This is a genomic window from Mycolicibacterium pallens, assembly GCF_019456675.1.
GTDB classification, from domain to species: domain Bacteria; phylum Actinomycetota; class Actinomycetes; order Mycobacteriales; family Mycobacteriaceae; genus Mycobacterium; species Mycobacterium crocinum.
In genome coordinates this window covers 972,220-1,029,890 of the sequence record NZ_CP080333.1, presented here as the reverse complement: position 1 = coordinate 1,029,890, position 57,671 = coordinate 972,220, and the positions used below count along the sequence as shown (strand labels likewise).

At 63.3% G+C, this 57,671-nt stretch carries 55 protein-coding genes and 3 tRNA genes (2 of these 58 only partly in view); 30 read left to right on the top strand and 28 right to left on the bottom strand.

What is annotated here, in order from left to right:
* Window positions 1-48 carry the end of a type IV toxin-antitoxin system AbiEi family antitoxin gene (locus K0O64_RS04890; RefSeq protein WP_225933630.1) on the top strand. Its footprint begins 891 nt before the window's first position, so only the last 48 of its 939 coding nucleotides appear in the window; its start codon lies off the left edge, out of view; it ends in the stop codon at window positions 46-48.
* Between the two features lie 74 nt (window positions 49-122).
* On the opposite strand, the gene K0O64_RS04885 is transcribed toward K0O64_RS04890, so the two are convergent.
* From K0O64_RS04885 to K0O64_RS04870, 4 genes are read right to left on the bottom strand one after another with little or no spacing between them, the layout of a single operon-like run.
* Window positions 123-1,019, bottom strand: coding sequence for an ROK family protein (locus K0O64_RS04885; RefSeq protein ID WP_220046164.1), 897 nt, complete (start codon window positions 1,017-1,019; stop codon window positions 123-125).
* Entirely contained in the window at window positions 1,019-1,624 is a 606-nt protein-coding gene (locus K0O64_RS04880; RefSeq protein WP_220046163.1) for a DUF7158 domain-containing protein, read from the bottom strand. Before K0O64_RS04880 ends, K0O64_RS04885 begins: the two co-directional genes overlap by 1 nt.
* A complete protein-coding gene (locus K0O64_RS04875; protein ID WP_220046162.1) occupies window positions 1,621-5,778 on the bottom strand; it encodes a glycoside hydrolase family 38 N-terminal domain-containing protein in 4,158 nt (1,385 codons plus the stop codon). The genes K0O64_RS04880 and K0O64_RS04875 overlap by 4 nt, the downstream gene beginning before the upstream one ends.
* 27 nt (window positions 5,779-5,805) lie before the next feature.
* Window positions 5,806-6,573 (bottom strand): endonuclease/exonuclease/phosphatase family protein, encoded by a 768-nt coding sequence (locus K0O64_RS04870; protein WP_220046161.1) that lies wholly within the window; start codon window positions 6,571-6,573, stop codon window positions 5,806-5,808.
* A 15-nt stretch (window positions 6,574-6,588) separates the two neighbouring features.
* On the opposite strand from K0O64_RS04870, the gene K0O64_RS04865 reads away from it, so the two are divergent.
* On the top strand, window positions 6,589-7,140 hold the full coding sequence (locus tag K0O64_RS04865) for a nucleotidyltransferase family protein (protein ID WP_220046160.1): 552 nt from the start codon (window positions 6,589-6,591) through the stop codon (window positions 7,138-7,140).
* On the opposite strand, the gene K0O64_RS04860 is transcribed toward K0O64_RS04865, so the two are convergent.
* Complete coding sequence (locus K0O64_RS04860) at window positions 7,130-8,083, bottom strand: helix-turn-helix transcriptional regulator (RefSeq protein WP_220046159.1); 954 nt, start codon at window positions 8,081-8,083, stop codon at window positions 7,130-7,132. The two genes, K0O64_RS04865 and K0O64_RS04860, sit on opposite strands and share 11 nt — an antisense overlap.
* A gap of 66 nt (window positions 8,084-8,149) precedes the next feature.
* On the opposite strand from K0O64_RS04860, the gene K0O64_RS04855 reads away from it, so the two are divergent.
* The 10 genes from K0O64_RS04855 to K0O64_RS04810 all read left to right on the top strand — a co-directional run bounded on the left by K0O64_RS04855 (window position 8,150) and on the right by K0O64_RS04810 (window position 19,090).
* Window positions 8,150-8,653 carry a DinB family protein gene (locus K0O64_RS04855; RefSeq protein WP_220046158.1) on the top strand — a complete coding sequence of 168 codons (504 nt, stop codon included), beginning with the start codon at window positions 8,150-8,152 and terminating at the stop codon, window positions 8,651-8,653.
* A gap of 21 nt (window positions 8,654-8,674) precedes the next feature.
* Window positions 8,675-9,268 (top strand): DinB family protein, encoded by a 594-nt coding sequence (locus tag K0O64_RS04850; RefSeq protein ID WP_220046157.1) that lies wholly within the window; start codon window positions 8,675-8,677, stop codon window positions 9,266-9,268.
* Window positions 9,269-9,391: 123 nt separating this feature from the next.
* On the top strand, window positions 9,392-10,738 hold the full coding sequence (locus K0O64_RS04845) for an ABC1 kinase family protein (RefSeq protein ID WP_096310144.1): 1,347 nt from the start codon (window positions 9,392-9,394) through the stop codon (window positions 10,736-10,738).
* Entirely contained in the window at window positions 10,738-11,646 is a 909-nt protein-coding gene (locus K0O64_RS04840) for an alpha/beta fold hydrolase (protein WP_220046156.1), read from the top strand. The genes K0O64_RS04845 and K0O64_RS04840 overlap by 1 nt, the downstream gene beginning before the upstream one ends.
* Before the next feature lie 141 nt (window positions 11,647-11,787).
* Complete coding sequence (locus K0O64_RS04835) at window positions 11,788-12,672, top strand: cyclopropane mycolic acid synthase family methyltransferase (RefSeq protein ID WP_220046155.1); 885 nt, start codon at window positions 11,788-11,790, stop codon at window positions 12,670-12,672.
* A gap of 139 nt (window positions 12,673-12,811) precedes the next feature.
* Window positions 12,812-13,705: a cyclopropane mycolic acid synthase family methyltransferase gene (locus K0O64_RS04830; RefSeq protein WP_220046154.1), complete on the top strand. Its 894-nt coding sequence runs from the start codon at window positions 12,812-12,814 to the stop codon at window positions 13,703-13,705.
* Between the two features lie 63 nt (window positions 13,706-13,768).
* The gene (locus K0O64_RS04825; protein WP_220046153.1) at window positions 13,769-14,839 is read left to right on the top strand and encodes an alpha/beta hydrolase fold domain-containing protein; all 1,071 of its coding nucleotides are present in this window, start codon (window positions 13,769-13,771) and stop codon (window positions 14,837-14,839) included.
* A gap of 158 nt (window positions 14,840-14,997) precedes the next feature.
* Entirely contained in the window at window positions 14,998-15,441 is a 444-nt protein-coding gene (locus K0O64_RS04820) for a hypothetical protein (protein WP_220046152.1), read from the top strand.
* Between the two features lie 125 nt (window positions 15,442-15,566).
* The gene (locus K0O64_RS04815) at window positions 15,567-17,426 is read left to right on the top strand and encodes a DUF4012 domain-containing protein (protein ID WP_083542716.1); all 1,860 of its coding nucleotides are present in this window, start codon (window positions 15,567-15,569) and stop codon (window positions 17,424-17,426) included.
* 143 nt (window positions 17,427-17,569) lie between these two features.
* Window positions 17,570-19,090: a tyrosine-protein kinase domain-containing protein gene (locus K0O64_RS04810; RefSeq protein ID WP_071947535.1), complete on the top strand. Its 1,521-nt coding sequence runs from the start codon at window positions 17,570-17,572 to the stop codon at window positions 19,088-19,090.
* 210 nt (window positions 19,091-19,300) lie between these two features.
* Here K0O64_RS04810 and K0O64_RS04805 read toward each other — a convergent pair whose 3' ends face one another.
* Window positions 19,301-20,434 (bottom strand): NAD-dependent epimerase/dehydratase family protein, encoded by a 1,134-nt coding sequence (locus tag K0O64_RS04805; protein ID WP_071947536.1) that lies wholly within the window; start codon window positions 20,432-20,434, stop codon window positions 19,301-19,303.
* On the bottom strand, window positions 20,431-21,426 hold the full coding sequence (locus tag K0O64_RS04800; protein WP_071947537.1) for a Gfo/Idh/MocA family protein: 996 nt from the start codon (window positions 21,424-21,426) through the stop codon (window positions 20,431-20,433). The genes K0O64_RS04805 and K0O64_RS04800 overlap by 4 nt, the downstream gene beginning before the upstream one ends.
* Before the next feature lie 1,135 nt (window positions 21,427-22,561).
* Here K0O64_RS04800 and K0O64_RS04795 point away from each other — a divergent pair.
* Window positions 22,562-23,803, top strand: coding sequence for an oligosaccharide flippase family protein (locus K0O64_RS04795; protein ID WP_071947538.1), 1,242 nt, complete (start codon window positions 22,562-22,564; stop codon window positions 23,801-23,803).
* Window positions 23,804-23,839: 36 nt separating this feature from the next.
* On the opposite strand, the gene K0O64_RS04790 is transcribed toward K0O64_RS04795, so the two are convergent.
* Complete coding sequence (locus K0O64_RS04790) at window positions 23,840-24,712, bottom strand: glycosyltransferase family 2 protein (RefSeq protein WP_225933721.1); 873 nt, start codon at window positions 24,710-24,712, stop codon at window positions 23,840-23,842.
* Window positions 24,713-25,098: 386 nt separating this feature from the next.
* Between K0O64_RS04790 and K0O64_RS04785 the strand changes: the two genes are divergently transcribed.
* On the top strand, window positions 25,099-26,073 hold the full coding sequence (locus K0O64_RS04785) for a glycosyltransferase family 2 protein (RefSeq protein ID WP_071947540.1): 975 nt from the start codon (window positions 25,099-25,101) through the stop codon (window positions 26,071-26,073).
* A gap of 119 nt (window positions 26,074-26,192) precedes the next feature.
* On the opposite strand, the gene K0O64_RS04780 is transcribed toward K0O64_RS04785, so the two are convergent.
* Window positions 26,193-27,272 carry an O-antigen ligase family protein gene (locus K0O64_RS04780; RefSeq protein WP_198044311.1) on the bottom strand — a complete coding sequence of 360 codons (1,080 nt, stop codon included), beginning with the start codon at window positions 27,270-27,272 and terminating at the stop codon, window positions 26,193-26,195.
* A gap of 1,585 nt (window positions 27,273-28,857) precedes the next feature.
* On the opposite strand from K0O64_RS04780, the gene K0O64_RS04775 reads away from it, so the two are divergent.
* Entirely contained in the window at window positions 28,858-29,577 is a 720-nt protein-coding gene (locus K0O64_RS04775) for a glycosyltransferase (RefSeq protein WP_225933629.1), read from the top strand.
* Between the two features lie 135 nt (window positions 29,578-29,712).
* Here K0O64_RS04775 and K0O64_RS04770 read toward each other — a convergent pair whose 3' ends face one another.
* The 3 genes from K0O64_RS04770 to K0O64_RS04760 all read right to left on the bottom strand — a co-directional run bounded on the left by K0O64_RS04770 (window position 29,713) and on the right by K0O64_RS04760 (window position 34,867).
* Window positions 29,713-30,831 (bottom strand): glycosyltransferase, encoded by a 1,119-nt coding sequence (locus K0O64_RS04770; protein ID WP_071947542.1) that lies wholly within the window; start codon window positions 30,829-30,831, stop codon window positions 29,713-29,715.
* A gap of 192 nt (window positions 30,832-31,023) precedes the next feature.
* Complete coding sequence (locus K0O64_RS04765) at window positions 31,024-32,508, bottom strand: sugar transferase (protein ID WP_071947543.1); 1,485 nt, start codon at window positions 32,506-32,508, stop codon at window positions 31,024-31,026.
* Between the two features lie 34 nt (window positions 32,509-32,542).
* Window positions 32,543-34,867: a UDP-glucuronate decarboxylase gene (locus tag K0O64_RS04760; protein ID WP_071947544.1), complete on the bottom strand. Its 2,325-nt coding sequence runs from the start codon at window positions 34,865-34,867 to the stop codon at window positions 32,543-32,545.
* A 909-nt stretch (window positions 34,868-35,776) separates the two neighbouring features.
* Here K0O64_RS04760 and K0O64_RS04755 point away from each other — a divergent pair.
* Window positions 35,777-36,295: an arsenate reductase/protein-tyrosine-phosphatase family protein gene (locus tag K0O64_RS04755; RefSeq protein WP_071947545.1), complete on the top strand. Its 519-nt coding sequence runs from the start codon at window positions 35,777-35,779 to the stop codon at window positions 36,293-36,295.
* Window positions 36,296-36,313: 18 nt separating this feature from the next.
* Window positions 36,314-37,321, top strand: a complete 1,008-nt coding sequence (locus K0O64_RS04750; protein WP_225933628.1) for an endonuclease/exonuclease/phosphatase family protein — start codon at window positions 36,314-36,316, stop codon at window positions 37,319-37,321.
* 49 nt (window positions 37,322-37,370) lie between these two features.
* On the opposite strand, the gene rplA is transcribed toward K0O64_RS04750, so the two are convergent.
* From rplA to K0O64_RS04695, 11 genes are all read right to left on the bottom strand, one after another.
* Complete coding sequence (rplA, locus tag K0O64_RS04745) at window positions 37,371-38,081, bottom strand: 50S ribosomal protein L1 (RefSeq protein WP_047329031.1); 711 nt, start codon at window positions 38,079-38,081, stop codon at window positions 37,371-37,373.
* Window positions 38,082-38,145: 64 nt separating this feature from the next.
* A complete protein-coding gene (gene rplK / locus K0O64_RS04740; protein WP_047329030.1) occupies window positions 38,146-38,574 on the bottom strand; it encodes a 50S ribosomal protein L11 in 429 nt (142 codons plus the stop codon).
* A 37-nt stretch (window positions 38,575-38,611) separates the two neighbouring features.
* Entirely contained in the window at window positions 38,612-39,367 is a 756-nt protein-coding gene (gene nusG / locus K0O64_RS04735; protein ID WP_071947546.1) for a transcription termination/antitermination protein NusG, read from the bottom strand.
* 34 nt (window positions 39,368-39,401) lie between these two features.
* Complete coding sequence (gene secE, locus K0O64_RS04730) at window positions 39,402-39,833, bottom strand: preprotein translocase subunit SecE (RefSeq protein WP_071947547.1); 432 nt, start codon at window positions 39,831-39,833, stop codon at window positions 39,402-39,404.
* Between the two features lie 100 nt (window positions 39,834-39,933).
* Window positions 39,934-40,006 (bottom strand) — tRNA-Trp (locus K0O64_RS04725).
* A gap of 139 nt (window positions 40,007-40,145) precedes the next feature.
* Window positions 40,146-40,658: a (3R)-hydroxyacyl-ACP dehydratase subunit HadC gene (gene hadC / locus K0O64_RS04720; RefSeq protein WP_071947548.1), complete on the bottom strand. Its 513-nt coding sequence runs from the start codon at window positions 40,656-40,658 to the stop codon at window positions 40,146-40,148.
* A gap of 2 nt (window positions 40,659-40,660) precedes the next feature.
* The gene (gene hadB / locus K0O64_RS04715; RefSeq protein WP_071947549.1) at window positions 40,661-41,089 is read right to left on the bottom strand and encodes a (3R)-hydroxyacyl-ACP dehydratase subunit HadB; all 429 of its coding nucleotides are present in this window, start codon (window positions 41,087-41,089) and stop codon (window positions 40,661-40,663) included.
* The gene (hadA, locus tag K0O64_RS04710; protein ID WP_071947550.1) at window positions 41,076-41,555 is read right to left on the bottom strand and encodes a (3R)-hydroxyacyl-ACP dehydratase subunit HadA; all 480 of its coding nucleotides are present in this window, start codon (window positions 41,553-41,555) and stop codon (window positions 41,076-41,078) included. Before hadA ends, hadB begins: the two co-directional genes overlap by 14 nt.
* 66 nt (window positions 41,556-41,621) lie before the next feature.
* A complete protein-coding gene (gene rpmG, locus K0O64_RS04705) occupies window positions 41,622-41,789 on the bottom strand; it encodes a 50S ribosomal protein L33 (RefSeq protein WP_005143733.1) in 168 nt (55 codons plus the stop codon).
* 41 nt (window positions 41,790-41,830) lie between these two features.
* A tRNA-Met gene (locus K0O64_RS04700) sits at window positions 41,831-41,904 on the bottom strand.
* 64 nt (window positions 41,905-41,968) lie between these two features.
* Window positions 41,969-42,041: transfer RNA gene (locus K0O64_RS04695), tRNA-Thr, on the bottom strand.
* A 99-nt stretch (window positions 42,042-42,140) separates the two neighbouring features.
* Here K0O64_RS04695 and K0O64_RS04690 point away from each other — a divergent pair.
* The 3 genes from K0O64_RS04690 (at window position 42,141) to K0O64_RS04680 (ending at window position 44,468) form a co-directional block, all read left to right on the top strand.
* Window positions 42,141-42,857, top strand: coding sequence for an MBL fold metallo-hydrolase (locus K0O64_RS04690; RefSeq protein ID WP_071947551.1), 717 nt, complete (start codon window positions 42,141-42,143; stop codon window positions 42,855-42,857).
* 36 nt (window positions 42,858-42,893) lie between these two features.
* Complete coding sequence (locus K0O64_RS04685; RefSeq protein ID WP_071947552.1) at window positions 42,894-43,595, top strand: glycoside hydrolase family 25 domain-containing protein; 702 nt, start codon at window positions 42,894-42,896, stop codon at window positions 43,593-43,595.
* A gap of 63 nt (window positions 43,596-43,658) precedes the next feature.
* The gene (locus K0O64_RS04680; RefSeq protein ID WP_071947553.1) at window positions 43,659-44,468 is read left to right on the top strand and encodes a DUF8453 domain-containing protein; all 810 of its coding nucleotides are present in this window, start codon (window positions 43,659-43,661) and stop codon (window positions 44,466-44,468) included.
* Window positions 44,469-44,489: 21 nt separating this feature from the next.
* Here K0O64_RS04680 and rfbB read toward each other — a convergent pair whose 3' ends face one another.
* Window positions 44,490-45,488: a dTDP-glucose 4,6-dehydratase gene (gene rfbB / locus K0O64_RS04675; RefSeq protein WP_220046151.1), complete on the bottom strand. Its 999-nt coding sequence runs from the start codon at window positions 45,486-45,488 to the stop codon at window positions 44,490-44,492.
* Window positions 45,488-46,357, bottom strand: coding sequence for a glucose-1-phosphate thymidylyltransferase RfbA (rfbA, locus tag K0O64_RS04670; RefSeq protein WP_220046150.1), 870 nt, complete (start codon window positions 46,355-46,357; stop codon window positions 45,488-45,490). Before rfbA ends, rfbB begins: the two co-directional genes overlap by 1 nt.
* Before the next feature lie 145 nt (window positions 46,358-46,502).
* On the opposite strand from rfbA, the gene K0O64_RS04665 reads away from it, so the two are divergent.
* Complete coding sequence (locus K0O64_RS04665; protein ID WP_220046149.1) at window positions 46,503-47,201, top strand: crotonase/enoyl-CoA hydratase family protein; 699 nt, start codon at window positions 46,503-46,505, stop codon at window positions 47,199-47,201.
* 3 nt (window positions 47,202-47,204) lie between these two features.
* Window positions 47,205-47,789, top strand: a complete 585-nt coding sequence (locus K0O64_RS04660) for a TetR/AcrR family transcriptional regulator (protein ID WP_220046148.1) — start codon at window positions 47,205-47,207, stop codon at window positions 47,787-47,789.
* 5 nt (window positions 47,790-47,794) lie between these two features.
* Here K0O64_RS04660 and K0O64_RS04655 read toward each other — a convergent pair whose 3' ends face one another.
* Window positions 47,795-48,025, bottom strand: coding sequence for a deoxyribodipyrimidine photolyase (locus K0O64_RS04655; protein ID WP_071947556.1), 231 nt, complete (start codon window positions 48,023-48,025; stop codon window positions 47,795-47,797).
* A 60-nt stretch (window positions 48,026-48,085) separates the two neighbouring features.
* Complete coding sequence (locus K0O64_RS04650; protein WP_220046147.1) at window positions 48,086-48,874, bottom strand: alpha/beta hydrolase; 789 nt, start codon at window positions 48,872-48,874, stop codon at window positions 48,086-48,088.
* A gap of 64 nt (window positions 48,875-48,938) precedes the next feature.
* Here K0O64_RS04650 and K0O64_RS04645 point away from each other — a divergent pair, with 64 nt between their 5' ends.
* The 8 genes from K0O64_RS04645 (at window position 48,939) to K0O64_RS04610 (ending at window position 57,445) form a co-directional block, all read left to right on the top strand.
* Complete coding sequence (locus tag K0O64_RS04645; protein ID WP_220046146.1) at window positions 48,939-49,727, top strand: bestrophin-like domain; 789 nt, start codon at window positions 48,939-48,941, stop codon at window positions 49,725-49,727.
* A 36-nt stretch (window positions 49,728-49,763) separates the two neighbouring features.
* A complete protein-coding gene (locus tag K0O64_RS04640; RefSeq protein WP_220046145.1) occupies window positions 49,764-50,504 on the top strand; it encodes a glucose 1-dehydrogenase in 741 nt (246 codons plus the stop codon).
* 204 nt (window positions 50,505-50,708) lie between these two features.
* Complete coding sequence (locus K0O64_RS04635) at window positions 50,709-51,449, top strand: GntR family transcriptional regulator (protein ID WP_220046144.1); 741 nt, start codon at window positions 50,709-50,711, stop codon at window positions 51,447-51,449.
* Window positions 51,449-51,676 carry a 4Fe-4S dicluster domain-containing protein gene (locus tag K0O64_RS04630; protein ID WP_071947561.1) on the top strand — a complete coding sequence of 76 codons (228 nt, stop codon included), beginning with the start codon at window positions 51,449-51,451 and terminating at the stop codon, window positions 51,674-51,676. Before K0O64_RS04635 ends, K0O64_RS04630 begins: the two co-directional genes overlap by 1 nt.
* 24 nt (window positions 51,677-51,700) lie before the next feature.
* A complete protein-coding gene (locus tag K0O64_RS04625; protein WP_220046143.1) occupies window positions 51,701-53,128 on the top strand; it encodes an ABC transporter substrate-binding protein in 1,428 nt (475 codons plus the stop codon).
* Window positions 53,125-53,991 (top strand): ABC transporter permease, encoded by an 867-nt coding sequence (locus tag K0O64_RS04620; RefSeq protein ID WP_220046142.1) that lies wholly within the window; start codon window positions 53,125-53,127, stop codon window positions 53,989-53,991. Before K0O64_RS04625 ends, K0O64_RS04620 begins: the two co-directional genes overlap by 4 nt.
* A 23-nt stretch (window positions 53,992-54,014) precedes the next feature.
* Window positions 54,015-54,746: an ABC transporter ATP-binding protein gene (locus K0O64_RS04615; RefSeq protein WP_220046478.1), complete on the top strand. Its 732-nt coding sequence runs from the start codon at window positions 54,015-54,017 to the stop codon at window positions 54,744-54,746.
* Window positions 54,746-57,445 carry a fumarate reductase/succinate dehydrogenase flavoprotein subunit gene (locus K0O64_RS04610; RefSeq protein WP_220046141.1) on the top strand — a complete coding sequence of 900 codons (2,700 nt, stop codon included), beginning with the start codon at window positions 54,746-54,748 and terminating at the stop codon, window positions 57,443-57,445. The genes K0O64_RS04615 and K0O64_RS04610 overlap by 1 nt, the downstream gene beginning before the upstream one ends.
* Window positions 57,446-57,512: 67 nt before the next feature.
* On the opposite strand, the gene K0O64_RS30135 is transcribed toward K0O64_RS04610, so the two are convergent.
* Window positions 57,513-57,671: the 3' end of an IniB N-terminal domain-containing protein gene (locus K0O64_RS30135; protein WP_220046140.1), read on the bottom strand. Its footprint extends 2,550 nt past the window's final position; only the last 159 of its 2,709 coding nucleotides appear in the window; its start codon lies off the right edge, out of view; the stop codon is at window positions 57,513-57,515.

Below are 57,671 nucleotides of genomic sequence, written 5' to 3'. Positions count from 1 at the left end.
GCGCGCCTGGCCGAGCGAATCGCCATCCACCTCGCCCGGGCCGCGTGACCTCTACCGCGAGCAGACGCACAATCGCACAAAATTGCCCTCTGGCGTGCGAGTCTGCGTCTGCTCGCGCGCACTCAGTCACGCAGCAGCGCTGCCGCGCCGACCAGGCCGGCCTCCCCGCCCAGCGCAGCGGGCACCACCCGCAGTCCGCGCAGAAATTCCAGCCCGGCGAAGGTCCGCAACTCCTCGCGTATCGGGTCGAACAGCACCGGACCGGCCTTGGCCACGCCGCCGCCGAGGACCACGAGGTCCAGGTCGCACACGGCGCCCACCGAGGCGATCATCGCCGCGATCGCACGGGCTCCGCGACGAAATGCCTTCAGCGCCACGTCATTTCCCGACGCCGCGGCGTCGGCCAGCTCCTTGGCGTCGGCACCGGTCCAGCCCTGCGCTTGGGCCCATTGCGCCAGGTGAGGTCCGCTGGCGATCGCTTCGACGCAACCGCGTGCGCCGCAGATGCACGGCGGTCCGTCGGTGTCGACGATGACGTGACCGACGTGACCGGCGTTGCCGGTGCGCCCGTGATAGGGCATCCCGTCAAGGACGAGTCCGCCGCCGATGCCGGTCGACACCACCATGCCGAGCAGGAACGCCGCGCCCTGACCGGCGCCGCGCCAATGCTCCCCCAGCGCCATGCACAGGCCGTCGCCACCGAGGCGCACCGGCACGTCGGGCACTGCCGCGGCCACCCGGTCGACGACGGGAAAGTCACGCCAGGCCGCAATGTTGATGGGGCTGATCGTGCCGTCCGGCACGTGGATGGGGCCGGCCGAGGAGATGCCGACACCGTCGACGGCACCGCCGGCCTCCGCGAGGGTGTCGGTGATGGTGCGACGGGCCGCGGCCCACACCTGTTCGGGGTCCTCGGTGTGCGGGGTGGGCTGACGGGTCTCGTAGAGCAGTCGCCCGTCGGCGTCGACGAGTCCGGCGGCGATCTTCGTGCCGCCGATGTCGATCGCGAGTGTGCTCATCAATGCCTATGGATGTTGTCGGGCTGGCGTGGATCGCCAGGGTGTTCGTAGCCAGGCGCCAGCCACACCAGGTCGGCGTGCCGCGCACTGAGCCACATCCGGAACCGGCGACGCCGCGCCGCACCGAGCAGGTGCGCGGCGATCATCGGACGCACGTCGGCCAGGTCTGGCTCGCTGGCCACCCGCCAGCCACCGGTTCCGCCGAACTGAAGGAACCGCCGCGGGTTGCGCGCGTGGAAATCTGTGACGGTGTCGTCGTCGATCTCGACGTCGTCGGTGATGTGGGCGAACACCGCTCGGGCGATCGGATCCGCCAGGACAGCGGCGGCGATGCTGCCGATCTCCAGCCGCGCGGTCGAGTCGGGCAGCACGGCGTCCTCGTCCGGCGTCGACTCGGTGACGCCGACCCCGAGTACTTCGGCCTCGCGGGCCACCAGCTTCTCGGCAACGAGCAGTTGGGTGAGCCAGCGCCGCAACTGGCGTCCTTCGCTGGTGTGCGCCCGGGGCAGGGCCGCGACGTGGGGTGTGGCGCGCAGGGCGGCCTCGCGGGCGTCGACCTCACCGACGTCGACGTTCACCCCGGCGACGGTTGCGGCCACGGTCATCGGACCGTCACCGCCACCGCCGGTGTGTAGAGCAACCGGCCCGCACATCCGATCCGGATCAACGCCCACCACCGCCCGCGTTTGGTCCAGGGCGGCGGCGCGATGTCGAAGGCGACCTCGACCTCGGATCGCGCACCGACGACCGCCCCGCACGCAGCCGGGCCGATCCACTCCCACGTCCCCCACGGGCTGATCAGGTGGGCTTCCAGGGACAGCTCGGTGTGGGCGGCGCTGCCGACGGTGACAGCCAGGCGGGCGCGCTCCCCTGCCGCGACGACGATGTCGGACGGCTCGGTCACCAGCCGCACCAGGGTGCCGGGTGCGCCGACCGAGACGACGCACACGTCTTCGGCAGCCTGCTTCCACGCCACCGGCACATCCCCGGACAGGGTGAGCTGCGCGCGAATCGGGTGGTCGCCGGGCTCCGCGTCGGTCGGCACGGTGACGACGATCTCGGCTTCCCGGTGGTGGCCGGTGGGCAGCTCGAACGGCAACAGGTCGGGTTCGACGGTCCAGCCGCGCGGGCCACGCAGCCGCACCTGCCCGGCCAGCGTGGCGTCGCTGCAGTCACTGGCGGCGGTCAGTCGCAACCGCACCTGCTGCCCGGCCTCGGCTGTGATCGCGTCGGGGTGCAGATGCGCCACCGCGGGCAGTCCGCCCAGCGGGGCGGGACCGCGGTTGTGCAACCAATACCGGGCGTAGAGCGGCTGGGCGGACTCGGCCTCGGGAGCCAGCGCGGCGCCGTCGGCATCGAGCACGGTGTGGACATTCAGCCGGGCCAGCAGGGTGGCGATCTGATATCCGTGCAGCCGCAGCGGTGCCTCACCTGCGCCGCGTGCGGTTTCCAGCAGGTTCGCTGACACCACCGACGACACCGCACCGACATCGGAGGACAACGCGACTTCGTTTGTGGCGCCGCGTGTTTCGACCAGCCGGATAGTGACGTCCTCGGGATCGACGGCGGCCGAGCTTCCGGTGGCGGTCGGGTTGCCGCCGATCTTGAGGGCGGCAAGGTGCAGCGCCCCGGCCGGTTCGACACGCAACAGTGAGCCGTCGGCGGGCAGCGCCCCCACTGCGTCGTCGGCCACCACGCACGCCAGCGGATGGTTGAATTCCGCACTGCGCAAGGGCATTTCGCACGAGCGCCAATCACCGGCCCCGGACACCAGCGCGAAGTCGAAGGTGTGGGTCCAATGCTGTAGCTGGAAGTTGGACCCGTCGGGCATCGTGCGTCGTGGCGGATCAATCCATACGCCTGACGGCCAGCCGGTGCACGAGCGCATCAGCGATGTGTGCAGTGTCTGGTCGGGTTCCACCGCGAATCCCGGCACGCCGCGGTTGAGCAGGGCGATGGTGCGCGACTCGAACCCGTCCACACCCGACGGCGCCTGCTGCGCGACGTCGATCTGCGCGTCGTCGAGGTCGTCGACCACGGCGGCGACGGCCCCGTCGCCGGCGACGATCAGCACCGCCATGTCGAGCACACCGCGCAGGTCGGCATCGGGCTGCCATACCGCGGTCAATGATGTCCTCGCCGGCACCCACACCCGCGCCTGTCCGGCGCCCACCAGTTGCCGCTTCAACTCGGCGGTGTACGCGGCGTCGGCAGCGGCGAGAACCGCAGCGGTGAACGGGTTCTCGTCAGGGCCGCCCAACGCGATTCGGGCATCCGGCAGGTTGGAGTCGACGTCGAGGTGGCCATACCGCGGGTGCTCGGCGCTACTGCACGTCGCGGTCACCCCGGCCCGCACCAACGCGACCATCAGCTCACGCGCCCCGGACGTGGTCTCGGCCGGTACCACCACTTCGGCCACCGACACCGCACGCACCTCCGCGCCGACGCGGACGCGGGCTGCCGAGGACAGTCCGAACCACCCGTGCGCCGGATTATCCAGTGTCCATGGATGTTTGGCGGAGTCGACGGCGCGGTCCTCCCCTGAGGCGTGGTCGTGCAGCAGGCCGTACCCGCGGCCGATCACCGCGTCACCGACCTCGCTCACCGGCAGCGCGCCCGGCACCGGGCAGGGCCAGCGCAGCCGCACCAGCCGGTCGGCGCCGGTAAACTCGTCGATTGTGGTGCTGGTGTCCACCCGGTCGATGCCGTGCCACAGGGTCAGCACCTGCGTGTAGTGCAGCAGGTCGCCGATCCGCCCGGTCACCACCAGCCGCTCGCCAACCGGGCTGCGATACGCCTGCACCGAATCGGCAACCGCCGCAGACGAACACGTCACCGGCCCGGCGGGCAGCAGATGCCACGGCCCCTCCCCTGCCTGCGGGTGGGCCGGGTATTCCTCATAGACGGCCAGCTCGTTGCCGACCCGCCCCTCGGCGATCAGCTCGCGATCGACGGCCAGCTCGACCAGCGACACCACGGCGCCGCCGCGAGCCGGGTCCACCCGCAGCCGGTGGAACCCATTGGCGATCTCGAACCCGTCAATGGCGTGCCACCTGGTCGGTTCGTCGGCGGCGACCACCCGGTAGCTGCGCCAGCCCAACGAGTCGACGCCGTCGGCTCGCCAGCTCACTCGGTGACCGTCGTCGGAGACCACGGCGGGACTCGACACCCCGGCCGAATCCACCACCGTGGCACCGGCACCGAGCGGCGTCGACAACTCGACGGTCACCATGTCGGTTCGCTTGTGCGCCAACGGGTTCCATACCACCAGCGAGCCGGGTTCGGATGCGGCGGCGCGTGACAGCAGCTGCAGGGCTCCCGCCCGCGCGGCCGTTCCGAGCTCCCATGCGTCGCGCCAGCTGGTCAACAGGTCGAGGTACACCTGATCGGACTCCGAACCGGTGATGCCGTCGTGGTGGGCGCCGTACGCCAGCTGCACCCACGCCTTCGCCAGCGCGGCCTCCGGATAGTGCGCGCCGGAGAGCAGGGCGGCGAATACCGCGAACCGTTCGGCGCCCAGCACGGCGTCCTCGGCGGCGCGGTTGGCCTGTTTGGTGTCGATGTAGGAGACGTCTTTCCCGGTATAGATCGGGTTCATGTCGCGGGTTTGCGGCGAGGGCGCGATCCCACGCTCAGCGGTCTCCGCGCGCACGGCGGCGAAGAACTCCGACGGCAGTGCGCACACGAACCGCGGCCACGTGTAGCGGGAATTCCAGTCGCGGTGAATTTCGGTGACCCAGGTGTTGGGCGGGGTGTAGTCGGTGCCGACCGGCAGCAAGACGTTGCGGGTCAGCGCCACCGATTTCAGTTGGGCGAACAGGTGATAGGTGGCCTGCTCGGCTTCGGCGAGCGACGCCGCGGAATCCATCCACCAGCCGGCCGAATAGTGCGCAGGCATGTAATGAGTGAGCAGGCCGAGCCCCGAGGGTGCGATCCACTCGAACTCGCTGCGGAACTGCATGCGCCGCGGGTCGCCGTCACCGGCCATCGGCCCCCACTGGTGGTGTGGGCCGCGGGCCCACGAGCTCGAGGTCAGTCCGGCGTCGGCGGCCATTCCGGGGAACTGCGGGTCGTGGCCGAACACGTCGAGCTGCCACGCGGTGGCCGGTGAGGCTCCCAGGATGTCGCGTTGATACCCGACGCCGTGCACGAAGTTGCGGATCGCGGTCTCGGCGCCAACGAGGTTGGTGTTGGGTTCGTTATAGGTCCCGCCCATCACCTCGACGCGGCCGTCGGCGATGAACCGGCGCAGATCGGCGCGGTCCTCCGGGTGGGTGTCGAAATACGGCTTGAGATAGTCGACTTCGGCGAGCACGAACTTGTAATCCGGGTCGCGGCGCGCCATTTCGAGGTGGGCGGCGACCAACGCGAATCCATTGTTCTGCCGGGCCCGTCCGGGCGGCTCCTCGGTCCACTGGCTGGTGTAGGCGCCCTGGGTGTTCCACCACACCGGGTCGTAGTGGAAGTGGCTGATCATGTACATGGTCCAGCCGGGTTCGGCGACCGTGAGCTCGAAGGGGAACTCGGCGTCGTCGCCGACCGCGCGAGCCGGCCACCGCTGGCCATACACCGGCCGTTCAATCCGAACCGGTACCTCGGCCACCCCGTCGCCGGGCGGCACTGTCAGCCCGTCGCACTGCAGCCCGTCACCCACGATCCGCACGGTTCCGGCACCGCTGTAGCCGACACGGACCACCTGAAGCGGCGCATCGGGCGGCCCGACGAAAAGCTCCGTCGACTCCGCGGAGGTTATCCGCACGCGAGCAATGTACGGCCCAACCATCCCTCAGCGGAGCGACACGTCGATCACCAGCGGCCGATGGTCCGAGATCGGCAGCACCGGCGTGCACGCTTCGGAGGCCACCAGTCCGTCGTGGTCGGTGAGGATGTGGTCGAGCTGGCGGTCGGGGCAGTGCAGCGGGAACGTCGGCGCGGCGGCCAGCGAGCGCAGCCCGGTGCGGCGGCTCGGCGCGGGCGCGGACATGTTGAGGTCGCCCATCAGCACCCGCGGACCGGGCAGACCGCGCAGGTCACGCGTGAGCCGCCGCAGTTGCACGCGATTCCACCCCGGCACGAAGGACAGGTGGGTGTTGGCCACGGTCATCACTCCGAGCGGGGTGTCCAGCTGGGCGAGCATCGCCGCGCGCGGCTCCTCGTGGACGACCTGCACCCGGTTGGGGCCGGGCAGATACATCGGGAACCGCATCGGGATCCGGGGCAACCGCAGCACCTGCCAGGAGACCGCCGGATACCGCGACAGCAGCGCGATGCCGTAGGCGGCGGTGCCCGGTTGCTCACTGCCGGTGGCGGCCATCCACGTCGCCCCCGGCGTGCCGGAGATCGCGGCGACGAATCGGTGCGCCACCGCCCCCATCGCCGCCGCCGCGATCGCGGTGAGGTCGGCCAATGAGGAGCGCGGCTGGTCGCAGTCCACCTCCTGCAGGGCCAACACATCGGGGTTCAGCCGGTGGATGCACTCGGACAACCGCTCCAGATTGACCTGCCCGTCATCCAAGCTGCGACCGTGCAAGATGTTGAAGGTGGCCATCCGCATGGGTACCAGGTACCCGTGCAAGCCCGGAATGAAGACCTTCGCTCGGCATTGCGTCGCGCTGCGGCGGCGATGAAAGCTGACGGTCCGGACTTCGCACTGGCCGGCAGCTACGCGTTGTGGGTGTACGGCGCGCCCGAGCCGGTGCACGACGTGGATTTCGTGGTCGCGGAGTCCGAGGTGGAGTTGGCCGCCAAGAGCCTCGCCGATGCCGGCTTCACGATCGAGCGTCCGCCCGAGGACTGGTTGTTCAAGGCGTGCGTCGGCGGCGAGTTCGTCATCGATGTGCTGCATCGCCTCAACGGGGTTCCGGTCGACGCGACGACGCTCGAGTGCGCGGTGCCGCACGACGTTTTGGCGATCTCGATGCGGGTGCTGCCACCGACCTACGTGATCACCGAGAAACTGTGTTCGCTCAACGAGCACCACTGCGATTTCGCGTCGCTGCTGCCGTCGGTGCGCGCAGTGCGCGAGCAGGTTGATTGGGACAGCGTCCGCGCCGACACCGCGCACAACGATTTCGCCGTGGCCTTCCTGGTGCTCACCGATCGCCTAGGCATCACCGCCTGACGGCTTCGGCCAGCAGTGCCGACATCGATCGCGCGCCGTCGGCGACCTCGTCGGGTTCGAGCACCTCGAAGGCGACGCCGGGCATCGCGAGATACAGCACCAGGGCCTCGGGGTCATCGGCGCCGGTGACGACGACGCAGGTGCCGGGACCGTCATCTTCGATGGTCACTGTGGTGGGTGAGAAGTGCTGGGCCATAACCTCTTTGGCGGCGTGGTAGCGGACTCTGGCGACGTAACGATAGGGCGAGGTGGTGATCGCGCGACGGACGTAGGCGGCGGCGTCGGGCGCTTCCCGCGCCGTGAAGGTGCTTCCTTTCGCCTGCACCTGGGCCATCCGATCCAGCCGCAGGCTGCGCCAGTCCTCGCGGTCGCGGTCGTAGGCCAGCAGGTACCACCGCCGCCCGGTCGTCACGAGTTGATAGGGCTCCAGCCGCCGACTGGTCGCGGCGCCGGCCCGGTCGACGTAGTCAACTGCGACGTGTTCGCGGTCGCGGCAGGCACGCGCCAGCGTCATCAGGATTTCGGGGTCGACGGGCGATTCGGCATCGCGGGTCAGCGTGACGGTCGCGTCGTGGACGGCGGCGACCTGGGAGCGCAGCCGCGAAGGCATGACCTGGTCGAGCTTGGTCAGCGCGCGCAGTGCGGCCTCGCCGACACCGGCGACGCTGCCGCCGGCGGCCAGTCTCAGGCACACGGCCATGGCGACGGCCTCGTCGGAGTCGAGCAGCAGCGGCGGCAGCGCGGCACCCGCGCCGAGCTGGTAGCCGCCGCCGTGGCCGGTGCTGGCGTGGACGGGATATCCGAGGTCGCGCAACCGTTCGACGTCGCGGCGCACGCTGCGGGCGGTCACCCCGAGTCGCTCAGCCAGCTCCGGGCCGGACCACACCCGCCTGGACTGCAACAGGCCGAGAAGCTGCAGCACCCGACTCGTTGTCTGCGACATGACTCCAGTGTCACCCACTTTGCGGACAGAAACTGTCCGCAAAGCATGAAAGCCTGTAGATATGACATGGCGACTCAGCTCGCCGACCAACTCGACTGGCACTGGACGAACGCGCTGCGGCCCCGGCTCGACGGCCTGACCGACGACGAGTACTTCTGGGAGCCGGTCGCGGGCTGCTGGACCGTGCACCGCGATGGCGGCATTGACTTCGCATTTCCACCGCCGCAGCCGGAACCCGTCACCACGATCGCCTGGCGGTTGGCCCACGTGATCGTCGGCGTGCTCGCGATGCGCAATCACTCCCACTTCGGCGGCCCGCCCGCGGATTATCAAAGCTGGCCCTACGCCACCGACGCGACGACCGCACTGGCTCAGCTCGACGACGCGTACGCGCGGTGGATCACCGGCTTACGGGGCCTGTCCGACGATGACCTGGCCCGCCCGTGCGGGCCTGCCGAAGGCCCCTACGCCGACTACGCGCTCTCCGAACTGATCCTGCACATCAACCGTGAGGTCATCCATCACGGTGCCGAAATCGCTTGTCTCCGCGACCTTTACGCACACCAATAACACCAATAAGAGAGGACCACCATGCCTACCCTCGCCCCACCTGTGCGCGACGAACGCGACGCCCTTCGCGAGTTCCTCGCCTACCACCAGAGCGCCTTCGTCGCCGTCGCCTACGGCCTCACCGACGAGCAGGCCCGGTCGACCCCGACCGTCAGCACCCTGTCGATCGGTGGGCTGATCAAACACATCATCGGCGTGCAGCAGTCCTGGATGCAGCGGGTGGCCGCGGCACCGGGCGAACCGCGGGCGGACGACCGCCCTTTCGAGGAACGCGCCCAGGAGTACCAGGACCAGTACGTGATGCGGCCCGACGAGACGCTGGCCGAGATCCTGCAGCAATTGGCCGCCCAGAACGCCGAATCATTGCGGCTGGTCGAGACCGCCGATCTGGACGCCGCGGTGCCCGTGCCGCGGGATGCGCCGTGGTTCCCCGACGACGTCGAGGCCTGGTCGGTGCGATGGGTGCTCGAGCACCTGATCGCCGAACTGGCTCGGCATGCCGGCCACGCCGACATCATCCGCGAATCCATCGACGGCGCAACGATGTACGAGCTCGTCGCCGCGGCCGAGGGAATGGCGCCGCAGCCGTGGCTGACCCCCTGGCGGCCGAAATAGCCGCACAACCTCCCCGAGCAGACGCAGACTCGCACGTCAACCGCCAGAATCGTGCAATTCTGCGCCTGCTCGCGCCAACCGGAAATTGGTGGTAGTAAGGCCCGATTTGGCAGACTTGTACGAATGAGTTCGACCAAACACCGCGAAGTAGCCAAGCTCGATCGCGTTCCGTTGCCGGTCGAGGCTGTCCGCATCGGCACAACCGGGTGGCAGCTCACCCGCACCGGCGCACGCGTGCTCACCAAACTGCCCGGCCGTGGCCGCTGGCAGGACAAGGTCATCAAGCAGATCCCCCAGACCTTTGCCGACCTCGGACCCACCTACGTCAAGTTCGGCCAGATCATCGCGTCCAGCCCGGGCGCCTTTGGGGAAAATCTGAGCCGGGAGTTCCGCGGCCTGCTGGACGCGGTGCCGCCCGCCGACACCGCTGAGGTGCACAAGCTGCTGCAGCAGGAGCTGGGTGGCGACCCGGCGAAACTGTTTGCCTCGTTCGACGAGGAGCCGTTCGCGTCGGCGTCGATCGCCCAGGTGCACTTTGCGACCCTGCACACCGGTGAGGACGTCGTGGTCAAGATCCAGCGCCCCGGCATCCGCCGCCGGGTGGCTGCCGACCTGCAGATCCTCAAGCGCTTCGCTCAGCTCGTTGAGGTGGCCAAGCTGGGTCGTCGACTGTCAGCCCAGGATGTGGTCGCCGACTTCTCCGACAATCTGGCCGAAGAGCTCGACTTCCGCATCGAGGCGCAGTCGATGGAGGCGTGGGTATCGGGGCTGCACGGTTCGCCGCTGGGCCGCAACATCCGGGTGCCGCAGGTGCACTGGGAGTTCACCAGCGAGCGGGTGCTGACCATGGAGCGGGTGCACGGTGTGCGCATCGATGACGTCAAGGAGATCCGCAAGAAGGGATTCGACGGCACCGAGCTGGTCAAGGCGCTGTTGTTCTCCACCTTCGAGGGGGGCCTTCGCCACGGCCTGTTCCACGGCGACCTGCACGCCGGCAACCTGTTGGTTGACGACGATGGCCGAATTGTGTTCCTGGACTTCGGAATCATGGGCCGCATCGACCCGCGCACCCGCTGGCTGCTGCGCGAACTCGTCTACGCGCTGCTGGTCAAGAAGGACCACGCCGCGGCGGGCAAGATCGTTGTCCTGCTCGGCGCCGTGGGCACTACGAAACCCGAGAAGGAAGCCGCCAAGGATCTCGAGGCGTTCGCCGCCCCGCTGACCCTGAAGACGCTGGGCGACATGTCCTACGCCGAGATCGGCAAGCAACTCTCCACGCTGGCCGACGCCTATGACGTCAAGCTGCCCCGCGAGCTGGTGCTGATCGGCAAGCAGTTCCTCTATGTCGAGCGCTACATGAAACTGCTGGCGCCCAAGTGGCAGATGATGAACGATCCGCAGTTCAGCGGTTACTTCGCCAACTTCATGGTGGAGGTCAGCCGCGAGCACCAGAGTGATGTCGAGGTCTGATGGAAATCCGTACCGGCACGGCCGCCATTGGCGACGACATCGAGCTCTACTACGAGGACCTGGGCAATCCCGGCGACCCGGCGGTGTTGCTCATCATGGGCCTCGGCGCTCAGCTTCTGTTGTGGCGCAACGGTTTCTGCGAGAAGCTCGTCGACCAGGGTTATCGGGTGATCCGCTACGACAACCGCGATGTTGGCCTCTCGACCAAGCTGCACGGCAAGCGGGCTAGCGGCGGGCTGGTGCCCAAGTTGGCGCGTTCGTTTGTCGGGCGCCCCAGTGAGTCGGTGTACACGCTCGAGCACATGGCCGACGACGCCGCCGCCCTCCTCGATCACCTTGGTATCGAGCAGGCGCACATCGTCGGAGCGTCGATGGGCGGGATGATCGCGCAGATATTCGCGGCACGGTACAGCCGGCGAACCAGAGCGTTGGGAATCATCTTCTCCTCCAACAACTCTGCATTCCTGCCTCCCCCGGCGCCGCGGTCACTGCTGTCGCTGATCACCGGGCCGCCGCCGAATGCGCCGCGCGACGTGATCGTCGAAAATGTGGTTCGGGTCGGCAAGATTCTCGGCAGCCCGGGCTATCCGGTGCCCGAGGAGCAGGCACGCGCGAACGCGATCGAGGCCTACGAGCGGTCGCACTACCCGCAGGGCATCGCGCGGCATTTCGCCGCGATCCTCGGCAGCGGCAGCCTGAAGCGCTACGACCGCCAGATCACTGCGCCGACCGTCGTCATCCACGGCCGCGCCGACAAGCTGATGCGCCCCTCGGGCGGCCGCTCGATCGCCAAGACGATCCCGAATGCACGTTTGGTTCTGTTCGACGGCATGGCACATGACCTGCCAGAAGCGCTCTACGACGACATCGCCGGTGAGCTGAAAACCACATTTGCCGAGGTCCGCTAGGTAATTACGCCTATCTTTCGGAATCGTCGGATGTCAGGTGCAGCGGCTAGCATCAGGTCTGCAGACAGCGGTGATCGCCCATCCCTTCGGGGGGGATTTGTGGTTGCTGCCTGAAGCATTCAATGCGAAAGGCACACCAGCATGGCCAAACGGCTTAAACCTCATTTTGAGGACGTACAGGCGCACTACGACCTGTCCGATGACTTCTTCCGACTCTTTCTCGACCCGACCCAGACGTATAGCTGCGCGTATTTCGAGGAGGATGACTACACCCTCGAGCAGGCGCAGATCGCCAAGATCGACCTGGCGCTGGGCAAGCTGGGCTTACAGCCCGGCATGACCTTGCTGGACGTTGGCTGCGGGTGGGGCGCCACGATGATGCGCGCCATCGAGAAGTACGACGTCAACGTCATCGGACTGACGTTGTCGAAGAACCAGCGCGACCACGTCGAGCAGGTGTTCGCCGAGTCGGGCAGTCCGCGGAGCAAGCGCATCGAACTCATGGGCTGGGAGGAGTTCGACGAGCCGGTGGACCGGATCGTATCCATCGGCGCTTTCGAGCATTTCGGCTTCGACCGCTACGACGACTTCTTCAACCTCGCGTATCGGCTGCTGCCCGAGGACGGCGTGATGCTGCTGCACACCATCACGTCGCTGACCTTTGATCAGATGGTCGAGAAGAAGATCCCGCTGACGTTTGAGGCGGCACGGTTCGCGAAGTTCATCCTCACCGAGATCTTCCCGGGCGGCCGGCTGCCGACGCCCGAGAAGGTCGACGAGCATTCGTCGAAGGCCGGCTTCACGCTTACCCGAACGCAGTCGCTGCAACCCCACTACGCGCGCACCCTGGACTGCTGGGCGGCCGCGCTGGAGGCCAACCGCGACAAGGCGATTGAGGTGCAATCGGAGGAGGTCTACGAGCGCTACATGAAGTACCTCACCGGGTGCGCCCGCGGATTCCGGGTAGGGTACATCGACGTCAACCAGTTCACGCTTGAGAAGCAGGCGAAAGAAACACCCGGTTAAGGCACTGTTTGACCACCGTCCGACATGCCCGAGACGGTATGGTCCAGATCACATAGTGCATACTGGCGCGCGCGCAAATCATCACGTGCGGGGGCCGTGGTGCAGATAGATAAGCAGAATCAGGAAGGCTCTCACACTCATGCCCGAGGCAACTGACACCAAGGACATGCGGCCCCATTTCGAAGAAATTCAGGCGCATTACGACCTCTCGGACGACTTCTTTGGCGTGTTCCAGGACCCGACCCGCAAGTACAGCTGCGCGTTCTTCACCGGTCCGAACGTCACACTCTCCGAAGCGCAGATCGCGAACGTCGACCAGCATCTCGACGCGCTGGACCTCAAGCCCGGTATGACCCTGCTCGAGGTGGGCTGTGGGTGGGGCCTGACATTGCAGCGCGCCATGGAGAAGTACGACGTCAACGTCATCGGACTGACACTGTCCAAGAACCAGAAGGCGTACTGCGATCAGCTGCTGGCGAAGGTCGACAGCGAGCGGACGTTTGACGTCCGCCTCGAGGGCTGGGAGCAGTTCCACTCACCCGTCGATCGGATCGTGTCGATCGAGGCCATCGAGCATTTCGGATTCGAGCGCTTCGATGACTTCTTCAAGAATTCGTTCGACATCCTGCCCGACGACGGCCGCATGACGATCCAGAGCAGTTGTGGCTACCACCCATACGATCTGCAGGCTCGCGGCAAGAAGCTGACCTTCGAGTTGGCCCGATTCGCCAAGTTCATGGTCGACGTGATCTTCCCCGGTGGCCGTATCCCGAGCACAAAAATGCTCGTCGAACACGGGGAGAAGGCGGGCTTCGTCGTCCCCGAGCCGCTGTCGCTGCGCAATCACTACATCAAGACCCTGGGCATCTGGGCGGCGCGCCTGGAGCAGCATAAGGACGAGGCCATCGCCGCGGCCGGCGAAGAGAGTTACAACAACTACATGCGGTACCTGACCGGGTGCCAGTACTACTACGTCGACGAGGCGCTCGACGTCAGCCTGGTCACCTACCTCAAGCCGGGTGCTGTCGCCTAGCAGGCTTTCCGCCATCGGCGAATATCCGAATACCGCTCATGAGCCCGAGTTAGTCTCGGGCTTATGGCTGTTGGGCGACTTGCTGATCCGAATTGCACCCTTGGCACCGATCCCCGATCGGATCCGCGGATGGTCGCCGCGCTGGCCCCGTTGGGATTGGCCGACGTGTTCCCCGACGCTCCGTTGACGGTGGACTCGCCAATGGCGGATCTGTTGGCGTACGCCGCATTCGCCGAGGACGCCGTCGGCGGGACGCTCGAGATGTTCGCCAAGACCGTCCCTGTCCCCGAGGGTGTCAGCAGCACGACCGTCACGATCCCGGGTGCTGACGGCAACGAGATCACGCTGTTGATCAGCCGCCCGGGTCACGCCGACGGTCCGTTACCGGCGGTTGTGCATTTCCACGGCGGCGCGATGGCGATCGCCAGCGCCGCGGACACCTCATATCAGCGTCTTCGGGAGAGTATGGCCGCCACGGGTCTCGTCGTGGTCGGCGTGGAGTTTCGCAACTCCGGTGGCCGGCTCGGCGCACATCCCTACCCGGCGGGGTTGAACGACTGCGCGGCCGCCACCCGGTGGGTGTACGCCAACGCCGTGGATCTCGGAGTCAGCCATCTGATCGTCTCCGGCGAGTCCGGCGGCGGAAACCTGACGCTGACCGTCGTGCACAAAGCAAAAAGAGAGGGATGGCTCGGCGAGATCGCCGGCGCCTACGCCCAGTGCCCGTACATCTCCAACCGCTGGCTCGACTATCCCGACCACCTGCCGTCACTGCGGGAGAACGACGGCTACTTCATCAGTTGTCAGCAGGCCGCGCTGTTGGGTTCGATCTACGACCCGGACAGGAAGTATGCCGACGACCCGACGTGCTGGGCCGGTGCGGCTTCCGACGACGACCTTGTCGGCTTACCGCCGCACGTCATCTCGGTGAACGAGCTTGATCCGTTGCGGGACGAGGGTCTTCTGTATTACCGACGGTTGCTGAGTGCGGGTGTGCCGACCATCGGTCGAGTTGTGGCGGGTACGTGCCACGGTGGAGATTTGCTGTTCCCGGCGACGATGCCGGAGGTTTTTGCGGCGTCGGTGCGCGATGTCAGCGGTTTTGCATGGTCGCTGGCGGGTCTACCGTCGTGACGCGCTTTACCGGTCCCGCCCAAGGTCTTTCCACCGGAAACGACTCTCGACGCGCTTGCCGTTTCCTGTTGACAGCACCCGAGTGGTATGGGAGTCTTTGCTTAATTTCTTAGGCAGTACCTCAGGAATGGCAAAACACCACATATAGGGGGGTCTCAATGACTACTTCAGCTGCACGCAAGTTCTCGACCAAACTCCAGGTGAGCACGGCGGCTGTGGCAGTCGCCGCCGCTGCCGCGATCACGCCGGCCGTCGCGCACGCCGCGCCGAGCATCGCTCCGTTCTCCGAGAACGTCGGCGGCGCCGCTTCCCTGCTCGTTGATCCGGTGGTCATCCTCCCCGGCTCCAACAAGAAGGCAGCCGCGAATGCGACTCCGGCTCCGGTGATCATCCAGAACTTCCTCGGCGGGTTCGTTGACGCAGCCCAGAGCGCCGTCCTCGCAACCGCCCAGTACTTCGGGACTTGGGTCTACGGCGGCCTCGCGTTCACCGGCCTCGTGTTCAACACATTTGGTCTCACGCAGATCGGGGATCAATTCGACGCCGCTGCGAATGCCGTAGCCAGGGCTGTCCACATCGGCCCCTACAACACCGTCTCCTAACCTATCTCTGAAAACGACTCGTCAGTTTGTTCTTCACCAGCAAACTGACGAGTCGTTTTTTGTTGTCCAGTTGCTGCGGGCTCCTCAACTCGTGTCGCCCGCACCGGAGCATGGGGATCAACTGAGTGAAATTCTTCTCGCGGCGACGGTTCAACGATGTTCCGGACGACGACGGCGATGACGATGTAGATCTGACCGACGATGAAGACGAAGACGAACGCCCTTGGTATCGGCGGCGGAATGTCGTTTGGACCGCGGTTGGCGTTCTCGTTCTTATAGTGGTGTTCGGCGGCTGGCTTGGTTTCCGAGCTTACGAAGCCAAGACAAGTCTCGAGCAGGCGCGCACCAATGCACAGCAAGCCAAAGATGCTCTGCTGCAGGGCAACACGGCTGATGCATCGCGGTTTGCAGGTGACGCGCAATCCCACGCTCAGGCTGCTCGCGACGCGACGCACTCCGTTCCATGGAACATCGTGTCGGTCGTACCGTGGTTGGGCAGCCCGTTTAAGACCGGTCAACAAATCTCGGACGTCGTGCTGGGTCTGGCCGCCGACGTCTTGAAACCCACTGCGGACGCGGGCACCACGGTCGCGCCAGGTCAGCTGCTGGCCAACGGCCGGCTGGACGTGGACGCGCTGCGGAGAGAAGAGCCAACGCTCAGCAAGATCGCAGGTGACGCGGGCCGGCTCGACGCCGCCGCAAAGGCGATTTCCGAGCCGGCGTACCTATCCGTCATCGGCGAAGCACGGTCACAGCTGCAAGCTCAGACCTCCAATGTCGCGCACCTACTGGAAAACACCGCTCTGGCCGCGAAGTTGGCACCGTCAATGCTCGGCGCCGACGGTCCGCGCTCGTACTTCATGGGTTTCCAGACCAATGCTGAAGCGCGTGGCACCGGTGGGCTGCTCGGTGGATTCGGAGTTCTCCGGTTCGACGACGGTAAGCCGAGCGTGGACTCGCTGGGACCGAATTCGGACTTCAACAAGCCGTTCACGCCGTTCTCGGTCAATCCCGAATTCGACGAACAATATGGGTTCACCAATCCCACCACTGACTTCCGCAACAGCAACCAAAGCTCACACTTTCCCTACGCGGCCCAGATCTGGAAGCAGATGTGGGCACAGCAGTCAGGGATGAACGTCGATGGAGTGATTGCGATCGACCCGATTGCCCTGAGCTACATCCTCGGCGCAACCGGTGCGATCACTTTGCCAGACGGTGAGACGGTGACCAAGGACAATGTTGTCGAGCTGACAGAGTCCACGGTCTATAGCCGCTTCCCGACTGATCAAGCTGCGAGGAAGCGGTATCTGCAGGAGATCGCTACCGAGGTCGTCAAGAAGATCACCAAACCGGTGGAATCGCCACGCAAGCTGCTTGATGCTTTAGGACGAGCCGTTGGTGAGCGGCGGATTTCAGTGTGGAGCTCCTCACCGGCCGACCAGAAGCTGCTGGAGCAGACATCGCTCGCCCACGAGATCCCCGATGACCCGGCGCCGTACGCCGAAGTGGTGATCAACAATCTCGGTGGCAACAAGATGGACTACTACCTCGATCGTGAGATCGAATACGCGGCCGACGGCTGCGATGGCAACACCCGGAAGTCAACCGTGACGATCCGGCTCACCAACAAACTCAAGGACACTGCTGGCTTGCCTGAATACGTGGTGGGACGGCTGGGATTTTTCCCAGAGATCGCAGGCGATGTCCCTCCAGGAACGATGTTCACCTCAGTCCGTCTTCTCACAACAAAGGGTGCCGACGTACTTAGCGTTCTCGCGAACGGAAAGAGGACCCGTGTCTTCGGATCGATGGAACGGGGGCACCCAAGCTTCGAGTCGCAAGTGGCCATACCTCCTGGTAAGACCGTCGAATTAACCTTCCGGCTCACCGAGCCGACAGCTCCGGGCGAAGCGCGAGTTCCAGTGCAGCCGCTGGCGGATGCAGCGACGCCCAAGGTTTCGGTACCGACGTGCACGCGATGATCCGCTTTGCCGCAGTTCCGAAATGGTACGGGTAAGCTGGCCGCTCGGTCTTGAGCTAGATGTCCTGTGGGTCGGCAAATCTACGACGGTATGCTTCCCAGGCAAGACGCGAAGTAATATTGATACAGGGGGTAGGGGTCGATTTGAACATTCGGGACTTCGCAAAACTGCTGCGAACTCGCTGGATCACCGTATGCGTTACCACCTTAGCCGTGGTCCTAGGGGCGGTCCTCTACACCCTGCTAACGACACCGCTCTACCAAGCTTCCACGAGACTTTTCGTATCAGCATCGTCGGGTGGCGCATCAGTGTCGGATCTGTACCAGGGAAACCTTTTCTCTCAACAACGTGTGCTTTCGTACGCTGAATTACTCGGCGGCGGGACGGTGGCCCAACGGACAATAGACAAACTTAAGCTTGACACGACCGCAGACGCACTTGAAAAGCGGATCAAGGCGACTGTGAAGCCGAATACCGTTCTCATAGACGTATCAGTCCTCGACGAGTCCCCTGTCCGAGCCCGCGACATCGCAAACGCACTCTCCGACGAATTCGTCGCCTTGGTGGGCGAACTGGAAACAACGACTCCTGGGGCGCAGGCCGATTCTCGTGTCGTCGTGGAACAGCGCGCATCGGTCCCGACGAAGCCATTAGTTCCAAATCCGGTTCGCAACATTGGGATCGGTCTTGGGTTAGGCGTTCTGTTGGGCGTCGGTCTTGCAGTTCTTCGCGACATGCTCGATAACACGATCAAAAGCCAACAAACTCTTGAGGAAATTGCGGGTTCCAGTGTCGTCGGCTACATTCCCCTCGATAAAGATATTCGGAAAGTTCCAGCCCTATCCTTCGTTTCCGACAATTCAGGAACAGCCGAGGCATTCCGCAAACTACGGACCAACCTGCAGTTTCTGGCAGTTGATAATCCACCCCGGGTAATCGTCGTCACAAGCTCGTCGCCAGCCGAGGGAAAGTCCACCACAGCGATAAATATTGCGCTCGCGCTAGCGGAAGCCGAGCACAATGTGGTGCTGGTCGATGGCGATATGCGACGCCCCAGTTTGGACAAATATCTCGACCTGGTCGGCTCAGTTGGTTTCAGCACCGTTCTAAGTGGCACTGCATCACTTGCGGAGGTTCTTCAAAAAACTGAGTTCCCTCGCTTGACCGTGCTCACTGCAGGGTCCATACCACCCAACCCAAGTGAGTTGCTCGGGTCGTTGGCCGCCAGAAAAGTATTGGATGAGTTGCGCGCTCAGTTCGATTTTGTGGTTGTCGACTCCTCTCCGCTACTCGCGGTGACTGACGGTGCGGTCTTGGCAGCTACTGCCGATGGCGCGCTCATCGTAGCCCGGTTTGGGAAAACCAAGCGTGATCACCTTGCACACGCGGTCGAGAATCTGAACAGTGTCGGCGCGTCGGTGCTGGGAGCGGTAATGACCATGATGCCAGCGCGCGGCGGGAGTTCATACAGCTACCACTACAGTTATGGCGGCAGTTCCGGCGACGGTAATCGGGACCAGCGCAAAGAACCGGCGAATTTCCACTCCGCCGACGCCGAGACCAACCGGCCGGACGTGAACACGACTGCAGATGCCACCTCGCCTCGGCATTTAACAGAGCGCAAGGATGGCGATGCTTCGCCGGTGAAGCGTTCCTTGGACTGACAATGCTATGTGGAGTCAGAGTCGGAGAAATGCCGTCTGACAGTCGCGGTTCAAACCGGGTCCTGTGACACTTCCGATCGGTTGCGAATAAGGCCCCGCGCCGGCTTACCTGCAAACGCTAAGGAGCGGCACAACAATTCGTTCAGTGGACAGTCGGATTTCGATCTTGTATCATCGGCCCGGCTGGTCCGCACGTCTGCCGCCCGCCCACTACGGCCATCTTGGAATCACAAAGCCAGCTTCGCTCATCCATCGCGACATACGGTTGAGCGCCTCGTCACTGCCGATCGGGGAAGTCCATTCCGGGAGCAAATTGCTCCGGAACTCGAACTCGCTCGACAGGATGGCGAGCAGGTCCTTATCTTGCGGGGCTGCGAAAGGGTCTACCGTGCCGCCCTTGTTTAGTGTCGTCTTCATTGCGAAGAGAGCAGTATCAATCGCTTCGTCAGCGTTGACTTTGGCCAGCGCACGCCGTCCTAACCGCCCGACCGGGCCCTTATAGGCGGCTCTTACTGTCCCGGCGATGGTGGGGCGGAATGATTTGACCGGCTGACCGGGAAGGGCCGTCGCGTAGGTCGGCAAGACGCCGGCAGCCTCCGCGAAACGTTCGATAAAAGTCGACCAGCGTAAGCCGCTTAGATCCGCGAAGTGATGATACCGACCAAACTGATCGGCCGAGCTGTTCCCTCCGGCAGCGACTAAATGCCCTAGGTAGGAGGCGGCGTTGGGGGCGAATGCGGCATTAGAGTAGCCGTCACTGCCTGCAACGCCCACAGCTCGGCCATCGAGAAGTCGCTGTGCAAGATTGGCAGTCCACGCCGGCGACCCTTCGCCGACTATGTTGCCGAGTCGAACGATATCAAGCCGATATTTGGCACTCGCTTGCAACTTCTCCAAGACGAGCTCAGCATGTACTTTCGACTCCACGTACGCGTCCCCAGATCGACGAACCGCACGCACTGGGCGCGGCTGTTCGCTGAACTCATAGCCGAATACCGCCTGGGTGCTGATGTGGACTAGATGCTCGGCACCCACCCGCACCGCAGCATCGTGGATACTTCGCATCAGGAGCGAGTTCTGCCGAAACAGTCGATGGGGCTTTTCCGCCTTGATATAGGCGAGATTAATGACCGCATCCGCCTTGCGCACAACATCAAGCTGCTGCGGAGCGACCACCGAAATCTTGCCCCTCCATGGGTGAAGCAGGATCGCGCTCACAGCGGGATTGCGCGTCACAGCGATCACACGATGACCACGTGCGAGCAAATCATCGAGCACGTATTGACCGAGATAACTCGTCGCACCGAAGACAACAACAGCGGATTGCGACGTGATTGGATTCACGCGGTCACCAACGCGTCGAACAGACCGGCCAGCGTTAGAAACCTACTTCCATCAAGCAGCTGCGAGACGTCGGCGTGTGACGAGGGATTTACTATCGCCTCGTTCTCCAAGCGGTAACAGCCGCTCGGATCTTGTGGACGTTGAATGGTCAGGGGAAGGTCAACGCGCATAGGGCGGCCGCCCGAAACTACAGTCGGCTGCTGCGCGAAGGCGCCACCTACAACGAGCGACGCGCGCTCGGCATGCAATACAACGCTGCGCGGCAAAGCACAGGTTCGAGACACACGGAAGTCGACTGGAAGTTCCATATCCTCCCTCGATAGCCGAAATTGGGCTTCGAAGTCGTGCGAAGGCTCAGCTTCTCGGTTCCGCATCACGGATTCGACAGTCACCGTCGGGACAGCATCAGGTGAATCAAGGTCGAGCAAGAATAGAAGCGTGTCCAAGACATGAGCGCCCGTGTCATAAAGCACACCCCCATAAGCACTCTTCACCACGTACGAAGAGGCCGCGCCCCACTCCCAACGAGAGCCCTCGCGTGCTTCGGCACGATAAATCTCGCCCAACATCCCCGAGCGGACGATCTCACGTGCCACTTGGATCGCTGGATAAAGTCGGCGCATGTGTCCAACGAGCACACGGGCCTTGCCTGCAGAGGCGGCATTGACCAACCTTTGCGCGTCCGACAAAGTTGGCGCGAACGGCTTTTCAATGAGTACGCTTCGTCCCGCCAAGAGGTACTGGAGCGCGAGGTCGGTGTGAAACTCCGGCGGTGTGGCGATAAGCGCCGCATCGGCGCCCGATACGCCGGCTCTATCGACACTTTCTACGGCTCTGGAGTGAAGGCGCTTCGCCATCCGCGCCGCCCTGTCTGTCGATGTATCAATACACGCGCGGACTTCCAGGACGCCCTCGGATTGGAGGCGACTTAAAACCAGACCGTGCTCTTGCGCTACCACTTCACCACACCCGACGACGTCATAGCGGAACACACGTATAGCCTAGCTGGCTGCGGGTCGAGGCAACGCGTGGTGGTCGTGGCCTGAAACCCCAGTCGTAGGTTATTGGGCCGCCACTTCTGGGCGGCTGGTGAGCTACAACAACAGGTTTGTTTCGATCTGTGTAGGAGGATCAGGAACACGCCCGTCAGCGTTCGCCGGGGTTTCGCGAACGTGTTGCGGTTGATGGACCTCAAATGGAGGCGTCGGAAATGTCGGAGTACGAGGCGATCAAGTCTGTCATGGGCAAACGCGGCATATCCGAAGAATTGCCACGTAGGTGCCGACGTAAGGCTCAACTCCGTACAGGTAAACGACCCGGGCCGACCAGCTCCAAACTTGCCGAGATCCGGCGCCTCAAACGAGAAGTCGCTGACTTATGTAGAGCCAACGAGGTTTTCAAGCCGGCGTTTCTCGCAGCGAAGCTCGACCGGCCCGCGACGAAATGAGCGCTTACATCGCTGCACGTCACGATGAGTTCGGGGTCGCGCTCATCTGCCGCATCTTGCGGTCAGCCACTCCGGGTATCCTCATCGCTTGTGACTACCGGGCCGCCCGGACCCGCCCGCCCTCAGATCGGAAAATCCGCGGCGAGCAGCTGATCGCCGACGTGCGTGAGGTGGACCGGCAGACCACGGTTACCGACCTCGGCGCGACCCGACGCGCTGACCTCGTAAACCGCGCTTTCAAGGCCCCAGCATCCACCCGGTTGTGGGGCGCCGACATCACGTCAGTACGGACCTGGAAGGGGTTCTGCTACACCAAATTCATGACCGACGCCTGCGCCAAGAAGGTCGCCGGATCGGCCGTCTCCGCTAGGATTGGCACCGAAGACCTTCCGCTGCAGGCATTCAATTGTGCTGTGTGGCAGTCAAATACCGATCCCCCCGAGTGGATCCATCACTCCGCCACGGATCGCAGTACCTATCGCTGGCATATACCGACCGACTTGCCGAACTTCGGCATCGTACCGTCCGTCGGCTATTCACAACGCCAGCGAGCCGACCCTGGACCCCGCAACCGAAGAGGGACCGGAACCTGAGGTAGTTCATAGTGTCAAGAATGCCGTTTGACTACGAGCAAGGTGCGTTTGAACCAACAACAGGCTACGCGCGAGGGAGCAACCAGCATGGCAAGGATTAGAGGTCTGCGCCTCGGCGTCTTGCGATCACGCGACGCAAGGCTGTCAATCGAACTAGGGCTCGCTACTGCGCTCGGTCCGCTTGGCGGCTTCGTGTCCAACATAGTAATTGCGCGGACACTGGGCGCAAGTGGGCGAGGCGAGTTGGCCGCTATCGTTGCTGCTCTCGCTGTATGCGAGGCTGTACTGGCTTTTGGCTTGCCGGACATCGTAGCCCGCTATATCGCCAAAGGCATCATACCGCCCGGCTCCCAGCGCACTCTCGCGGTCGGTGCCGTAGCAGCGTCCATCATTCCAGGCGTAGTAGTCGCGCTTTATTGCCACAGCTGGAGCTTTTCCTGGCCGATCTCGATCGGCGCGGCGTTGCTAGTTCCCTGGACTACGGCCACCGTAATTGGGCGCGGGGTGGTGCTAGGCCACCACGCTTATCGAAAGCTCACCGCGTCGCAGTTGGTGGGGGGCATCTTCCGCCTGCTAGCTCCCCTGACACTGATTTTGGTTGACGATCCAACCGAGAATATGGGATTGGCAGTTGTACTCTCATATATTGTTGCGGCATCAATTCCGATCTTTTGGTATCGGCCATTCGCAGGGCGCGCCGCTCCCGTCCGCCAAGTCATACCGCTGTTACGCGAATCCCTGATTGTCTGGCCTGTCTATGCGGCCTGGCCGATTTACATGTACTTAGATCAGTTGGTGCTATCCGCAGTTGTTTCGCCCGCAGATTTGGGTCGATACGCAGTCTGCGCCGGCATTGCCCAGGCTCCCGCGGCTCTTGCGAGTGGACCTCGTCAAATCCTGCTGGCAAGGGCCGCTAAATCGCAGAATCTCGACGAGATTCCAACAATAGCGCAATCATTCCTCGCGGCCGGCATAGTCGGTGGCGCGGCATGCGGCTTCTTGGCAGGACCCATACTGGAAGCGATATTTGGACCCGAGTTTCGAGGTATTTCAGCCATCCTAGGGCTCTTAGTGGCCGCGTGCGGCTTTGACATCGCACTTGGAATGCTCAACACCGGTCTGCTGGCTGTGGGTCGTGTGCGGTCATCAGCAATAAACCAAGGCGTCGCCTTGGTTCTCACTGCCGCGGCTCTCCCTATCGCAGTTTCACTTGGCGGAAGCATCATCTGGGCGGCGATCGTGCGACTATCGGCTTCGGCAGTAGCGTTCTCGCTTGCGCGGCTAAATGTCCGCCAGTTTAGCCGGTCGCAAGAATCAACCTCGGATTAAACGCCCAAAGTCGGCGTACGCAAACCGTGCCACGAATCAGACTTGGGCACCGTACACCTGATTGAGTCTGTGCTTAGCAAGCCACACGGTCCTTCGCATTGACAACCGGTCAGTGAAGGAAGCGAATGACTTCCCAACTCTATCCACGGTATCGACAAGGCGGATAGCTGCTTCCAGTTCGAAAGGTTCAGCGGATGGTCCGCTCAAGCCAGCAAATGCGCCCGAACTACTAACACCAATTAAACGTCTACAAAGATCATCGTGGGCTTGCGCAGCATGTGCCGATCGCCAATCCTTATTGGCCGAGGCCTGTTGGGGATGCCGGCGGTACAGGAGGTCCGGCATTGCGACCCGTCCAAGGCGAATTCCCTCGAGAGCCATGCGAATCCAGAGGTCCCAATCTTCGGCGGGGACATCACGATAGCCGCCAACTCGGGCAAAGGTACTTCGCCGGCCAAGAAGTGTTGGGTGCGGTAGTGTATTCACGAGCAACAATTCGTAGGAGGACGCATCCGGGCTAACGGCAAAAGGAGCCTGCGGTTGAACTAGCTTTCGCTTTTTGCCGAACATAATTATCGACGCAAATACCACGTCAAGATCACCTCGGTACAGGGCAGAGAGCTGATGCCGAAATCGCCAAGGCAATGATATGTCGTCCGCATCCATTCGCGCTATAAGCGGTGTCTCGGCAGCGTCGATTAAGGTGTTCAACGCCGTAGCAACGCCCACATTAGCTCGAGAAGTCAAGATTCCCACACGGCGGTCGGCGCGGGCTATCCTCTCCAGGATCTTGCTTGTGCCATCTTCGCTCGCGTCATCGTAAACAAGCATCCGCCCACTATCCGGAAGCACTCTTAGAATCGACTGCGCCGCAAGGTGTATCGTTTTCTCCGCGTTCCTGGCCGGCACGATTACTGTGACTGACTCCACCCTCTAACTCTAAAGTACTGTCTCGCGAAACACCGGGGTACAGGCGATGGGTCGGCCGCCCTCCCTGGCGGCACCATCTATTTTGGATTAGCTTCCCAGCCGATCAGCGTTCCTTTTGATGTCTTGGCGTCAAAAGGAACGTGTCTTCGCAACAAACGTCACCGATAACTGGCACCTCGGGATTATCCGGAGCACCACCAACTAGGGGGGTGTAAACGATTCACCAACTGCTGGGGGTCTCGATATTCGCTCGCAGACACTTTATAGGTCTTATACGCTTCCGCGCTGGGTCGGCATTCGAACCGCGACGACGATCGCAGGCTATAGTGTTGCCCAGACCTCGATGCATCGTGCACACTGTAGCAATGCCGGTTGTTTCCGTCGTAATCATCTTCTTGAACGCCGAGCGCTATATAGAAGAAGCAGTCCACAGTGTCTATGATCAGGAATTTTCGGACTGGGAACTGATCCTGGTTGATGACGGTTCCACCGACAGAAGCTCGCAGATAGCGCGCGATCTGGCCGCAGCGGACGAGCGAGTTCACTACCTGGAGCATCCGGGACATCAAAACCGAGGGATGAGCGCGACGCGCAACCTGGGAGCTGCACACGCCAAAGCGAAATACATCGCGTTTCTTGACGCCGACGACACCTGGACGCCACGCAAGTTGTACGACCAAGTCGAATTGCTGGAGCGAATGCCTGACGTCGCCATGGTCTCCGGCGCAGTGCTTAATTGGTACAGCTGGGATCCAAAGTCGACGATCGCCGACTCCATCTACCAACCTGGCGACATCGCAGATCAGCGCCTCGACCCTCCTGAGGCGGCGCTGGCACTCAATCCGCTACGCCGGGGCACGTCCGCTATCGCAGAGGTCCTCGTCCGACGCGAAGCATTCGAAGCTGTCGGCGGCTTCGAAGAGCGATTCCGAGGGTTGTATGAAGATCAAGCGTTTTATGTCAAGATTTTTCTTCGATACCCGATATATATTTCATCGAGTAGGTGGCTCTATTATCGAATGCATGACGATTCCTGTTGTGGGCAGTTGCGCCGTGTGAGCCGCGCCCACACGTGGCGCTTGCGATTAACATTCTTTGATTGGATACGCGAATTGGAAGAGCAAGGCTGGTTCGACGATGCCCGCGTGAGTGCGAAACTCCGACTCAGACGCCGCGAGTTGAAATACGCACTTCTCGCGAGTCCTATCTTCGAATTTATCGATCGACTCAACGACCCTTCAGGTCCTTTCGCGTACATATCGAAACGAATAAAACGTCGAAGGTCGGCTGCGAGAAGTCGCGCGAGTGTCATGACAGATGCCCTCGACCCATCGACGTAACATGACATAGGAACGCGGCCACTTCAGTGAACGAGCATTAGCCGCGCTCGCTATTGCGACTCGTACCCCGAGGATTTCTGCGATCCCCGGCCATCATGTCACTGCGGGACCACGGTGGATTATTGCGGAAAACGCGCGGCGACAGATTCTCGCTCCGACTGCACTCCTTTGAAGGTGGCGCCTGCCGGCGTGCGGTGCGACCGAGGCGCTGGTACACCCAGTTGGCCGGCCCGTATGCCATCTGCTAACCCCATGGGCAAGACTATGAAAACCAAGCCCGGCCAGCTAAGGACCATCCCGCTAATTACGAAAACGATGCCCATTATCGCGAACGGCTCAGTTCGGCGACGAATGAAAAACAGAAGGCACCAGATCGATGTGAAGCTGATTAGGAGACCCGCCATGCCACCCTGGGCAAAGCTTTGAACGAAGGTATTGTGCGCCCCTAGAGGAATCTGGACTTTCTGGACCACCTTGTCCTGGGCAGCCAATCCCGATCCGAACGGAAAGTTTTCGACTCCAACCTCGAACCATGGCTGTACAATTTCACGTCGATAAAGTGCGGAGTTGGCCGCCTCGCGATCAACGACACCTCCCGGTGCAGTTTTGATCCCTAAACCAATAAAGACGCCCTCAATAACCCGATCACGCTGTCCGCCGACGTTGAATGCAAACAACGCGATCAAGCATGCCACTAACCCGAATACCGCTCGTCGACCTTTAACGCTTGCGATCGCAGTTCGAAAAGAGGAACGAGCCGCGACCGAAAGCAGGACCGCGAGCATAGCGAGAATGATGCCCGAGCGGGAATTTGTGGTATTGATGCCTAGAATGATGACCGCGAGTACTGGCCATCGGAGGCGTGTAAATCGCCAATTTATTATCAGCGGCAGTGTGCTGGCCAGCAGAATAGCCATGAAATTCGGGTCAGCTAAGAAGCCAGCGCCACGCAGTCGAAGCGTCGAAGACGAAACCGTCGCGTGGATCCATCTCTCACGACCTAACGCGCCAGCTACGCCATACCACTGCATAATCGCCACCACAGCCGAAACCGCGGCGAACAATATTAACAGGTCAACTAAACGCTCCCGCGTATTGGCTTCCGCCATCACGTTCGCGAGCAAGAGCATCGCCCCGACGCACGCCATTTGAAATACAAACACGGCCGCGAAATTGTGTGCATCGTCTTCAGGGTGCACAAGAGGTGGTAATAAGTAATATAGCGGGATTAAGACTGCGACTGCGCCGGTAAAGGGTGTGGATATGGGCAAATCGCGCCGACCGAGTATGACAAACGCAATTATTGCGAGTGCAATCAATCGGTTGGAGCTGCCGACGAATGGTAGCTCGACGTCCACGAATAATAAAAGGCATAACGCGAGAATGACTGCCGTGGATCGCTCATCGGGGCGAACCGTGCACCTCGATGGGCTCTCGACGGTCGAAAGAAAATTATTCATTCTCGAAAATGATTGACTGGAGGGCGCCGTAGGGGTCAATGCGAGACACCCTGAGGTCTACACTGTAACTGAGCGCGAGAATGTGCAGCCACCCTTGTCACTTGCCGGACAGGTAATTGACTAGATCTTCGGAGCAGGTGCCCGACTTGTCACAGATAGATTGGCAAGTGGAGACGTGCGATCCGCACCAAGGCTCAACGCCTGCAGCTAGCGCGGCGTCATAATCCCTTCCCAACTTGGTCCCTTGTTGTTGCAGAGACTTCATCTGCCTCCCCGCCGGCGACGCTGCGGAATTGCCAGGTTTTCCTGGCTCTGCGAGTTGTTGGTTGCAGTTCAGCTGAAGAAGCGTCTGTGGGCCTCGCGACCGTCCGCTGGAATCGAGATTGCTAGCCCGGGTAGAACTGGTCACTATGCAATCGTCGGTCGGGAGTTGGTCGCCGACCACACTGGCGATCACTGGTGTCAAGCCCCAGCCTTTGAGCTGCTCTGCGGCTTTGCCGTACGTCTGGCCGGAAAGGTCTGGGCCACTTGCGCCAGCGACTCCGGCGCTGAACGCGACCGCGGCCAGAGTGGCTGTAAAACTGCATACGACAGCAACAGCTCTGTTCATACTCCCCCACATTCACTAACTGAATGGCAGTGAGCGTACACGGCTTGCCGGGGATTGTGAACGCACTTGCGTGCTCGCCTTATACAGTCGCCCGAGAGGGATGTTGAGTTGGGCTGGGAGCCCCGCGAAGACGGCGCACACAGTTGCACGTTCGCTCGTGCCACTAGTTCGGCCGGCCCGGGCGTGCTTCAACCGAACCCGGGGGAAGCTATTTCCAACCGCTGCAGAAAGCTCGGAGGTCTTGTTGTGCAGCGAATCTGACACGCTGGTGGAGCACGAAAGGCTGACGTTGTGATGACATGATCGCGGCTAATCTGATTAGCGGGCCCCATACCTGCAGTGGTCGACCAGCAGTACGCCCACTCGGGGGCGCGTGCGAGGACCTATACAGAGCGTTCGGAGCGAAAGGAACCCATGGCCGCTGCGCGGCGTTCGCCGATCTTCGTCGACACTCGCGAGTCACCCTACGAAGGTGGCATCTTGCGATATGCGCGCGAAGTAATTCCCCGGCTTAGACTTGAGTGGCGACCCTTCAGTGGTCCCTTGCGGCCGACTCGACCAATCGACGTGATCAATCCGAACCGAGTCCGATTACCGGCTTCCGCGTTGCTTTACAGTCCGGGATATAGCGCCGGTTTCGGTAGGTGCACGCAACTTTTAACTATCCACGACCTTACTCACCTGCGAGCGCACAACCCTCCACTAAAGCGAAATTTGAATCTGGCTTATTACGAGGGCTTTGTAAAGCCCGCAATCAGGCGCGCGCGTCACGTGCTGACTTGCTCTGAGACATCTGCGAACGAAATTCGGGCGTGGCTCGAGGACGATAGTGTTACCATCCACAACACTGGATGCGGTTCGTCGGAAGCGTTTACGCAAGACGGTCCAGCATGTGATTTCGGTCGGCCCTATTTCTTATATGTCGGCAATTTTAAACCGCACAAGAATCCCGGTCCGGCATTCGAAGCGATGGCTTCTTTTACAGATCATCTACTCGTCGTCGTTTCTTCGGATGAATCGTCCGCGCGAGCATTGGCTGAAAAATATCGCATCTCCGATCGCCTCATACTTCAGACTGGAATCAGCGACGAAGAACTCGCCGCGTTGTATCGCGGCTCGGATGCTTTACTATTCCCGTCCCTGTGGGAGGGCTTCGGATTACCTGCGCTAGAAGCTCTCAAGACGGGCACGAAGGTTGTGTATTCCGAAACCGCAGCCTCCGTGTCAGAGATTTGCGCGGGGGGCCAGTTCGCTGTCGCCGACGCTGCTGACTCAGCAGAATTTCGGAAGCAGATGGCTTTGGCGGTTGATTCCCCGTGTGAGTCTTCGACCGATCTCACGCAGTTCAAATGGCAAGCAGTCGCGACCAAAGTGGAAGCGGTGATTCGTCATGTTGGGTACGGCATGCCGCTCGAGGAATCAGCAGTCAACTAGGTCTTGGTGTCATGCGATTTGGTGGTGCCCATCGCCACCCTCGCCAGCGAACGCGATGTTGTGTTGCCGAGTTAGAATATTCGCCGCTATGACAGCATGACTGGAGCCCACCCCAGAAGCTGTAATTCTTCAGCCTCAAATGGTGACGCCAGCTCGGGTCTCCAGCCAACGTGCAATCGCGGGACCAAAATTTGCCTGGGAGAACCTCTCGGCGTTGCGACGGGGCGCTTCGCCACAAAGAGGAATTGCTCGAGGAATGGCCTCGGCGATCGCGGCGGGCGACAAATCCGCCGAAAACGCACCCGTTACCCCGTCGATTACGGTCTCAAGAACGCCGCCTTCGGGAATAGACACAACTGGTGTACCCGTGGCCTGAGCCTCGACAGGAACCATCCCGAAATCCTCTACCGTGGGATAAACTAGGCAAGCAGCGTTCGCATATAGACGCCGCAGTTCGTCATCGGACGGCGATTCGATCAGTTCGACGGGTACGGACGCTGCATCCGCTGCCGCTACAATTCGCGACTTATCGGGGCCTCTCCCGGCAATCTTGACGGGAAGGCCCATTCGATCCGCGGCCTGAACGACTAGGTGAAGATTTTTGTACGGAATCCAGCGCCCAACTCCGAGGACATAGTCACGGGTCGGGTTGGCGTCGCCGCATTCCGCATAGTAATCGACTCGAACGGGCGGGTAGATCACGTCTGCATTGCGGCCCCAGAACCGATGAATTCGGTCAGCGACCGCTCGACTATTCGCGGCATAGGTGTCAACGCGAAGGGTTGCCCGTCGATCGACGCGCTTAAGTAAACTTCGTGCAGGTGCGAGGGCTATGCCGCCGCCGCGCTCGTCGATTTCTGGGCTCCAAACGTACCGGGCTGGACTGTGCACATAGCACAGATGCTTGCCCGACGGGCCAGCAAGCCTATTCGTATGCGCAAACGCGTGGTGCGACGAAATCACAAGGTCATAGTTGTGACTCCCCAGTTTGCGCCACGCAAGCGGCATCAAGGGCAACGTCAGTCCGCGCCGTGAGCGAAGTGTTGCAGAGTCTAGAAATGTTGTTGTGGCGGTGCGCCCACCGAAATCAAGCTGGACGTCCGGCTGCAGGCTCAGTGCGTAGAGGTCTGCGCTGGGAATCAACTTCGCAAGTGCTTCGAATACTTGGTCTGAGCCTGTGTAGGCGTCGACCCATTCGTGGACAACTGCCACGCGCAACGCCTCAACAGGCGTCAACTCAATCGAGAAACTCATCAGTGTGGGCACCTTGGAGTGTCAGGGCCGGGGCAGTGCGAGAACTACACTTGTGCACGCCGAAACAAAATGTCTGTACGGCCGGGTGAATTAGGGTCGCCGGTCGGTTCGCTGGGCAACTTTGCGACGTTGGGAGCATGGTGAAAACTGTGCTCCGATTGCGCCCCTTTACTGAGGCCTCCCCCGGCGGCGTCAATATGCACCATTGCGCCCAAACACGACCTGAGGGGTCTGCAACAAGATCCGCAGGTCCCAAGTAAGCGACCACGACCTGACATACGCCGAATCAAGATGCTGGAGGTCTGCATACGACAAATCGCTTCGGCCACAGACCTGCCATAAGCCGGTGATGCCAGGGCTGACGTCCAACCGAGCCAGCGCCGCGCCATCGAGCCGGTCGGCCTCCTCGGTCGGCAATGGGCGCGGGCCAACCAAAGACATCTCGCCGCGCACGACGTTGATGAGCTGAGGCAATTCGTCGAGGCTCGTTTTCCGGATGAGCGCGCCGACACGTGTCACCCGCGGATCGCTCGCCATTTTGAAGAGCGGACCGTCCGACTGGTTCAGGCTAGAGACAGCGGCGCGCCGCTCCCAAGCATCAGCAGTCATCGAGCGGAACTTGAAAATACGGAACGGCTTCCCGCCCCTTCCGGTCCGCTCTTGACGGAAGAAGACTGGACCACGACTGTCGAGCTTGATCGCCACTGCGACAAGCGCCATCACCGGAGCGGCGACCACCAGCGCGCACGTTGCGAGGGTGACGTCCATAATTCGCTTCGTGATTCGAGCACTCGCAGCCAACGACGGCGTTGGCATATGCATGAGAGTTAAACCGTGCAACTCCTCGGCTTCGCTGCGCCAATTGTGCAATTCGAAGTAGCGCGGAATTTCAGACACCGGCACTTGGCCCTCAAGACGGCGCAACGCGTCGAGCACGATGGCATCGCTCGTGTTCGGAAACCCGATGATAACTCGGTCGATCGCGTGCTTAGCGCAGATGTCGGGTAGGTCGTCGAGACCACCGAGAACGGGGACACCTGGCGCAGCGTTATTGTCCACATGCCCGACCACCAGGGTATCTGGGCACCTTTGCAACCTAGAGGTCAGTCGATCGGAGATCGGCCCCGTGCCGATCACCAGGATCCGGCTCACTGTCGGGTCGAACATGCGCACCACTAACCGACGTCCGAATGGGACAAACACGATCGCCGGCAGAGTCATTGCCACAGCCGCAGTTAGCGTCATCGCTCGCTCCCCGCGAAGGATGAACGCATCCGCAGCAAGTGCGAGCAGCGCGGCCGTCGGCAAGCAGCGCGCGATCACCGCTGGTCGCCACCACTCGCTGGGCCGCAGCCGCCCGTCTGGCCGGCGGTACAGCCCGTGCAACTGCAGCGCCACAGCCATTGCAACGGCAACGACGATGACATCTCGGATACCGAGTTCGCCGGCACGGGCCGTGCTGATGTGGCGGATCAACACAGCACCGACGGCAGCAGAGGCGGCCACGGAGACCGAATCGGAGACCCGTAGCAACTGGCGATGCCGAAGACCGTGCCTGTGAGCCTTTTTCGTGTCGATCGCGACTCTCGTGTCGTTCTCAACCCGGCCCGGCAGCGGACCGGTGCGTTGGCGGCCGAATGCAGAAGCGGGCCGTTTCGGTGGCACCTCAATGCTCATAATGATTCCCCCCAGAATTATTGGCGCTGCGTAATCACCAGCCGAAGCCAATCAAACGGAGGCCCGACGCGGCGAAGTTACTTTCCGGCAAAAAGTTTCGGCCATCGATGACGAGGTCGCCGCGCATCACCCGTCTAAGTTCGGTTGGGTCGATGAGGCTGAACTCGGGCCACTCCGTGGTCAGGACGACGGCGTCCACGCGGTCAGCCGCCTCATATGCATCATGCGCGATCCGAACCGCACCGAATTCTTCAGGCAGCGTTTTGACAACAGGGTCGAAGGCCGAGACCACCGCGCCCGCTGACAGCAACCGCCGAGCGATGTCCAGCGCTGGCGCGTCGCGCAAGTCGTCTGTGCCGGGCTTGAAGGTCAATCCGAACAACGCGATCCGACGCCCCTTCAAAATGTGGAGCTCCCGCTGCAACTTGCGGACCGTACGCGCACGCTGCATCTTGTTGATCTCGACCGTCGCCTGAAGCATCGGCGGTATGTAGCCGTACTCCTCCCCCGATGAGATCAGCGCGGAAACATCCTTGCCGAAACACGAGCCACCCCACCCGACACCAGGATTCAGGAAGGCGTTCCCAACACGATGGTCTGCACCAATGGCGGGGAGCACCTCGCGTACGTCGGCACCGAACAACTCGCACAGCTGTGCCATCTCGTTGGCGAAGCTGATCTTCGTGGCCAAGAACGCATTCGCCGCGTACTTAATCATCTCCGCGGACGCCAGTTCCGTGGTGATCAGCGACGGGCGACGACCCCGCTGGCCACCTTCGAAAGACTGGTCGAGAACCGGCCGATAGAGTTCGGCCACCCGCCCGACATCTGAGGCGTTGCCACCCAACACAATCCGATCTGGGTACAGGAAGTCCGCGATCGCAGACCCTTCACGAAGGAACTCCGGGTTGGACACGACGTGGAATGACAGCTGCCGATTCCCTTCCAGCGCGTCTTCGAGAATCGTGCGCGTCCAGTTCCCCGAGCCGACTGGCACCGTCGACTTGTTGACGATTACGACGTCGCTTCGCAGATACGGCGCCAGCGACTGGATTGCACTTTCCAGCTGGGCGAGATCTGGGGCGCCATCGACGCCCGGTGGCGTCCCAACGCAGAGGAAGACGAAATCCGCGTCGGCGAGCGCCTCGGCCGGTTGGTCAGTGAAGCGCAGGCGACCAGTCGACAGAGTCTCCACCAACAATTCCGGCAATCCCGGCTCGTGAAAGGGAACTTGCCCCTTGTTCAGCTGGCCTGCGCGCACCGGGTCGATGTCCAGGCCGCAAACGGAATGTCCGAGGAACGCCAGGCAGGTCGACGTCACCGCCCCTACGTAACCCGTACCGATGACAGCGACCTTGCGGCGGCGGTAGTCCTCGTCCGTTTTTGCTTTAGGGAGGGCCTGTCTGTCGTCCGAACGTCCGCGACCCGCTCTGTCTCGAAACCACGCGATCGATTCGGCGAGTCCGTCACGCACATCGACGGTCGGTTCCCAGTGCAGTTCGGTACGGGCGAGCGTGATGTCGGGTTGACGTTGGGATGGATCGTCCTGGGGACGTGCGATGAACTCCACCGGAGAATCCGAGCCGGATAGTTCGCGAATGAGTTCGGCGAGCTCCAACATCGTGAGTTCGTAAGGATTGCCGATGTTGACCGGTCCCACAAGATCGGAGAACAGCAGTCGCAATGCGCCGTCGACCAAGTCGGACACGTGGCATACCGATCGAGTCTGGCTACCATCGCCGTGAACAGTAATCGGTTCGTTCGCCAGCGCCTGATTGATGAAGTTCGGGATTGCGCGACCGTCGTCTGGGCGCATGCGCGGGCCGTAGGTGTTGAAGATCCGCATGATCGCCGTGTTGACGCCGTGCTTTCTTCGGTACGACATCGTGAGCGCCTCGGCGAACCGCTTCGCCTCGTCATAGCAAGCGCGCGGCCCAACCGGGTTGACGTTGCCCCAGTAGCTCTCGGGCTGCGGGTGGACGAGCGGGTCGCCATAAGTTTCCGAGGTCGACGCCAGCAGGTAACGGGCGCCTTTTTCCTTTGCCAGGCCCAAGGTGTGCAGCGTTCCGAGCGAGCCAGCCTTCAAGGTCTGGATCGGTAGCTCGGCATAATCGATCGGCGAAGCCGGGGACGCGAAGTGAAGCACGTAGTCGATCGGCCCGGGGACCGAAATGTAGTCACTGACGTCGGCCTTGATCAGACGAAAGCCGTCATGCCCCTGTAGGTGGGCCACGTTATCGGCCGTGCCGGTCACAAAGTTGTCGAAGCAGATCACGTCGATGTCGTGTGCCAACAGCCGTTCGGCGAGGTGGGATCCAACAAACCCCGCACCGCCTGTTAGCACTGCACGCTGCCGCATGTCCCCCCTCGGTTCCGCAGCCTGTCCGACCGTCTCCGTCCGCTTCTACGTCTGGACTGCCACAGCAGAAGCTGCACAGACCGTCAGTCGAGAACGTGACCAAGCGGCGTAACCCGGGAAGATGAGGTGCTGGCTCACGATTCTCCCCAAGTGACGCCCCCGACAGATGGCGCTACGGTATCACCGCCGAACCTTCCATGTAGCTCGAATCGTCAACTTGTCCGGCGCTCATCAGATTTGCCGCAAATCTGATCACGCCACCCACCCCGGGGTCTGAGAAGTTGCTGGACCCTGGGTCTGAACAAGCTGTGGAGCAGCTTCGTAAGCGTGAATTCGTCCGAGCGTCGTTCGCAGTTCGTCGTCATTGACACAAACTGCCAGGGTCTACCTATCGTGAGTGCCAGCGGTCAGAACCGATCCGACGTCCATGCTGTTGCAGCTGACGCCGTTGTACGGGCCGCCCCATATGCGAGAAGGACGTTCAACGAAGGGTCGCAGACCGCACGCACCGACACCAGCATCGATGCGCGTCGGCATTGCGGACTATGCAAACAGGCGATCGGGCACCGACGTGTGACGCAATAGTCCATCTCCAGCGAGCTTGCGGTCCGTCAACCCACACCCGGACTCAGCAAATCCACAGCTTCCCTCGCCGACGAAACTTTGTGACCAAGCCCACATTAAAGGCTCTCGCCGCGGGCGAGCACATTCAACCCACATCCCCACCCGACAAGGATCGGGAGATAAGCGGCGCAACGCCTTAAAATCGATAGCTCAACTATTGGGTTCATACCGGCATCCGGGCTTCCCCGCGGAGCGCGCTACGGGATCCTCGCCGAACCGGAGGGCACCAGACTCCCGAAGTTGATGGTAGGCATATAGCTCAGCCCGTCGGAAGGGAGGCCCGCTCTGCACATCTTGTTCGTCTGCACGGGAAATATCTGCCGTTCACCGATGGCCGAACGCCTTGCCATTGCGCACGGCTGCAGCTCGTGCGCCGAGGAGCTCAAGATGTCCAGCGCGGGGACCCGCGCTGTTATCGGAAGTCCCATCCATCCCGAGGCGGCTCGCGTGCTCGAGCAGCTCGGCGGCGACCCGTCCGATTTCGCTGCACGGCAGCTCACGCCGCGCATCGCTGGCGACGCTGATCTCGTGATTACCATGACGAGGGCCCATCGCGACGCGGTGTTGGGGTTGGCACCACGCCAACTCCACAGAACTTTCACGTTGAGCGAAGCCTCTCTCTTGGTGTCAGAGCGGAATGCGCAAACTGTCGCCGACCTGGCGGCTCTACGGCCGCAGTTGCCGTCGGCTGCTGCACCTGATATCCCGGACCCGATTGGTCAGGAGCCCAAGTTCTTCGCAAGGGTGGGTGCACAAATCGCCGAGCTTCTTCCCCCGATACTCACACTGTGCAAGAGCGATTGATCAACTCGCAGCGCACAGGTGAGGGTCGCACCCTTGATAAATAACAGCCGGCCGCTTCTCTCGGCATTAGTCATCGTCAGCCTGCTTCCCACTGTTGCTTCTGTCTTCGCCCGCACTCAACCGATAGCGACCATCCCGAGCCTTGTCCTGGCCGTCGGGTCGCCGTACCTGCCGTTGAGCGCGCTCGCCGGCTTGCTGGTAGCTGTCTCATGCCGACGAATCCTGCTGTCCATGCTCGCCGCCGGCGTAGTGGGGGCCAGCATCGCAGTTCAGATTTCGTGGTACTACATCGGACAACCGATTGCTGTCGGCGCCTACCAAAACATTCGGGTGCTCTCGTCGAATCTTCGCTACGGACAAGCAGATCCAGGCTTCATAGTCGACCTGGCCAAGGACAATGCCGATGTCGTTACCGTCTCAGAGCTGACCCCCGAAGAGGTGCGTCGGCTGGAGCAATCAGGGATTGAATCGACGTTCCCCTATTCGCATCTCGTCCCAGGTCCTGGTGCCGGGGGCGCGGGTATATGGAGTCGATATCCCCTCGACACCCTCGCCGCGACAAGTGAACAGGGCGTAACTATTCCCGCAGCGCGCCTGCTGGTGCCAGGTCTCCGCCTCAGACCGGTTCTCGCCAGTGTTCATGTCTACTCGCCCGTTGCCGGAAGAGGCAATACGATCGACGGCTGGCGCGGCGGAATGGCCAGCGCTAAAACGGAATTGGACAGTTTCGCCGCTATCGCGCGAGCCGGAGCGGTCATCATCGGCGGCGACTACAACAGCACGCCGGACATGCGCCAGTTTCGAGATCTACTGACCAATGGCTACCGCGACGCCGTCGAGCAGAGCGGATCAGGGTTCGCGCCGACGTTCCCCTCCAACCGGAAAATCCCGCCGCTCATCACCATCGACCACATTCTCACCCGCAACGCAGCGGCCGAATCCGTGCGCACCATTAACGTTCCTGGCTCCGACCACCGCGCCCTGCTGGCCACGATCAGGGTTCCCATCGACCCCAGCGCGTCGTAGAAACGCCAATGGCCGCCTACCGGAGTAGACGGCCACTGGACGAAAAGCCTTACGCCTCTTCGGTGAAGTTCCGCGTGACGGCGGGGTCGACCGGGATGCCCGGGCCCGTCGTCGTCGACACGGTGATCTTCTTCAGGTAGCGACCCTTCGACGAGGACGGCTTGGCGCGCAGCACCTCGTCGAGCGCGGCACCGTAGTTCTCGGCCAGCTTCTTCTCGTCGAACGACGCCTTGCCGATCACGAAGTGCAGGTTGGCCTGCTTGTCGACGCGGAAGTTGATCTTGCCGCCCTTGATGTCGGTGACGGCCTTGGCCACATCCGGGGTGACGGTTCCGGTCTTGGGGTTCGGCATCAGACCGCGCGGGCCCAGCACGCGGGCGATGCGACCAACCTTGGCCATCTGATCGGGGGTGGCGATCGCGGCGTCGAAGTCCAGCATGCCGCCCTGGATCTGCTCGATCAGGTCGTCGCTGCCGACGATGTCCGCACCGGCTTCCTTGGCCTGCTCGGCCTTCTCCCCCACCGCGAACACTGCGACGCGCGCGGTCTTACCCGTGCCGTTGGGCAGGTTGACCGTGCCGCGGACCATCTGGTCGGCCTTGCGCGGGTCGACGCCGAGCCGGATCGCCACCTCGACGGTCGCGTCCTGCTTCTTCGACGAGGTCTCCTTGGCGAGCTTGGCCGCCTCGAGCGGGGTGTAGAGCTTGGTGCGGTCCACCTTCTCGGCGGCTTCGCGATATGCCTTGCTGGTCTTGCTCATTGGTGTCTCCTAGGTTCAGAGGTCGTGGTTGTCGGGCCGATGCCAGCCCTCCCACGGAAAGTGATTATTCGACCGTGATACCCATCGAGCGGGCGGTGCCGGCGATGATCTTGGCAGCCTGATCGATGTCGTTGGCGTTGAGGTCTTCCTTCTTGGTCTCGGCGATCTCGCGCACCTGATCCCAGGTCACCTTGGCGACCTTGGTCTTGTGCGGCTCCGCCGAACCCTTCTGCACACCGGCAGCCTTGAGCAGCAGCTTGGCCGCGGGCGGGGTCTTCAACGCGAAGGTGAAGCTGCGATCCTCGTAGACGCTGATCTCCACGGGGATGACGTTGCCGCGCTGGTTCTCCGTCGCGGCGTTGTACGCCTTGCAGAACTCCATGATGTTGACGCCGTGCTGGCCGAGCGCAGGGCCGACCGGCGGGGCGGGGTTGGCCTGCCCGGCCTGGATCTGCAGCTTGATCAGCCCGACGACCTTTTTCTTGGGGGCCATTGGGGGTTGTTTCCTTTCTAGCGATCGCGGAACGCGATCAGATCTTGGCGACCTGGTTGAAGGTCAGTTCGACGGGTGTCTCGCGGCCGAAGATGGACACCAGCACCTTGAGCTTCTGCTGCTCGGCGTTGACCTCGCTGATCGAGGCCGGCAGCGTCGCGAACGGGCCGTCCATGACGGTGACCGACTCGCCCACCTCGAAGTCCACCAGGATCTCCGGGCGTTCCAGCGTGGCCTCCGACGAAGCAGCAGACGCGGCAGTCGACGCCGCCTTGCCCGGCTTCTTCGCCGCGCCCTGCGGCAGCAGGAACTTCACCACGTCGTTGAGCGACAGCGCGGTCGGCCGCGACGTCGCGCCGACGAAGCCGGTGACACCCGGGGTGTTGCGCACCGCGGCCCACGAGTCGTCGGTCAAGTCCATGCGCACCAGGATGTAGCCCGGCAGCACCTTGCGGTTGACCTGCTTGCGCTGGCCGTTCTTGATCTCGGTGACCTCTTCGGTGGGCACCTCGACCTGGAAGATGTAGTCGCCGACGTCGAGGTTCTGCACGCGGGTCTCGAGGTTGGCTTTCACCTTGTTCTCGTAACCGGCGTAGGAGTGGATGACGTACCAGTCGCCCGGCTTGCTGCGCAGTTCAGCCTTGAGCGCGGCGGCCGGATCGAGCTCCTCCTCGGCAACCTCGCCGGCGGCTTCCGTCGCCTCAGCGTCAGGCGCCGCCTCGAGCTCAGGCGTGGTCTCGTCGATCACGTCGACGGCCTCACCCGTGGGCGTATCGCCTTCGGGGGTAGTCACGGTAGTCAGTCCTCTCTAAAAACGTCAGCGTTCGTTAGCCGAACACCCACAGCACAAGCTTGGCCAGGCCGAGGTCGACCCCACCAATCAGGGCGACCATGAAGGCCAGGAACAGCAGAACCACGGTGGTGTAGCTGACCATCTGCTTGCGGTTGGGCCAGATCACCTTGCGCAGCTCGGCGACGACCTGCTTGAGGTAGTTCCAGACGAACAGGATGGGGTTCCGCGACGGCCCGGACTTGGCCTTCTTCTTCTTGGCCTTCGTCTTCTTGCCGGGCTTGTCCTCGACGCCGAGTTCTTCGGCGGTCGATTCGACTTCCTCCGGCTCGGCCAGCGCAGTGGCCCCGGCGCGCCGGGACCGCTTGCCGGTGGGACGCGCGGGTCGGGTCACGACGACGGTCTGACCGCCGTTGGTGTCCTCGTTGCTCTCGCTTGCGGCGTCAGCACTGTCGCGCTCGTCGCTCACCGCATGCTCCTTCGTGTCGAGTACGTGTGGGCTGGAGTACCCAGCCCGGTGTGCACCCTCCAGTGTCCACCATGTTCATTCCAGCTTTATTCAGTTGGAGCAGGGGCGACAGGACTTGAACCTGCAACCTGCGGTTTTGGAGACCGCTGCTCTGCCAGTTGAGCTACGCCCCTCTGTCACTCGCCGGGAAGTCCCCACATAATTCGCGCGCTCCCCGTTCGGTCAAACCCGAACCGACGGACAGCGCGCTTATCTGGGAAAACCCCGAGGTCCGAGTGTACAACGGCACACCAAGCAGGTGTTAATCCGTCGTTAGTCGTGAGTAACTGGCTTGCGCAGCACCTGCCCGGTCTCCGGGTCCCAGCCCGCGTTGATCGAGTTGTCGCCCTCGTGGCCCATCAGTGTGGTGAACGACTCCATGATCACCTCGCCGTGCTGGTCCACCAGGACGTTGCGCGTGGTGACGATGTCGGCGCCGAACCGCTCGTCGACGGACTCGATGTACATCGTGCCCTTGACGGCGTCACCCTCGACGATCGGCCGGTAGAACTTGAACCGCTGGTCCACCTGAACGATCTGCAGAGTCTCCAAACCGACGTCGACGTGCTGGAAGAAGTGGTTCTGGATCATCACCGCCAGGATCGACATGAAGGTCGGCGGCGCCACCAGGCCGGAGTGGCCGAGCTCGGCGGCGGCTTTGTCGTCCATCGAGGCCGGATCGGTCGATTTCACCGACTTGGCGTACTGCCGGATTTGCTCGCGGCCTACCACGAAGGTGTCGGGGTACTCCCAGACCATTCCCCGGATATCGGTCTTGAGTGCCATGGTTACGCCAACTTCGCTGTCGCGACGGCGCGGCCGAAGATCTTCTTCCCCCCAGTCGTGGCGATCAGCGCGATCGTCACGGTCTTGGTCTCGGGGTCGGCAGCCTTCACCTTGCCGGTGAACACGATTTCGGCTCCGACGCCGTCGTTGGGCACCGGCACGATCGCGGTGAAGCGCACATTGAACTCGGTCACCGCGCCCGGGTCACCGACCCAGTTCGTCACGTAGCCGCCACCGAGGCCCATGGTGAGCATGCCGTGGGCGATCGCGGTGTCCAGACCGACCTGCTTGGCGATCTCGTCATCCCAGTGGATGGGGTTCAGGTCACCGGACACGCCGGCGTAGTTGACCAGGTCGGCGCGGGTCAGGGTGATGACCTTTTCAGGCAGCTCCTCACCCACTTTGACCGAGCTGAACTCACGCAGTGCCATCGTTGAAGCCACTCTCTCCGTCTTCCTCACTCCGCCCGGCGAGCGTCGTGTAGGTCTCCTGTACTACCTCGTCGTCCTGATTGCTGACGACATTCTTGGTGACAATGATGTCCGTACCGTGCGCCTGCCGGATGTCGTGCACGTAGACGTCGCAGAAGAGCTTGTCGCCGGCCTGGATCGGCTTGAGAAACTTCAGAACCTGATCGACCTGCACGATCTGCTTGTCGCTGATCCCGATGTCGGCGTCGTCGAAGAAAGCCATCTGTGCGGCGTAGCCCAGCATCGACGTGAAGGTCAGCGGCGCGAGCACAGCGTCGTAGCCCAGCTCGGCGGCGGCCTCGTCGGAGAAGAACGCCGGGTCGTCGTTCTGGATGGCCCTGGCGTGCTCGCGGATCTTTTCGCGCTCGACCAAGTAGTAGTCGGGGTAGCGGTAATGCCGCCCGACGAATTCTTGGGACAAAGGCACGGAGCAGGACCTATCTAGTCGACCTCGGCACGATCCACCGACCGTCGTGCAGACGGCCGGATGAGATCAGCGCGACTCTTTGTGCGGCTGATGCTGGCCGCAGTTCGGGCAGAACTTCTTCAGCTCGAGACGGTCGGGGTCGTTACGACGGTTCTTCTTGGTGATGTAGTTGCGGTGCTTGCACACCTCGCAGGCCAAGGTGATCTTCGGCCGTACGTCAGTACTGGAGGCCACGTCCGTTGCCTTCTTTCACGTTTTCGTTTGCGTCTACCTAGTAGCGGTGGGGAGGCTCGATCTCCCGACCTCACGATTATGAGTCGTGCGCTCTAACCAGCTGAGCTACACCGCCCCGATAGGCACTTGCGGAGCTCCGCGGTGCCCAGAGGTCAGCCACGAGATCCGAGTGTCCACCGAGCCCCCTAACGGAATCGAACCGTTGACCTTTTCCTTACCATGGAAACGCTCTGCCGACTGAGCTAAGGGGGCCTGACCCGCGAGAGATGAACCGCCGTGGGCCTTAAAGAGGGTACAGCCTGCGGCTCGGCTCAGCCAAACCGCTCGTCGGGCACCTATTACTGTTGAGCCATGGCATCGACGGACCGTCTGTATTTCCGCCAGCTGCTCTCCGGCCGGGATTTCGCCGCCGGGGACATGATGGCGCAGCAGATGCGCAACTTCGCCTACCTGATCGGCGACCGGGAGACCGGCGACGCCGTCGTGGTCGACCCGGCCTACGCCGCCGGCGACCTGGTCGACGCGCTCGAGGCCGACGGCATGCACCTATCCGGCGTGCTGGTCACCCACCACCATCCCGACCACGTCGGCGGGTCGATGATGGGCTTCACCCTGGCCGGCCTGGCCGAGCTGCTCGAGCGGGTCGAAGTCCCGGTCCACGTCAACACCCACGAAGCCCTCTGGGTCTCGCGGGTCACCGGCATCCCGATGAGCGGCCTGACCGCGCATGAGCACGGCGACAAGGTTTCCGTCGGCGCCATCGACATCGAACTGCTGCACACCCCGGGCCACACGCCGGGCAGTCAGTGCTTCCTGCTCGACGGACGGTTGGTCGCCGGCGACACGCTGTTCCTGGACGGCTGCGGGCGCACTGATTTCCCGGGCGGCGACGTCGACGAGATGTTCCGCAGCCTGCAGCAGCTGGCCGCACTCTCCGGTGATCCGACGGTGTTCCCCGGGCACTGGTATTCGATCGAGCCCAGCGCCGCGCTCTCAGACGTCAAGCGGTCCAACTACGTCTACAAGGCGTCGAATCTGGACCAGTGGCGCACACTGATGGGTGCCTGAGCGTTCCAATTGCGTTGGTAGTAGCGTCTATTGGCGATGGCTGACACCCTCTACGCCGACGTCTCGGAGTGGCAGGTGAGTGTCAACGACACCTACCCCTACCCGGTCCTGTGCATCCGTTCCAATGACGGCACCTACCGCGACCGGCGCTGGGTGAACAACTACAGCTGGTGTCTGAGCAACACCGACAGCGGGCGTCTCACCTTCTTCATCGTCTACTTCGTGTGGCGACCCAACTGGCGGGAAACCGTCGAAACGTTCAAATCCCAAGTGCGAGCACCACATCCGCGGATGGCGGTGATGCTCGATGTCGAATCGTGGGGCGGGCAGATCTCCGGCGACCAGTCCGCCGGCATCAACGCCGCCTACGACGAGGTGGGCGCCTACGTCGGTTCTACGGCGAAGGTGATCGGCTACGGCAACATCGGGGACCTCAACAGCCTGTGGCCCACCAAGCCGGCTGGTATCCGCCTGGTCGTCGCGTCCTATGGCTCGAACCCGCCGTATCCGGGCAAAGTCGCCCACCAGTACACCGACGGGCAGGGCTACGGCGGCGGGTTGCCCGAGGGAGCGCCGCCATTTGGCCGCTGCGACATGAATTCCGCGGACGGGCTCACCGCTCAGCAGTTTGCGCAGGCCTGTGGCGTTTCACCGGTACTGCCGGTCGCGTTGGCCGCGCGCCGCAGGCGCGCTTTGGCAGCCGCCAGCCCGTTTGCCGCCCTTCGCCGACTGGGTTGAGCCCCAAGTACTTTCGACCTCGTCAATACTGAAGACGACAGTTTGCTGTGATATAAGCATGGGGTGGAAAACGCGAGTGATCTCGCGAATCTGTGGGGAGATGTCACCGGAGTCGGGGCCGGCACGTGGTTGGCGGTAGCCGCCTGGGCAGCAGTGCTGCTGGGGCTGGCCGCACTCATCTACGCGCATCGGCAGATTCGTCGACAACAGAGAGTTAACGCCCAGCAGGCACGGCCGCACGTCGCGATGTTCATGGAGCCGCACTCCGCGGACTGGCATGTCATCGAACTGGTCGTCCGCAACTACGGCAGCACGGCCGCGTACGACGTGAGCTTCGCCTTCCCGAAACCACCGACCGTGGCTCGGTACGAGCACACCGAGGACGGATTCACCGATATCGTGGAATTGACTCTGCCCCAAAGCCTTCCGGAGCTGGCGCCCTCGCAGGAGTGGCGCACGGTCTGGGATTCGGCGTTGGATCGCAGTCAATTCGGGGAGTCGATCGACTCCCGATTCGACGGGGTGGTCTCCTACTACGACCAGCCTGAGCCGCAGGGCTGGTGGGTCAAGACCTTCGGGCGTAAGCGCACGGTGTACCGCAGCAAGGTGGCCCTGGACTGGGACACCCTGCAACCGGTTCACCGCGTCGAAATGATGACGGGCCACGACCTCGCTCGGCGTGAGCGCGAGAAGCTCGAACTTTTGCGCAACATGCTCGACTACTTCCATTTCGCCACCAAGGAGACCCGCGTCGACGTCCTGCGCGAGGAGATCGCCCGGATGAAGAAGGCCGCCGAGGAGACCCAGAGTCGATGGCGCCGGGACCGGTTCGAGCATCCCACCGAGGTCGTGCGGCTGCCCCGTCACGGGTAGGCCGAGACCTCAGGCCTGCGGCTACTTCCCGAGCTTCGCGTAGAAAGCCTCGGTGGCGTCTTTAGCGGGCGCCCACCAGCTTTCATTGTCGCGATACCACTCGATAGTCGCGGCCAGCCCGTGCTCGAAGTCGGGGTACTGCGGTCGCCACCCGAGCTCATCGCGGAGTTTGGTCGCATCGATCGCGTACCGCAGGTCATGACCAGCACGGTCAGGAACGTTGTCGTACCCATCGGCGGGCTGGCCCATGATCGTCAAGATCAGTTCGATGACCGTCTTGTTGTCCTTCTCGCCGTTCGCGCCGATCAAATACGTCTCCCCGATCCGCCCCTTTTCCAGGATCAGCAGCACAGCCGAAGAGTGGTCATCGGCGTGGATCCAGTCGCGGACATTGAGACCGGCCCCGTACAGCTTGGGACGGACGCCGCGCAGAACGTTGGTGATCTGGCGAGGGATGAACTTTTCAACGTGCTGATATGGGCCGTAGTTGTTGGAGCAATTCGAGATCGTCGCCGCGATGCCATATGACCGGACCCAAGCTCGCACTAGAAGGTCGCTGGCGGCCTTGGTCGACGAATACGGTGACGACGGGTTGCAGGGACTGCTCTCGGTGAACCGGTCCGGGTCATCCAGTTCCAAGTCGCCGTACACCTCGTCGGTCGAGATGTGGTGATAGCGGACACCGTACTTTCGCACCGCCTCCAACAACGTGAAGGTCCCAATCACATTGGTATGCAGGAACGGTTCCGGGTTGTCGAGTGAGTTGTCGTTATGCGTCTCCGCCGCGTAGTGCACCACTTTGTCGGTGTTGGCTACCAACTTGTCCACCAGTTCGGTGTCGGCGACGTCGCCGTGCACGAAGGTCACCCGATCCTCGGGCAGACCGGCCAACGACTCGCGGTTCCCGGCGTAGGTCAACTTGTCCAACACGGTGATGTGATGGTCGGTGTGCTCGACCGCGTAATGCACGAAGTTAGATCCGATGAACCCGGCGCCTCCGGTGACGAGAAGCTGCGCCACTATATCCCCCTCTCCAACAGATCCAATAAGTACAAGCCATAACCCGACTTCACCAGCTTCTCCGCATTTTCGCGAAGCTCACCATCGGTGAGAAAGCCCTGCCGCCATGCGATTTCCTCCGGCACGCCGATCTTTAACCCTGTTCGCCGTTCCATGGTTCGCACGAAATCGGCGGCATCGATCATCTGGTCGAATGTTCCGGTGTCCAGCCATGCCGTACCCCGCGGCAACACCTGCACCCGCAACCGGCCCTGATCCAAATACGCCCGATTCACATCGGTGATCTCGTATTCACCACGGTCACTCGGGACCAAATTCCGCGCGACCGTAACCACATCGTTGTCGTAGAAGTACAACCCCGGCACCGCGAAGTTACTACGAGGCTGCTTCGGCTTCTCCTCCAGCGACGCCACCACCCCGCTACCGTCAAACTCCACGACGCCATACGCGGACGGCTCGGCAACCCAATACGCGAAGATCGCGCCGCCGTCGACGTCGGTGAACGTCTTGAGCTGGGTCCCCAATCCCGGTCCGTACAGCAGGTTGTCACCCAGGATCAACGCAACCTTGTCATTGCCGATGAAGTCCGCGCCGATCGTGAACGCCTGCGCCAGCCCGTCCGGCGACGGCTGCTGCGCGAACGTGATCGAGACCCCGAACCGCGATCCATCCCCTAGTAAACGCTCGAAATAGTCGGCATCGTGCGGCGTAGTGATCACCAGGATGTCCCGAATACCCGCCAACATCAGCGTCGACAGCGGGTAGTACACCATCGGCTTGTCGTACACCGGGATCAGCTGCTTAGAAACCCCGAGCGTGATCGGATGCAGGCGCGTGCCTGAACCCCCCGCCAAAATAATCCCCCGCACAGTGGGATCGTAAGCTCCGTCGAGGGGGCGGGCATGCGCAACAGCTCAACGACTCGGTCCGGGTAGGCCGAGATTGGCTCTTGGCAATCGGAACTTCGTTACGTAACGTCGGTACGAAAGTAGACGCTGCGACGAAGGAGCATCCATGAGCGGGTCGGTCAGTTATCGCAAGGACGACGCGGTCGCCGTCATCTCGATGGACGACGGCAAGGTCAATGTGCTGAGTCCGAGCATGCTGGGCGAAATCAACGACGCTTTGGATCGCGCCGAGGGCGAGAGCGCCGGCGCCGTGGTGATCGCCGGCAACGACCGCGTGTTCAGTGGCGGCTTCGACCTCAAGGTCTTCCGCTCGGGTGACATCGACGCCTCCGTCGCGATGCTGCAGGGCGGCTTCAACCTGTCGCACCGGCTGCTGTCGTTTCCCAAGCCGGTCGTCGCGGCGATCACCGGACACGCAATCGCAATGGGTTCGTTCCTGGCATGCAGCGTCGATCACCGAATTGCCGGACCCACCTACAACTTTCAGGCCAACGAGGTCGCGATCGGCATGGTGCTGCCCTACCCCGCCCTGGAGATCATGCGGCTGCGGCTCACCCCGTCGGCCTACCAGCAGGCGGTCGGACTGGCCAAAAACTTCCTGGGCGAGACCGCACTGGCCGGCGGCTGGGTCGACGAGATCGCGATGAACGATCAGGTCCTGCCGCGCGCCATCGAAGCCGCCCACGAATTCACCGCCTTGAGCGCCGGCGCGCACGTGGCCAGCAAGCTACGCGCCCGCCAGGCCACGTTGGACGCGATGCGGGAAGGTATCGACAACATCCGTTCCGAGTTCGGGCTCTCCTAGTCCGTGGCCAGGGTCAAGCAGCGCACTCCCGAGCTGCGCGACCGCGTGGTCGACGTGGCGGTGAGCACGCTGTGCGAAGACGGGATGTCGGGCTTCACCACCCGCCGGGTCGCCCAACGGGCCGGCACGTCGGTGCCCGCGGTCTACGAGCTGTTCTCCGACAAGGACGGACTGCTGCGCGCGGTGTTCTTCGAGGGCTTCCGTCGGCTCGGCGGTGAGCTCGTCGCGATCCCCGAGACATCCGACGAACTCGGCGATCTGCGCGCGGTGATCCCGGTGTTCCGCCGTTTCTGCCTGGACTATCCGGCGCTGGCGCGGGTGATGTTCAGCAGGCCGTTCCAGGATCTCGACCCCGAACAGCTGGCGGCCGCGCCGACAGTTCGAGAGATCCTCGTCGGCAAGGTACAGCGATGCATCGACGCCGGGCTACTGGCCGGCGATGCGGTCGACATCTCTCACGTATTGCTCGCCCTGGCACAGGGTTTGGCCGTTCAAGAGGCCGGCCGGTGGCTGGGCAAGTCGGCGGATTCGGTGAACCGCCGCTGGGACGTCGGGGTGCAAGCGGTGCTTGCGGGGTTTCTCGCCTGACGGCGCTACGACTTCTTGCTCGGGATCACGATGATCACGATCAGCGTCAGGATGGAGAAGAACAGCCCGAGTAGGCCCCATCCGAACGGGTTTCGGCCCTTCATCCCGGCGATCACGGCGCAGATGACCGCGGCGATGATGCTGCCGATGGCGACGAAGATACCTTTGATGCCGCGCAGGATGAACCCCGCGGCTTCGATGTTGTCGCTGGCGGCCAGCACGACGCTGTGCAACATTGGGGCCTCCTTAGTAGGTCGGGTCTGGTTTCCCGCTTCGAGGCCGAGCTAACCTGCGCGTCAGCTGAGCGTCGCCGCCAACCACTGGTCGATGCGATCTGCCACTGATTCCCAGCCGCGCTCGAGCATCATGTTGTGGCCCATGTCAGGAAACATCACCGGCTCGGTGCGGTAGGCCCGCGCGGTCGCAGCCACTTCGCGCGGCGTGAAGAAGCCGTCGAGCTCCGCGCCGAGCACCAGCACCGGGGTGGTGACCCGTTTCGGCCGGGCGAGGTGGCGGTAGAGCAGATCGCGGTAGAGCACGCGGGCGCTCTCGGCGCCGAGCCGCGACGTGCAGGCGGTGACGATCTCCTCGGGTGTGGCCGAATGGTAGAAGGTTGCCCGCGAAACACCCGGCGCTGCAAAGAAATCCAGGGGTCGGCTGAACGATCGTGTACGCACCGACTGACGTCTGTGCCGCCACGCCACCCGCACCGTCGCGGGCGCGATGCCGGTCGGCGGCGCCGAGGCCACCAGGACCCCCGCGGGTGCGTCGTGCACCGCCAGGTACTTCTGCACGACGAACCCGCCCATCGAGTGGCCGATGACCACCGGCGGCACCGGCAGTTCGGCGGCGACGGTGTGCACGTCCTGGACGTAGTCGAAGACGCCGCACGCGTTGATCGGCACCGCGGACGGGCTGCCGCCGTGGCCGCGCAGGTTGAGCGCGAGCGCGCGGTAGCCGCGGTCGGCGAAATAGTCGAGAAAGTGGTCGTCCCAGCACCACGCCCCGTGGAAGGCGCCGTGCACGAACAACAGCGGCGTGATGTGGGTGGCAGTGGGCCCGCCCTTGTCGATCACCTCGAGCACAGCCGCTGACCCTATCGGCGGCGCCGCAGTTTGGCGGGCGAACGCTGCGGTAACAAGTAACTTCGTGCTTTGGCTACTGCAGCTGCCCGCGCCCCTGGTCGGGCTGATGGTCGTGATCATCACCGTCGGGCTGGCCGTGCTGGGGCTGGTGCTGAGCCGACGGGTTCTTCCGCAGCAACGGTTGAAGAGGTCCGGCGGAGTGGCGGGACACGTCTTCGACCTCGCCGGGGTGCTGTACGCGGTGCTGGTGGCCTTCGTCGTCGTCGTGGTGTGGGAGCAGCTGAATCAGGCCGAACGGGGCACCGAAGCCGAGGCGGCCGCGATCTCCGATCTCCTGCGCGACTCGGCGGGCCTGCCGGTGGCGGGCCGCGCGGAAATCCAGCGGAGCCTGATCGACTACACCAACGACGTCGTCGACGACGAGTTCCCCCGGATGCGCCGCGGCGAGACGGTCGAACAGCAGTCGGAACACCTGACCGCAGTGTGGCAGAGCTTCCTGCACATCGAGCCGGTGAGCCAGAGCGAGATCTCCTTCTACCGACAGTCGATTGGCCGACTCGACGAGTTGGGCAGCGCCCGCAAGAGCCGACTCTCGGGTAGCCAGTCCGAGATCCCCGGCGAGTTGTGGGTGCTGCTGCTCGGCGGTGGAATGGTCATGCTGCTGTTTACCTACATCTTTCCCTCCACCGATGTCGTGGTGCACGGCGCGTTGATCGCGTTGGCCGGCTCGCTGCTGGCGTTCGTTCTCTACCTGATCTTCGCGATGGAGCACCCCTTTGTGGGCTCGATCGCGGTGTCGCCGACCGCGTACGAGAACGTCCTGGACACCTGGTCTCAGCTAGCGGGGAAGTAACGCAGGTCGCGGCGGCCAGCCGGGTACCGTGCGCCCATGGGACGCGTTGACGGCAAGGTCGCCCTGATCACCGGGGCCGCCCGCGGGATGGGTGCCGCCCATGCCCGGCTTCTGGTCAGCGAAGGCGCCCGAGTCGTTCTTGGTGATGTTCTCGACGAAGAGGGTGCGGCGGTGGCCGCCGAACTGGGCGACGCCGCCCGCTACGTCCACCTGGACGTCTCCGATCCCGGCGACTGGTCGGCGGCGGTGGCGCTGGCACTACGTGAGTTCGGCACCCTCAACGTCCTGGTGAACAACGCCGGCGTCGTCTATCGGCGCACCCTGAAGAACCTGGAACGTGAACGCTGGCAACGGGTTATCGACGTCAACCTCACCGGCACCATGCTGGGCATCAAGTCCGTGATCGAGCCGATGACCGACGCAGGCGGCGGTTCGATCATCAACATGTCGTCCATTCAGGCCATGCGCGGAACCCCGGGTAACCACGGCTACGTGGCGTCCAAGTGGGCGATCCGGGGGCTGACCAAGTCGGCGGCACTGGAGTTGGCAGCCAACAACATTCGGGTCAACTCGCTGCATCCGGGGATGATTCGTACCCCGATGACCGCCCACATGCCCGACGATCTGGTGGCCGCGCCGATGGGCCGTCTCGGTGAGCCGAACGAGGTGTCGACGTTCGTGCTGTTTCTCGCCAGTGACGAATCGTCCTATGCGACGGGCGCGGAGTTTGTAATGGACGGCGGCCTGATCACCGACGTACCGCATCGCTTGCCGTAGCTTTCCGCTCAGCGCGATCAGAACTGCGCCTATCGACACCGTGGTGGCGCAATACCCACCAAATCGCCAGTATCGCCAGGTCTGCAGCACTTTCGACCGGCGCAATACGGCGGCATCTCGCTGCGCGCGCAAACACGCGTCCGGTAGGCCTGGGCAGCGGCTTTACCGTGTTTGACGAGAGTTGTCAGCAATCAGGAGGGTGCGATGGGCGACGCCGAGCCGGTGCCGATCCGCCGCGCGCGCGCCGACCAGGCCCGCCTGGTGGCCGACGTCCTACGTCATCACATTCATGACGGCGGCTATCCGCAGGGCCTGCCCACCGAGGCCGAACTGTCGGTGGAGTTCGGGGTGTCGCGCAACGCGGTTCGTGAAGCGTTGGCAACGCTGAAGGATGAAGGCCTCATCGACCGGGGTCCCAAGGTCGGGACACAGGTGGCCATCCGCAAGTACGACCACGGCTTAGATGCCCTTGTCGGACTGAAAGAGACATTCAAGAGCTACGGCGAGGTCCGCAACGAGGTGCGGGCGGCGATGTCGGTGGCCGCTCCCCCGGCCGTGGCGCGTCGGCTGCAGCTGCAGCCCGGGGACCCGGTGGTGTTCATCGAACGCCTTCGTTTCCTGGGCGATCTGCCGCTGAGCCTCGACAAGACCTACCTGGCAGCCGATCTCGGAGCCGAGATACTTCGACATTCTCTGGAAAGCAACGATATCTTCGCGCTGCTCGAAGAGGTGACCGGGCAACGGCTGGGGTCAGCAAGCCTGGCCGTGGAAGCGGTGCCGGCCGACGCCCATTCGGCTGCCATCCTGCAGGTGCCCGAGGGCGCCGCGGTGCTGCTGCTGGAACGACTGACCCACCTCGTCGACGGCCGGCCCGTCGACCTCGAATACATCCGCATGCGGGGCGACCGAATCACCCTGCGCGGCAATCTCGTCAGGGAGTTGTGATGACACTGATCAATCAGCGGGCCGACGTCCCGGTCACCATCGACGAGTCGCTGTGCATCGAGGGATGCACACTCTGTGTGGACATCTGTCCCCTCGACTCGCTGGCCATCAACCCGGACAACGGGAAGGCCTACATGCATGTCGACGAGTGTTGGTACTGCGGACCCTGTGCGGCTCGCTGTCCCACCGGCGCCGTCACCGTCAACATGCCCTATCTCCTTCGCTGAAAAGCCCAACCTCGAAAGTCCTTCATGAAGAACCGCTTTGCGGTCGCGATGGCGGCTGCCCTCGTCCTGACCTCCGCCGGCTGCTCACTGGACTCAAAGGCCCCCGCGGCCGGTGAGATCAACGTGGTCGTCGGCTACCAGTCCAAGACCATCAACACCGCCACCGCCGGCGCCCTGCTGAAGGCGAAGGGGTTCCTGGAGCAGCGCTTGGCCGATATCACCAAGCGCACGAACGTGAAATACACCGTCCAGTGGCAGGACTACGACACCGGCGCACCGATCACCGCGCAGATGCTCGCCGAGAAGATCGACATCGGTTCGATGGGCGACTACCCGATGTTGATCAACGGGTCCAAGACCCAGGCCAACGAGCGCGCGAAGACCGAGGTGGTGTCGATCACCGGCTACAACGCCAAGGGTGCACTCAATATGGTTGTAGTCAGCCCGAACTCGCCGGCCCGCGCCTTGACCGATCTGCGTGGCCAGAAGGTGTCGGCCTCGGTGGGCTCCGCCGGCCACGGCACCTTGGTCCGCGCGTTGACCAAAGCGGGGATCGACCCGAAAACCGGCGTCGAGGTCCTCAACCAGCAGCCGCAGATCGGAGCGTCGGCGCTGGAGTCCGGCCAGGTTCAGGCCTTCGCGCAGTTCGTCGCGTGGCCGGGGCTGTTGGCCTTCCAGAACAAGGGCCGGTTGTTGTTCGACGGTGCCGAGCTAAACGTTCCCACCTTCCACGGTGTGGTCGTGCGCCGCGACTACGCGGCCCAGCATCCCGAAGTGCTCGACGCCTTCCTGCAGGCGCAGATCGACGCGACCGATTTCCTGCACGAGAAGCCGCTTGAGGCAGCCAAACTCGTGGCCGACGGCAGCGGTCTGCCGCAGGAAGTCGTGTACCTCTACAACGGTCCCGGCGGGGCGGTGTCCTTCGACCCCACGATCAAGCCGTCTCTGGTCGAGGCATTCAAGAGCGATATCCCCTACCTGAAGTCGATCGGCGACTTCGCCGATCTGAACATCGATCAGTTCGTCAACGACGCACCGTTGCGCAAGGCGTTCGCCGATCGGAACCTCAACTACGACAGCGCTGTGGCCGCGACCACCAATCCGATCACGGTCGGTGGCCAAGACCCGGTGTGCAATGTCGCCGTGACCGACCCCGCGCTGGCCGGTGAACTGTGGATCGACGGTCGCCCCACCACCCAACCCGCCGCGAATCCCGGCTGCCTGCTGCGGGCGCTCCGCGAGGCGAACGCCAAGGGCGAGAAGGTGATCACCGCCTACATTCCCGACACCGAGCTGGGCACCCGGTGGTTTGCCGACCGCTCGGTGTGGGTGCAGTCGCCCATCAACGGCTACCTGCCGTTCGACACCGACGCCGGCGCCCAGCGCTACATCGCGGGGCATCCCGACGCGAAGGTCGTCGATTATCAGGCGGCGCTGGCGGGTGCGGTATGACGACCCAGCCCGCGGTGCTCGCCGGCCCCGTCACCGTCGGGGTCGACGCCGCCGCAGCGCCCCGTGCGGCTCGGTCACACCGCCGGCCGTGGGGCGCGTGGGCGGTACGGGTCACCTCGGTAGCAGCGGCGATCGCGCTGTGGCAGCTGCTGACCGCCAACCACGTCCGGTTCTGGGTGCGCTTCGACACCCTGCCGACCGTGACCGAGATCGTCAGCGCGTTCACCAAACGCGTTACTGAGCAACAGTACTGGCTGGATCTGGGCCAGTCGCTGATCCGGATATTGACCGGGTTCGCGCTGGCGGCGGTCATCGGGGTGATCACCGGCATCCTGCTCGGGCGTTCCAACGCCTTCGCCAACATCTTCGGGCCGCTGACCGAACTGGCTCGACCCATCCCGGCCATCGCGATTGTGCCCGTGGCCATCCTGTTGTTCCCCAGCGATGAGGCCGGCATCGTCTTCATCACGTTCCTGGCGGCAGTCTTCCCCGTCATGGTGAGCACCCGGCACGCGGTGCGGGCGTTACCGACAATTTGGGAGGAGTCGGTCCGCACGCTCGGCGGCAGCCGCTGGGACGTCCTCGTCCGGGTGGTGCTGCCGGGCATCCTGCCGGGAGTGTTCGGCGGCCTGTCGGTCGGCATGGGTGTGGCGTGGATCTGTGTGATCTCCGCGGAGATGATCTCGGGGCGTCTGGGTGTCGGCTACCGAACCTGGCAGGCCTACACCATGCTGGCGTACCCCGAGGTCTTCGTCGGCATCATCACCATCGGCGTGCTCGGGTTCACCACCTCCGCGGCCGTCGAACTGCTGGGCCGGCGGGTCACCCGGTGGCTGCCCCGAGGTGAGGAGAAGGCGCGATGACGCTCACCGCACCGCAAACGGGAATGGCGTTGCAGCTCAACGATCTTGTGCTGAGCTATGGGGGTAAGCCCGTCATCAATCATCTCGACCTGCAGGTGCGGCCCGGTGAGATTTTGATCCTGACCGGCCCCTCCGGGTGCGGCAAGTCCACTGTGCTGCGCGCACTGGCCGGCCTCCTTCGCCCCGACTCTGGTCAGGTGCTCGCCGAGGGTGAGCCGGTGCGCACCACGTCACGCGACCGGGCGCTGGTGTTTCAGGACAACGCCCTCCTGCCCTGGCGCACCGTCCAATCCAACGTCGAACTCGCGCTCAAGCTCGCCGGCACCCCACGGGAGGGCCGTCGTGGGGAGGCCCTGCGCTGGATCTCCGACGTCGGCCTGACCGGCTTCGAGAAGTACCTGCCCAAGAGCCTCTCCGGCGGCATGCGCCAGCGGGTACAGCTGGCCCGCGGCCTCGCCGGCGCACCGCGGGCCGTGATGATGGACGAACCCTTCGGCGCACTCGATGCGCAGACCCGCTCCAGCATGCAGAAGCTGCTGATCGACACCTGGCGCGCACATCCAACCACCATCGTGTTCGTCACTCACGACGTCGACGAGGCACTCCTGATCGGCGACCGCATCGCCGTACTCGGGCGGGCCGGCCAACCGCTACGTGCACTGCACGACGTCCCGACCCCACGCAACCCCTCGGTCGAGCGCAGCGCGCTGCGCTCGGAACTCATTGCCGCCCTTGATACCCCGGAGCTCGTCTGATGCAGATCCCCGACCTGGCCGACACCACACGCCTGGACTGTGACGTGCTCGTCATCGGTGGTGGCACTGCCGGCACGATGGCCGCGCTGACCGCTGCCGAGCACGGCGCCCAGGTGCTGTTGTTGGAGAAGGCGCATGTTCGGCACTCCGGCGCGTTGGCGATGGGTATGGACGGCGTCAACAACGCCGTCATCCCCGGCAAGGCCGTGCCGGAGGACTACGTCGCCGAGATCACCCGGGCCAACGACGGAATCGTCAACCAGCGCACCATCTATCAGACGGCGACCCGCGGCTTCGCGATGGTGCAGCGACTCGAACGTTACGGCGTCAAGTTCGAGAAGGACGAGCACGGCGAGTACGCGGTGCGCCGGGTGCACCGCTCCGGGTCCTACGTGCTGCCGATGCCGGAGGGCAAGGACGTCAAGAAGGCGCTCTACCGGGTGCTGCGGCAGAAGTCGATGCGCGAGAAGATCCAGATCGAGAACCGGTTGATGCCGGTGCGGGTGCTCACGGCAGGTGGTCGGGCGGTGGGTGCCGCGGCGCTGAACTCCCGCACCGGCGAGTTCGTCACCGTCGCAGCCAAAGCGGTGATCCTGGCGACCGGTGCCTGCGGGCGGCTGGGTCTGCCCGCCTCGGGCTATCTGTATGGCACGTACGAGAATCCGACGAACGCCGGCGACGGCTACGCGATGGCGTATCACGCCGGGGCCGAACTCTCCGGCATCGAGTGCTTCCAAATCAACCCGCTGATCAAGGACTACAACGGGCCGGCGTGTGCGTACGTGGCCAACCCGTTCGGTGGCTATCAGGTCAACGCCAACGGCGACCGGTTCGTCGACTCGGACTATTGGTCCGGCCAGATGATGACGGAGGTCAAGCGCGAGATCGAATCCGCGCGCGGACCGATCTACCTCAAGGTCAGTCACCTGCCGGACGAGACGCTGACGGCGCTGGAGAACATCCTGCACACCACCGAGCGGCCCACGCGCGGCACCTTCCACGCCAACCGCGGTCACGACTACCGCACCCACGACATCGAGATGCACATCTCCGAAATCGGCCTGTGCAGCGGGCATTCCGCCTCAGGCGTGTGGGTCGACGAGCATGCCCGCACCACCGTGCCCGGCCTGTATGCCGCCGGTGACATGGCGTGCGTGCCCCACAATTACATGATCGGCGCTTTCGTCTACGGTGAGCTGGCCGGCGAGCACGCGGCAGCCACTCTCGCCGATCTCGAGGCACCGCAAACACTTCCGGACGACCAGATCCGCGAGGCGCATGAGCTGGTGTACCGGCCGCTGCTCCATCCCGACGGGCCACCGCAGCCGCAGGTGGAGTACAAACTGCGTCGTTTCGTCAACGACTATGTCGCGCCGCCGAAGACGGCGACGAAACTGTCGATCGCTGTCGACACCTTCGAGCGGATGCACACCGAGATCGAGCAGATCGGAGCCCGCACCCCACACGAGTTGATGCGCGCGGTCGAGGTGTCGTTCATCAGGGACTGCGCGGAAATGGCGGCGCGGTCTTCGCTCACCCGCACCGAATCCCGTTGGGGTCTTTACCATGATCGCTCCGACGTGCCCGATCGCGACGACGTGAATTGGCGCTACCACCTGAACCTGCGCAAGACCGCGGACGGGACGATGGAGTTCCTCAAGCGCCCGGTCGCCCCGTATTTCGTTCCGGTACCGGGCCTCGACGATCTGCCGACCGGTGAGACCGAACCGATCCCAGTGGAACAGCCGACCATCGCGCGCGACCGGCAGTGGAACTCGACGCCGGCGACCACGGTGATCCAGCCGCCCGCCCAGCCTCCGTCGCCACGGATCGCTGCCGTGCTGGCACTGGAATCACCCACGCTCGAGGACCTCGCCGAGTTCCTCACCGATCCCGATCCGGCTGTGCGCCGCACCGCCGTGGACGCGTTGAGCGAGCACCTGTGTGACGGGTATGCGGGCGCGTTGATCGCGGCGTTGGCCGACGAGGACGCCGGCGTACGCCGCGCTGCGTCCGACGGTGTGCGGGAACTCGTGGAAGTGCTACCCGATCCCGCTGCGGCACAACCACTTCTGTCCTCACCGGACCCTGTGGTCCGCAGCTCCGCGCTCTACCTGCTCAGCTTCCGGAGAGTGGGTGACGTCCACAGCTTCCGGGCCGCGCTCACCGACCCCGATCACCGAGTGCGGATTGAGGCGGTCCGTGCGCTGGTATCGGTCGACGACGCCGACGGCGTGGCCTCGGCCGCCCGGGACGAGAACCGCGAGGTTCGGATTGCCGCCGCGAACGGCTTGGGCACCCTGGCGAGCGGACCCACCGCGGTGCGTCACCTCACTGGCGACCCAGACCCGTTGGTGCGCGCTGCCGCGCTGGCCGCCCTCGGCCAAGTCGGCTGTGAAGACTCCGATCTGCTCGCCATCGAGCGGGCGCTGCGCGACACCGCGTGGCAGATCCGGGTGGGAGCCGTCAAGGGCTTGTCTGGTGCAGACGAAGCGGGTGTGGAGTTGTTGATCCGCGCTCTGCTCGACCGACACTTGGATGTGCGCAAGGCCGCGGTACTGGGCTTGACGCGGTGGGCGTTCGAAACGGCCGCCTGCGAGGCGCTGCAGGGCGCATTGGACGATACCGACGCCGACGTGCGCGCCTATGCCCGGCAGGCGCTGGCCCGATCAGCGGAGTTCGCCGACATCTCGGAATAGGCTGGCACACAAACACATCGGTGGGGACCATACGGTCCCCACCGATTCTGTGTCAGGCGTTCGCGGGTCAGAACCCGGTGTGCTGATCGAACTGGTTGTGCGACGATAGGTCGGTGCTCGCCTGGCTGTGCGCAGCCGCACTGTCGTGGCTCGTGTCGTACAGCGAGTGACTCGAGTAGTCCGTGCTCGCGTGCGACGACTGGTCGTACGTCGAGTGATCGGGCAC

Coding starts and splice junctions, on each gene's coding strand:
- K0O64_RS04885 (WP_220046164.1), bottom strand. CDS start 1,019: ATGAGCACACTCGCGATCGACATCGGCGGCACGAAGATCGCCGCCGGA.
- K0O64_RS04880 (WP_220046163.1), bottom strand. CDS start 1,624: ATGACCGTGGCCGCAACCGTCGCCGGGGTGAACGTCGACGTCGGTGAG.
- K0O64_RS04870 (WP_220046161.1), bottom strand. CDS start 6,573: ATGCGGATGGCCACCTTCAACATCTTGCACGGTCGCAGCTTGGATGAC.
- K0O64_RS04860 (WP_220046159.1), bottom strand. CDS start 8,083: ATGTCGCAGACAACGAGTCGGGTGCTGCAGCTTCTCGGCCTGTTGCAG.
- K0O64_RS04855 (WP_220046158.1), top strand. CDS start 8,150: ATGGCGACTCAGCTCGCCGACCAACTCGACTGGCACTGGACGAACGCG.
- K0O64_RS04850 (WP_220046157.1), top strand. CDS start 8,675: ATGCCTACCCTCGCCCCACCTGTGCGCGACGAACGCGACGCCCTTCGC.
- K0O64_RS04845 (WP_096310144.1), top strand. CDS start 9,392: ATGAGTTCGACCAAACACCGCGAAGTAGCCAAGCTCGATCGCGTTCCG.
- K0O64_RS04840 (WP_220046156.1), top strand. CDS start 10,738: ATGGAAATCCGTACCGGCACGGCCGCCATTGGCGACGACATCGAGCTC.
- K0O64_RS04835 (WP_220046155.1), top strand. CDS start 11,788: ATGGCCAAACGGCTTAAACCTCATTTTGAGGACGTACAGGCGCACTAC.
- K0O64_RS04830 (WP_220046154.1), top strand. CDS start 12,812: ATGCCCGAGGCAACTGACACCAAGGACATGCGGCCCCATTTCGAAGAA.
- K0O64_RS04825 (WP_220046153.1), top strand. CDS start 13,769: ATGGCTGTTGGGCGACTTGCTGATCCGAATTGCACCCTTGGCACCGAT.
- K0O64_RS04820 (WP_220046152.1), top strand. CDS start 14,998: ATGACTACTTCAGCTGCACGCAAGTTCTCGACCAAACTCCAGGTGAGC.
- K0O64_RS04795 (WP_071947538.1), top strand. CDS start 22,562: ATGGCAAGGATTAGAGGTCTGCGCCTCGGCGTCTTGCGATCACGCGAC.
- K0O64_RS04785 (WP_071947540.1), top strand. CDS start 25,099: ATGCCGGTTGTTTCCGTCGTAATCATCTTCTTGAACGCCGAGCGCTAT.
- K0O64_RS04770 (WP_071947542.1), bottom strand. CDS start 30,831: ATGAGTTTCTCGATTGAGTTGACGCCTGTTGAGGCGTTGCGCGTGGCA.
- K0O64_RS04765 (WP_071947543.1), bottom strand. CDS start 32,508: ATGAGCATTGAGGTGCCACCGAAACGGCCCGCTTCTGCATTCGGCCGC.
- K0O64_RS04760 (WP_071947544.1), bottom strand. CDS start 34,867: ATGCGGCAGCGTGCAGTGCTAACAGGCGGTGCGGGGTTTGTTGGATCC.
- rplA (WP_047329031.1), bottom strand. CDS start 38,081: ATGAGCAAGACCAGCAAGGCATATCGCGAAGCCGCCGAGAAGGTGGAC.
- rplK (WP_047329030.1), bottom strand. CDS start 38,574: ATGGCCCCCAAGAAAAAGGTCGTCGGGCTGATCAAGCTGCAGATCCAG.
- hadC (WP_071947548.1), bottom strand. CDS start 40,658: ATGGCACTCAAGACCGATATCCGGGGAATGGTCTGGGAGTACCCCGAC.
- hadB (WP_071947549.1), bottom strand. CDS start 41,089: ATGGCACTGCGTGAGTTCAGCTCGGTCAAAGTGGGTGAGGAGCTGCCT.
- K0O64_RS04690 (WP_071947551.1), top strand. CDS start 42,141: ATGGCATCGACGGACCGTCTGTATTTCCGCCAGCTGCTCTCCGGCCGG.
- K0O64_RS04685 (WP_071947552.1), top strand. CDS start 42,894: ATGGCTGACACCCTCTACGCCGACGTCTCGGAGTGGCAGGTGAGTGTC.
- K0O64_RS04665 (WP_220046149.1), top strand. CDS start 46,503: ATGAGCGGGTCGGTCAGTTATCGCAAGGACGACGCGGTCGCCGTCATC.
- K0O64_RS04655 (WP_071947556.1), bottom strand. CDS start 48,025: ATGTTGCACAGCGTCGTGCTGGCCGCCAGCGACAACATCGAAGCCGCG.
- K0O64_RS04640 (WP_220046145.1), top strand. CDS start 49,764: ATGGGACGCGTTGACGGCAAGGTCGCCCTGATCACCGGGGCCGCCCGC.
- K0O64_RS04635 (WP_220046144.1), top strand. CDS start 50,709: ATGGGCGACGCCGAGCCGGTGCCGATCCGCCGCGCGCGCGCCGACCAG.
- K0O64_RS04630 (WP_071947561.1), top strand. CDS start 51,449: ATGACACTGATCAATCAGCGGGCCGACGTCCCGGTCACCATCGACGAG.
- K0O64_RS04625 (WP_220046143.1), top strand. CDS start 51,701: ATGAAGAACCGCTTTGCGGTCGCGATGGCGGCTGCCCTCGTCCTGACC.
- K0O64_RS04620 (WP_220046142.1), top strand. CDS start 53,125: ATGACGACCCAGCCCGCGGTGCTCGCCGGCCCCGTCACCGTCGGGGTC.
- K0O64_RS04615 (WP_220046478.1), top strand. CDS start 54,015: ATGGCGTTGCAGCTCAACGATCTTGTGCTGAGCTATGGGGGTAAGCCC.
- K0O64_RS04610 (WP_220046141.1), top strand. CDS start 54,746: ATGCAGATCCCCGACCTGGCCGACACCACACGCCTGGACTGTGACGTG.